The organism is Pseudaquabacterium pictum, assembly GCF_005403045.1.
GTDB lineage: Bacteria > Pseudomonadota > Gammaproteobacteria > Burkholderiales > Burkholderiaceae_C > Pseudaquabacterium > Pseudaquabacterium pictum.
The window spans coordinates 455,629-511,868 of the sequence record NZ_BJCL01000003.1 but is presented as its reverse complement, the minus strand read 5'-3'; the positions used below and the strand labels follow the sequence as shown (position 1 = coordinate 511,868).

Annotated in this window: 50 protein-coding genes (2 of these 50 only partly in view); 25 read left to right on the top strand and 25 right to left on the bottom strand. The window is 71.1% G+C overall.

The genetic code is table 11. The features are described from left to right. The 3 genes from FFT10_RS09245 to FFT10_RS09235 form a co-directional block, all read right to left on the bottom strand. Positions 1-1,028: the 5' portion of an SDR family oxidoreductase gene (locus FFT10_RS09245; RefSeq protein ID WP_228027019.1), read on the bottom strand. 67 nt of this gene lie to the left of the window's left edge; the window shows 1,028 of its 1,095 coding nt (coding positions 1-1,028); its start codon is at positions 1,026-1,028; its stop codon lies beyond the left edge, outside the window. A 125-nt stretch (positions 1,029-1,153) separates the two neighbouring features. Further along, the gene (locus FFT10_RS09240; RefSeq protein ID WP_137732500.1) at positions 1,154-3,679 is read right to left on the bottom strand and encodes a YbcC family protein; all 2,526 of its coding nucleotides are present in this window, start codon (positions 3,677-3,679) and stop codon (positions 1,154-1,156) included. A 24-nt stretch (positions 3,680-3,703) separates the two neighbouring features. Next, positions 3,704-5,302, bottom strand: a complete 1,599-nt coding sequence (locus FFT10_RS09235) for an NADH-quinone oxidoreductase subunit L (RefSeq protein ID WP_137732499.1) — start codon at positions 5,300-5,302, stop codon at positions 3,704-3,706. Between the two features lie 100 nt (positions 5,303-5,402). On the opposite strand from FFT10_RS09235, the gene FFT10_RS09230 reads away from it, so the two are divergent. Continuing rightward, positions 5,403-6,281 (top strand): LysR family transcriptional regulator, encoded by an 879-nt coding sequence (locus FFT10_RS09230; RefSeq protein ID WP_137732498.1) that lies wholly within the window; start codon positions 5,403-5,405, stop codon positions 6,279-6,281. Between the two features lie 9 nt (positions 6,282-6,290). Here FFT10_RS09230 and FFT10_RS09225 read toward each other — a convergent pair whose 3' ends face one another. From FFT10_RS09225 to FFT10_RS09190, 8 genes are all read right to left on the bottom strand, one after another. After that, complete coding sequence (locus FFT10_RS09225; protein WP_137732497.1) at positions 6,291-6,695, bottom strand: DUF4149 domain-containing protein; 405 nt, start codon at positions 6,693-6,695, stop codon at positions 6,291-6,293. Positions 6,696-6,720: 25 nt separating this feature from the next. Next, a complete protein-coding gene (locus FFT10_RS09220) occupies positions 6,721-7,668 on the bottom strand; it encodes a demethoxyubiquinone hydroxylase family protein (protein ID WP_137732496.1) in 948 nt (315 codons plus the stop codon). A 129-nt stretch (positions 7,669-7,797) separates the two neighbouring features. Then, a complete protein-coding gene (locus FFT10_RS09215; RefSeq protein WP_137732495.1) occupies positions 7,798-8,826 on the bottom strand; it encodes a Bug family tripartite tricarboxylate transporter substrate binding protein in 1,029 nt (342 codons plus the stop codon). Between the two features lie 99 nt (positions 8,827-8,925). After that, a complete protein-coding gene (locus FFT10_RS09210; protein ID WP_137732494.1) occupies positions 8,926-9,651 on the bottom strand; it encodes an ABC transporter ATP-binding protein in 726 nt (241 codons plus the stop codon). A 17-nt stretch (positions 9,652-9,668) separates the two neighbouring features. Then, positions 9,669-10,445: an ABC transporter ATP-binding protein gene (locus FFT10_RS09205; RefSeq protein ID WP_137732493.1), complete on the bottom strand. Its 777-nt coding sequence runs from the start codon at positions 10,443-10,445 to the stop codon at positions 9,669-9,671. Further along, a complete protein-coding gene (locus tag FFT10_RS09200) occupies positions 10,442-11,551 on the bottom strand; it encodes a branched-chain amino acid ABC transporter permease (RefSeq protein ID WP_137732492.1) in 1,110 nt (369 codons plus the stop codon). Before FFT10_RS09200 ends, FFT10_RS09205 begins: the two co-directional genes overlap by 4 nt. A 16-nt stretch (positions 11,552-11,567) precedes the next feature. After that, complete coding sequence (locus tag FFT10_RS09195) at positions 11,568-12,491, bottom strand: branched-chain amino acid ABC transporter permease (protein ID WP_137732491.1); 924 nt, start codon at positions 12,489-12,491, stop codon at positions 11,568-11,570. A gap of 247 nt (positions 12,492-12,738) precedes the next feature. Beyond that, positions 12,739-14,124 (bottom strand): replication-associated recombination protein A, encoded by a 1,386-nt coding sequence (locus tag FFT10_RS09190; RefSeq protein WP_137732490.1) that lies wholly within the window; start codon positions 14,122-14,124, stop codon positions 12,739-12,741. Positions 14,125-14,223: 99 nt separating this feature from the next. Between FFT10_RS09190 and FFT10_RS09185 the strand changes: the two genes are divergently transcribed. From FFT10_RS09185 to FFT10_RS09160, 6 genes are all read left to right on the top strand, one after another. After that, entirely contained in the window at positions 14,224-14,496 is a 273-nt protein-coding gene (locus FFT10_RS09185) for a PepSY domain-containing protein (RefSeq protein WP_137732489.1), read from the top strand. A gap of 1 nt (position 14,497) precedes the next feature. Then, positions 14,498-15,079, top strand: coding sequence for a cytochrome b/b6 domain-containing protein (locus tag FFT10_RS09180; RefSeq protein WP_137732488.1), 582 nt, complete (start codon positions 14,498-14,500; stop codon positions 15,077-15,079). Positions 15,080-15,259: 180 nt separating this feature from the next. Beyond that, positions 15,260-15,784, top strand: coding sequence for a chemotaxis protein CheW (locus FFT10_RS09175; protein ID WP_137732487.1), 525 nt, complete (start codon positions 15,260-15,262; stop codon positions 15,782-15,784). 34 nt (positions 15,785-15,818) lie between these two features. Next, the gene (locus FFT10_RS09170) at positions 15,819-16,511 is read left to right on the top strand and encodes a PA4824 family protein (RefSeq protein WP_137732486.1); all 693 of its coding nucleotides are present in this window, start codon (positions 15,819-15,821) and stop codon (positions 16,509-16,511) included. A gap of 118 nt (positions 16,512-16,629) precedes the next feature. Beyond that, the gene (locus tag FFT10_RS09165) at positions 16,630-23,190 is read left to right on the top strand and encodes an MBG domain-containing protein (RefSeq protein WP_137732485.1); all 6,561 of its coding nucleotides are present in this window, start codon (positions 16,630-16,632) and stop codon (positions 23,188-23,190) included. Between the two features lie 35 nt (positions 23,191-23,225). Continuing rightward, positions 23,226-24,896 (top strand): ShlB/FhaC/HecB family hemolysin secretion/activation protein, encoded by a 1,671-nt coding sequence (locus tag FFT10_RS09160; RefSeq protein WP_137732484.1) that lies wholly within the window; start codon positions 23,226-23,228, stop codon positions 24,894-24,896. Between the two features lie 34 nt (positions 24,897-24,930). On the opposite strand, the gene lolA is transcribed toward FFT10_RS09160, so the two are convergent. Genes lolA through FFT10_RS09145 form a run of 3 tightly spaced genes read right to left on the bottom strand, consistent with a single transcriptional unit; the run spans position 24,931 to position 28,615 of the window. Next, the gene (gene lolA / locus FFT10_RS09155) at positions 24,931-25,566 is read right to left on the bottom strand and encodes an outer membrane lipoprotein periplasmic chaperone LolA (protein ID WP_137732483.1); all 636 of its coding nucleotides are present in this window, start codon (positions 25,564-25,566) and stop codon (positions 24,931-24,933) included. Beyond that, complete coding sequence (locus FFT10_RS09150) at positions 25,563-27,902, bottom strand: DNA translocase FtsK (protein WP_137732482.1); 2,340 nt, start codon at positions 27,900-27,902, stop codon at positions 25,563-25,565. The genes lolA and FFT10_RS09150 overlap by 4 nt, the downstream gene beginning before the upstream one ends. Before the next feature lie 41 nt (positions 27,903-27,943). Then, positions 27,944-28,615, bottom strand: a complete 672-nt coding sequence (locus tag FFT10_RS09145) for a Crp/Fnr family transcriptional regulator (protein WP_137732481.1) — start codon at positions 28,613-28,615, stop codon at positions 27,944-27,946. 211 nt (positions 28,616-28,826) lie between these two features. Here FFT10_RS09145 and trxB point away from each other — a divergent pair, with 211 nt between their 5' ends. The 3 genes from trxB (at position 28,827) to rpmG (ending at position 30,413) form a co-directional block, all read left to right on the top strand. After that, the gene (trxB, locus tag FFT10_RS09140; protein ID WP_137732480.1) at positions 28,827-29,783 is read left to right on the top strand and encodes a thioredoxin-disulfide reductase; all 957 of its coding nucleotides are present in this window, start codon (positions 28,827-28,829) and stop codon (positions 29,781-29,783) included. A gap of 201 nt (positions 29,784-29,984) precedes the next feature. After that, the gene (gene rpmB, locus FFT10_RS09135) at positions 29,985-30,218 is read left to right on the top strand and encodes a 50S ribosomal protein L28 (protein ID WP_137732479.1); all 234 of its coding nucleotides are present in this window, start codon (positions 29,985-29,987) and stop codon (positions 30,216-30,218) included. A 24-nt stretch (positions 30,219-30,242) separates the two neighbouring features. Next, positions 30,243-30,413, top strand: a complete 171-nt coding sequence (gene rpmG, locus FFT10_RS09130; protein ID WP_137732478.1) for a 50S ribosomal protein L33 — start codon at positions 30,243-30,245, stop codon at positions 30,411-30,413. Between the two features lie 102 nt (positions 30,414-30,515). Here the strand turns inward: rpmG and FFT10_RS09125 are convergent, their stop codons facing one another. The 3 genes from FFT10_RS09125 to FFT10_RS09115 all read right to left on the bottom strand — a co-directional run bounded on the left by FFT10_RS09125 (position 30,516) and on the right by FFT10_RS09115 (position 35,200). Further along, the gene (locus FFT10_RS09125) at positions 30,516-32,360 is read right to left on the bottom strand and encodes a S8 family serine peptidase (RefSeq protein WP_162520727.1); all 1,845 of its coding nucleotides are present in this window, start codon (positions 32,358-32,360) and stop codon (positions 30,516-30,518) included. 180 nt (positions 32,361-32,540) lie between these two features. Beyond that, the gene (locus FFT10_RS09120; RefSeq protein ID WP_137732476.1) at positions 32,541-33,761 is read right to left on the bottom strand and encodes a DesA family fatty acid desaturase; all 1,221 of its coding nucleotides are present in this window, start codon (positions 33,759-33,761) and stop codon (positions 32,541-32,543) included. 179 nt (positions 33,762-33,940) lie between these two features. Continuing rightward, positions 33,941-35,200, bottom strand: a complete 1,260-nt coding sequence (locus tag FFT10_RS09115) for an RsmB/NOP family class I SAM-dependent RNA methyltransferase (RefSeq protein ID WP_137732475.1) — start codon at positions 35,198-35,200, stop codon at positions 33,941-33,943. 18 nt (positions 35,201-35,218) lie between these two features. Here FFT10_RS09115 and FFT10_RS09110 point away from each other — a divergent pair, with 18 nt between their 5' ends. Further along, on the top strand, positions 35,219-35,491 hold the full coding sequence (locus FFT10_RS09110) for a DUF1653 domain-containing protein (protein ID WP_137732474.1): 273 nt from the start codon (positions 35,219-35,221) through the stop codon (positions 35,489-35,491). Here the strand turns inward: FFT10_RS09110 and purN are convergent. Next, positions 35,470-36,102 carry a phosphoribosylglycinamide formyltransferase gene (gene purN / locus FFT10_RS09105; RefSeq protein WP_137732473.1) on the bottom strand — a complete coding sequence of 211 codons (633 nt, stop codon included), beginning with the start codon at positions 36,100-36,102 and terminating at the stop codon, positions 35,470-35,472. The two genes, FFT10_RS09110 and purN, sit on opposite strands and share 22 nt — an antisense overlap. A gap of 77 nt (positions 36,103-36,179) precedes the next feature. Here purN and FFT10_RS09100 point away from each other — a divergent pair, with 77 nt between their 5' ends. Further along, a complete protein-coding gene (locus FFT10_RS09100) occupies positions 36,180-37,385 on the top strand; it encodes a tryptophan--tRNA ligase (RefSeq protein ID WP_137732472.1) in 1,206 nt (401 codons plus the stop codon). A gap of 3 nt (positions 37,386-37,388) precedes the next feature. Here the strand turns inward: FFT10_RS09100 and FFT10_RS09095 are convergent, their stop codons facing one another. Then, on the bottom strand, positions 37,389-38,579 hold the full coding sequence (locus FFT10_RS09095) for a GGDEF domain-containing protein (RefSeq protein WP_137732471.1): 1,191 nt from the start codon (positions 38,577-38,579) through the stop codon (positions 37,389-37,391). 70 nt (positions 38,580-38,649) lie between these two features. After that, the gene (rsgA, locus tag FFT10_RS09090; RefSeq protein WP_228027018.1) at positions 38,650-39,774 is read right to left on the bottom strand and encodes a ribosome small subunit-dependent GTPase A; all 1,125 of its coding nucleotides are present in this window, start codon (positions 39,772-39,774) and stop codon (positions 38,650-38,652) included. A 496-nt stretch (positions 39,775-40,270) separates the two neighbouring features. Between rsgA and FFT10_RS09085 the strand changes: the two genes are divergently transcribed. Further along, a complete protein-coding gene (locus FFT10_RS09085; RefSeq protein WP_137732470.1) occupies positions 40,271-40,531 on the top strand; it encodes a hypothetical protein in 261 nt (86 codons plus the stop codon). Between the two features lie 143 nt (positions 40,532-40,674). Continuing rightward, positions 40,675-41,532, top strand: coding sequence for a DUF3047 domain-containing protein (locus tag FFT10_RS09080; protein ID WP_137732469.1), 858 nt, complete (start codon positions 40,675-40,677; stop codon positions 41,530-41,532). Here the strand turns inward: FFT10_RS09080 and FFT10_RS09075 are convergent. From FFT10_RS09075 to FFT10_RS09065, 3 genes are read right to left on the bottom strand one after another with little or no spacing between them, the layout of a single operon-like run. Further along, positions 41,501-42,772 (bottom strand): sensor histidine kinase, encoded by a 1,272-nt coding sequence (locus tag FFT10_RS09075; RefSeq protein WP_137732468.1) that lies wholly within the window; start codon positions 42,770-42,772, stop codon positions 41,501-41,503. The two genes, FFT10_RS09080 and FFT10_RS09075, sit on opposite strands and share 32 nt — an antisense overlap. Beyond that, positions 42,769-43,476 (bottom strand): response regulator transcription factor, encoded by a 708-nt coding sequence (locus FFT10_RS09070; protein WP_373282487.1) that lies wholly within the window; start codon positions 43,474-43,476, stop codon positions 42,769-42,771. The genes FFT10_RS09075 and FFT10_RS09070 overlap by 4 nt, the downstream gene beginning before the upstream one ends. A gap of 31 nt (positions 43,477-43,507) precedes the next feature. Continuing rightward, positions 43,508-43,960 (bottom strand): Spy/CpxP family protein refolding chaperone, encoded by a 453-nt coding sequence (locus FFT10_RS09065; RefSeq protein ID WP_137732467.1) that lies wholly within the window; start codon positions 43,958-43,960, stop codon positions 43,508-43,510. 125 nt (positions 43,961-44,085) lie between these two features. Here FFT10_RS09065 and FFT10_RS09060 point away from each other — a divergent pair, with 125 nt between their 5' ends. Continuing rightward, the gene (locus FFT10_RS09060; protein ID WP_137732466.1) at positions 44,086-44,730 is read left to right on the top strand and encodes an RluA family pseudouridine synthase; all 645 of its coding nucleotides are present in this window, start codon (positions 44,086-44,088) and stop codon (positions 44,728-44,730) included. 8 nt (positions 44,731-44,738) lie between these two features. Continuing rightward, entirely contained in the window at positions 44,739-45,350 is a 612-nt protein-coding gene (locus FFT10_RS09055; protein WP_137732465.1) for a flavin reductase family protein, read from the top strand. 14 nt (positions 45,351-45,364) lie between these two features. On the opposite strand, the gene FFT10_RS09050 is transcribed toward FFT10_RS09055, so the two are convergent. After that, positions 45,365-46,084, bottom strand: a complete 720-nt coding sequence (locus FFT10_RS09050; protein WP_137732464.1) for a hypothetical protein — start codon at positions 46,082-46,084, stop codon at positions 45,365-45,367. A gap of 60 nt (positions 46,085-46,144) precedes the next feature. On the opposite strand from FFT10_RS09050, the gene FFT10_RS09045 reads away from it, so the two are divergent. The 7 genes from FFT10_RS09045 to FFT10_RS09015 all read left to right on the top strand — a co-directional run bounded on the left by FFT10_RS09045 (position 46,145) and on the right by FFT10_RS09015 (position 55,198). Continuing rightward, positions 46,145-46,912: an SDR family NAD(P)-dependent oxidoreductase gene (locus FFT10_RS09045; protein ID WP_137732463.1), complete on the top strand. Its 768-nt coding sequence runs from the start codon at positions 46,145-46,147 to the stop codon at positions 46,910-46,912. Positions 46,913-46,986: 74 nt separating this feature from the next. Next, entirely contained in the window at positions 46,987-48,948 is a 1,962-nt protein-coding gene (locus FFT10_RS09040) for a TRAFs-binding domain-containing protein (RefSeq protein WP_137732462.1), read from the top strand. A gap of 82 nt (positions 48,949-49,030) precedes the next feature. After that, the gene (locus FFT10_RS09035; protein ID WP_137732461.1) at positions 49,031-50,800 is read left to right on the top strand and encodes an ABC transporter ATP-binding protein; all 1,770 of its coding nucleotides are present in this window, start codon (positions 49,031-49,033) and stop codon (positions 50,798-50,800) included. Next, positions 50,797-52,596 carry an ABC transporter ATP-binding protein gene (locus tag FFT10_RS09030; RefSeq protein WP_137732460.1) on the top strand — a complete coding sequence of 600 codons (1,800 nt, stop codon included), beginning with the start codon at positions 50,797-50,799 and terminating at the stop codon, positions 52,594-52,596. The genes FFT10_RS09035 and FFT10_RS09030 overlap by 4 nt, the downstream gene beginning before the upstream one ends. 124 nt (positions 52,597-52,720) lie before the next feature. Continuing rightward, positions 52,721-53,878, top strand: coding sequence for a GGDEF domain-containing protein (locus FFT10_RS09025; RefSeq protein WP_162520726.1), 1,158 nt, complete (start codon positions 52,721-52,723; stop codon positions 53,876-53,878). A gap of 25 nt (positions 53,879-53,903) precedes the next feature. Beyond that, on the top strand, positions 53,904-54,695 hold the full coding sequence (locus FFT10_RS09020; RefSeq protein WP_137732458.1) for an enoyl-CoA hydratase: 792 nt from the start codon (positions 53,904-53,906) through the stop codon (positions 54,693-54,695). Further along, a complete protein-coding gene (locus FFT10_RS09015) occupies positions 54,692-55,198 on the top strand; it encodes a cupin domain-containing protein (protein ID WP_137732457.1) in 507 nt (168 codons plus the stop codon). The genes FFT10_RS09020 and FFT10_RS09015 overlap by 4 nt, the downstream gene beginning before the upstream one ends. Positions 55,199-55,201: 3 nt before the next feature. On the opposite strand, the gene FFT10_RS09010 is transcribed toward FFT10_RS09015, so the two are convergent. Next, positions 55,202-55,360 (bottom strand): DUF3149 domain-containing protein, encoded by a 159-nt coding sequence (locus FFT10_RS09010; RefSeq protein ID WP_137732456.1) that lies wholly within the window; start codon positions 55,358-55,360, stop codon positions 55,202-55,204. 300 nt (positions 55,361-55,660) lie between these two features. Between FFT10_RS09010 and FFT10_RS09005 the strand changes: the two genes are divergently transcribed. Beyond that, positions 55,661-55,999: a hypothetical protein gene (locus FFT10_RS09005; protein WP_137732455.1), complete on the top strand. Its 339-nt coding sequence runs from the start codon at positions 55,661-55,663 to the stop codon at positions 55,997-55,999. Positions 56,000-56,008: 9 nt separating this feature from the next. After that, a protein-coding gene (locus FFT10_RS09000; protein WP_137732454.1) for a TolB family protein crosses the window boundary here: on the top strand, positions 56,009-56,240 show its 5' end (the start). 821 nt of this gene lie beyond the right edge of the window; the window shows 232 of its 1,053 coding nt (coding positions 1-232); its start codon is at positions 56,009-56,011; the stop codon falls past the right edge of the window.

Below are 56,240 nucleotides of genomic sequence, written 5' to 3'. Positions count from 1 at the left end.
ATGCAGCTGGCAAAGCCGGCCTGACGCAGCTTGATGGTCGACACGATGGGCGGCACGGCCAGCGGCCGCTGCGCCGCGAAGGTAGCATCGGCGTATTGCCACGACAGGCCCACCAGCGCATCGAGGTCGGCCACGCGCAGGCGTTCGCGCTCGGCGATCTGCCGCCACAGCGGCGCCAGCGGCGTCATGACCTCGGCCATGCGCAGCGGCGCGGCCTCGGCCAGCGGCAGGCCGAAATGGGCGGCCAGCCGCGGGAACAGCGTGGCCCAAAGGATCACGTCGCCGTTGCCGATGTTGAACACCTCGCCATGGGCCTGCGGCGCGCTCCAGGCCCATTCGATGGCCTCGGCAATCAGCCGGGCGTCGGTGCATTCGGTCAGCAGGTGCGGGTGGCCGGGGTACCGCAGCGGCAGGCCTTGTTCCCGGCACAGCGCGGCGTAGGCCCCCAGCGCCACCACCGGGTTCATCGCGCTTCCCACGGCCACGCCCAGCACGATCTGCGGGCGGAAGGCCGTCCAGGCGAAGCCGGCGCGGGCGGCGTGCGCCTCCACCAGATCCTGCTGGTCGAAGTAGAAGTTGACATGGTCACGCACCGCATCCTGTTCGCGGGCGGGCACGCGCATCGGCCGGCCGGTGTGCACGCCGTAGGCCTTGGTGCCCTGCAACAGGGTGACATGCTGCAGCGGCGCACCGTCCAGCGCCTCCAGCGTGTGCGCCAGCATGCGGGTGTTCAGCGCCATGTTGTCGACGCTGCGCCAACCCTTGACCAACGTGGGCTGCTCGTTGAGCGCAGCGTAGACGAGGTGCGTCACGTCCTGGTGCGGCGCCAGCGCGGCGCGGGTGGCCTCGGCGTCGCGCAGGTCGACCCGCAGCCACAGCGCATCGGGCGCGAAGTCGGCAGCGCGGCGCGCCAGGCCCACGGCCCGCAGGTTGGCGCGGCCGGCAAAGCGCTCCATTGCGGCGCGGCCCACCATGCCCAGCGCGCCCACCACCAGCACCTTGCGGCGCGGCTGAGCACCGCCTGTCACGGCCGCCGCCGGGTTGCCATCTGCCGCCATGCCTGTCCGCCCCATCTGTGAACCGCGATGCGCTGCATGCTACGGACCGATGGTCGTCGCCGCCACCGCGGCTTGCCCTCGCCTGGCCACTTGTTTCAGACCGGCTGCCAGCCGCCGTCCACCCGGCGCAACAGTGCATTGCCGTCCCAGCGCCACAGGTGCAGCCAGCCGTTGTCGACCAGCTGGCGCACCGGCGCATGCCGGGCGATCACCCGCTCGATGGCCGCGGCAGGTGCGTCGATCACCACCGTCAAGCGCAGCGGCTCGTGCACCCACTGCGTGCCGTCGTGCAGCGACTGCTGCGACAGGCCGATGCGCAGATCGCCGCCATTGCCCTCGAACACGCCGATGTGGCCACCCACCACGTTGTGCAGCAGCTTGTTGCCGCTGCCCAGGCGCACCGGGTCGCAGGTGGAGGCGTGGTACTGCCAGTTGATCCAGTGGGTGACCAGCATCGGCGCGGTCATCAGCAGCTCCAGCAGGCTGCCGTCGGCATCCTGGCGGTGGTCGTAGTCATGCAGGAAGCTGCGGCCCTGCAGCACCACACCAAGGCTGCGGTGGCGCGGTGCGATCAGGAAGCTGGCATTGCCGGCCAAGCCCCATTCCGGTCGCGTCTGGGCACCATCGTTGGCCCGGCGGCGCAGGGTGTCCAGCAGGCGGGCATGCGGCAGGCGCGGGTCCAGCCCCAGACCCGGCGCGCGTTCGCGCCGGGTCTGGTCGCCGGCGTGCTCCAGACTGGTCTGCAGACGCCGCCAGGCGGCCTGGCTGGCGGATGGCAGCAGGTCCAGGTCGAAGGGCTCGATCTCGTCGGTGGTGGTGTTGTGCAGCGCGGCCACGAACACCGTAGCGGCCGGGATGGCCAGGCCGCGCTGCTGCAGCGTGGCGCGCACCGCGGCATCGTTGAGCAGGCGGGCCAGGCTGCGGGCATTGACCTCGCCGGTCTGGCCGCAGCAGGCGCCACAGTCCAGCGCCGCCGCCTGGGCGTTGTTGGCCGACTGGCTGCCATGGCCCACCAACAGCACGGTGGGCGCCAGGCCGCTGGTCAGCCCCATGCCGCCCAGCACCCGGGCGGCCAGCGCAGCCTGGGCATCGATGTCCAGCCCACCCAGCACCGGCCGGCACACTGGCGTGTAGCGCGCCGGCAGGCCATCCAGGTCGTCACGGCGGCGCTCGGCGGTGCCAGGGCGCAGCCAGCTGCCCAGTGCGGCGATGTAGCCGACGCCCAGCGCCTCGACAAACGAGAAGGCCGCGCCAGGCCAGCGGGTGGCCGCGCCCCACTGGCGGGCCTGGCCGAAGCGCTGCTGTCGCGCAGACGCGGCATCGGCGGCGTGCTGCGCCGTTGCCGAAGCAGCGCCGCCAGGCAGGATGTGGTCGACCACCTCCACCGTCGGCGCCAGCAGGCCGGGCAGCTGCGGCCGCCGCGCCGGCGTGCCCAGCGGCGTGTAGGCCGCCGGCAGTCCGAAGAAGCCTGCGAAGCCCAGCGTCTGCACGCCCGGGTCCACCGCCTCCAGCGCGCGGCGCAGCGGCTCGCTGCGCACGTCGATGCAGAACACGACCTGGGCCGCGGGCGGCTCGGCCTGCAGCGCCGCGGGCGCGCAGACCAGTCGCTGCGCCAGCTGGCGCTGGTAACCCGCTTCGAGGGCCAGCTGCCACACCTCGTCGACCAGCAAGTCCTGCTCGGCCAGCTGCAGCCGCTGCGGCGCGTCGCGCCAGGCGGCCTGCAGCGCGGCGAACGCAGCCTGTGCGGCAGCGCTGCCCTTGCATTCCAGCAGGATCGCGCCCCAGGCCAGCCGGATGGCCAGCAGCTCGCGCAGGTGCGGATCGGTGCGGCCTTCCAGCCCGGCCTGCCAGCCCAGGTAGGCGCACCAGGACGCCCAGCCCTGCACCGTCAGCAGCACCGACTCCAGGTAGTCGGCCCACACCGCCGGCGGCAGGCCCAGCCGCTGCAGCACCCAGCGCTCGGCCTCGGCGCGGCTGGGCGGCAGGGCCTGCAGGCCCTGCGACAGGCGCGGCAGGCCCATCAGGCCGCCGATGCCGTGGTCATGCACCAGCGTCTCGCGCCAGAAGGCATAGAGGCCGCCCGTGCGCTGCGGCTGCCAGTCGGCCTGGTGGCGGTCGAAGTAGGCGGCGCAGGTCTGGCTGACCTGGTGGGTGATGGCCTGGCGCCAGGACAACCGGGTGTGGCGCTGGGGGTCGTCGTCCAGCATGTCGATCAGCAGCGGCAGCGGGGCAGTTGCCGCTTCGCGCTGCAGGGCATCCACGCAGCGCACCGGCGTCAGCCCGGCAGCGCGGGCGGCGGGCAGCTGGTCCAGCGCCAGCGCCAGATCGTCGCCAGTGATGCGGCCGGCCGTCCACGCCGCCTGCTGCCGTGGGCGCGGCGGCAACACCTGGATGCCGCCCAGCAGCGCCATCCGCGCGGCCACGGTGCGCAGCGGCAGGCCGATGCGCTGCCAGTGCGGGTTGACCGCGATGGCCCGGTCCAGCGGCCAGGCGGGGGCGATGGCGGCACAGGCCTGGGTGCAGGCCGCGTCGATCTGCGGCTGCAGGGTGGCGGCTTCCAGGGCAGGCGCGCTGGTGCGGGGCGCGACCGCGGCCGCGGCGTCGATCAGGGCGAGGGACATGCGGATCTCCGTGGTGATCGGTGGTCAGACCGGGGTGTGGACGGTGCGGGGGAGGCCCTTGGGGCCACTCACGCTGGCTGGGGGCGGCGGCACCCAGCGCGCCGGCCAGCAGCGCAGGGTGAGGCGGGTGAAGCGCTCGTCCAGGTAGAAGCCGGCATAGGCCCAGCGGCGCAGCCGCGGCAGGGCGGCGGGCCGCAGCAGCAGCATGGCCTGCAGTGCGTACAGCAGGGCCAGGCTGGCCAGCGCCAGCAGGCCAGGCGCATCGGCAGGCGCGTCGGACAGGCCCCAGGGCAGGCCGTGGGTCAGCATGGCGGCGGCGGTCAGCGCCGTGGCCAGTACCAGGCCACGCAGCAGGTGCTGCGCTGTGCCGGCAGCGCCGGCCGGTGCCCTGTCGGCACGCCACAGCAGCGGCGCCCAGGCCAGGCCCAGCACCACGCTCCACCACCAGGGCCAGGCGGCGGCACGGGCAGTTGCCACACCGGCCGTGGCCAGCAGCAGCACCAGCGGCACGGTCAGCAGTGGCGCGCCCAGCACGCTGGCGGCCGTGGGCCGTGCCGGGCCGCGCAAGTCCTGCAGCCGGGCCTGGCGCACCGCGTCGGCGGCCACCAGGAAGCCGTGCGACTTGTAGAGCGCATGCCCGATCAGGTGCAGCAACGCCAGCGTGGTCAGGCCCAGGCCGCACTCCAGCACCATGAAGCCCATCTGCGCCACGGTGGACCAGGCCAGCCGCACCTTGATGCTGACGCGGGTCAGCATCACCAGGCCGGCCAGGACCGCGGTGGCCGCGCCCAGGGCCACCAGCAGCCAGCGCGCCGCGGCGGCCTGCTCCAGCAGCGGCCACAGGCGGATCAGCACATAGCCGCCCAGGTTGACCACGCCGGCATGCAGCAGGGCCGACACCGGCGTGGGCGCCTCCATCACCTGGATCAGCCAGCCATGCACCGGCAGCAGCGCAGTGCGCAGCACCACCGCCACCGCCAGCAGCACGGCGGCCCACTGCAGCGCCGGTGACGCGCCATGGGCCTGCAGGTGGGCGCTGAGGTCGCTGAACGAGCCGCTGCCCACGGTCGTCCAGCACAGGGCGGCGGCGGCCAGCAGCAGGGCATCGGCCAGGCGGTCGGCCAGCCGCTTCTTGTGAGCCGCCAGCAGGGCGAACGGCCGATCGGCGTAGAAGCACAGCAGCCGCTCCAGCGCCAGACCCACTGCGGCCCAGGCGGCGATCAGCACCAGCCAGTGGTCGGCCAGCAGCAGTGCATGCACCGCCGCCAGGACGCCTGCCAGGCTGGCGACGTAGCGGGCCTGCCCGGCCTCGCCCTGCAGGTAGCGCGCCGAGAAGTGGCCCAGCACCACCACCAGCCCCTGCACCAGCACCGCCAGCACGCTGCCCACCAGGGTGACCTGCAACCACGGCGACCAGGCCGAGGCATGCGCTGCATCCGGCCGCAGCGCATGCAGGCCTGCGCTGGCCACGCTGGCCAGCAGGCCCAGCGCCGCCAGCACGTGGAACCGCCGCCACTGCGCCGCTGCCGGCGCGGTGGTGGCCAAGGGCAGCACCACGGCCAGCAACATGGCCGCCAGCGGCAGCAGGGCGGCGGTGTCAGAAAGGTGGGCGGGCAGGTCCATGGTCGGTGGCAGTCAGGTGGCGACGAGGCGGAATGCTGCCGCGGCCGATTGCTTCTGTAAAATTCAATGAAAGTCAGTTTTCAATCTGAAATAAAGAACGATGGACCTGGGCCAGCTCAACTTCCACCACCTGTACTACTTCTGGCAGGTGGCCAAGATCGGCCACCTGACGCAGGCGGCGCAGCAGGTGCACACCTCGCAGTCGGCGCTGTCGGCGCAGATCCGCCAGCTGGAAGACCGCCTGGGCGAGCCGCTGTTCACCCGCGCCGGCCGCCGGCTGGCGCTGACCGACGCCGGCCGGCTGGTGCTGACCTATGCCGAGGAAATCTTCGGCCTGGGGCAGGAGCTGCTGGGCCGGCTGCAAGGCCATGCGCTGGGCATGGCGCGGCTGCGGGTGGGCAGCGTGGCCACGCTGTCGCGCAACTACCAGGAGAACCTGCTGCGCCCGCTGCTGGCCGACCCGGCGCTGGTGCTGACCCTGGAGTCCGGCCCGCTCGACAGCCTGCTGACCCGCCTGCTGCAGCACCAGCTGGACGTGGTGCTGGCCAATGAATCGGTGCCGGCCGACCCGGAACGGCCGCTGCGCTGCCGGCTGCTGGGCAGCCAGTCGGTGTGCATCGTGGGGCCGGCCGGCCGCTGGCCGCAGCCCCTGTCCGTGCCACAGGGCCTGGACGGCCTGGAGATCGCCCTGCCCGGCCCGCGCAGTGCATTGCGCGGCCAATTCGACGCGCTGTGCGCGGCAGCCGGCGTGCGCCCACGGTTGCGCGCCGAGGTGGACGACATGGCCATGCTGCGCCTGATCGCCCGCGACAGCGGCTGGCTGACCCTGCTGCCCGAGGTGGTGGTGCAGGACGAGCTGCGCACCGGTGCACTGGTGGTGGCCGGCCGCCCGGCCGACCTGCGCGAGAGCTTCTACGCCATCACCGTGCCGCGGCGGCATCCGCATGCCGCGGTGGACCAGCTGCTGGCCGGCCGCTGAGCCGGTGGATCAGCCCGCCAGCCGCACCAGCGCCCAGCCCGCGACGCCGATGTGTGCAAGCGTGACCCCCACCGACAAGCCGTGCAGCCAGGCAAAGCGGGCGCGCTGGCCGGCATCGGTGGCGCGGTTGATGGCCGGCATCAGCACCTGCCGGGTGGGCAGCGTGGTCAGGGCCACCGCCACCAGCAGCAGCGCGGCCAGGCTGTCCACCCAGGCGGCGCCGGCCGCCGACAGCGCCGCCGCGCCGATGACGAACAGGTAGAACGGCGGGAAGGCGCGGCGGATCAGCTGCCGGGCCTGGTCCACCGGCAAGGCGGTGAACAGGAAGGCCGCAAAGCCGCCGGCAAACAGCAGCATGCCGCCGAACAGGCCGGCGGTCAGCAGCAGGCTGACCAGGCGGAAGGTGGTGTCCATGGTGCGGGGGCCGCGGTCGGCGTCGTCAGACCCAGCGGCAGATGCGCACCGCCAGCGCGGAGCCGGTGCCGACGGCTGCGGCCCAGACCGCGCCTGGCCAAGACCCTGCGGCAGCGCCGCGCCGGCTGCGGGCGTCGTCACGGTGGGCCAGTTCGTCGGCCTGGCAGTCGGCCAGCAGACTGCGCAGCTGCTGCAACGGCGCCTGCTGTGCGGGCGGCTGCTGCGGCAGCAGCTGGTCGACCTGCTGCAGCTGGGCGGCGTAGTGGCGGTCGACGAAGGTCTCCACCGCCTCGATGGTGGCGTACACCGCCCGCGGCCCGACGAGGGCCGGCAGCGCGCCGGTCAACCAGCCGGCCAGGCGCCACAGCGGCAGCAGCCGGCTGCGGCCGCTGCCGGGCACCACGGCCTCGATCTGCGCCAGATGCCGCGATTCGGTGGCCAGGTGCTCATTGGCGAAAGCCCGCAGCACCGGATCCCGCGCCACCGCCAGCACACCGCGGTAGATCATCACCGCACCGGCCTCGCCGGCATGGTCGGTGCGCAATTCGCGGCGCAGCGGTGCGGGCCAGGCGGCCCAGTGACCACTGGCCGCCGCCGGCGCAGCCCGCCACAGTGGCCGCACCCGCAGGAAGAAGCGGTACAGCCCCTCCATCAACCACAGCATGCCCGGCACCTTGGCCAGCAGCGCCAGGCCGCGGAAGGCGGGCAGCCGCTGCCAGATGGCGACGAAGGCTTCTGCACCGCTGACCAGCCGGCCATCCGGCAGACGCACGTGCAGGCGCTGCAGCGCCGCCTCGCGCTGCAGCGCCGGTCCCAGCGCCTGCGGCGAACAGGCCTGGGCGTCGACCCATTGCAGCTGGCCACCGCCGCGGGCACGCTGGTAGGTGGCGATCTCGCGGCTGCACAGCGGGCAACCGCCGTCGTAATAGACGCAAGGGGCGGCGGTCGGGGAGCCTGGGGCGGGATCGGTCACGGGTGCGTTCAGCAGGTTGCTGGCCGCGAGTGTGGGCGCAGGACCTGCCTTGCCGCCGACATCGCGGCACAAGCCCGCCAGCGGCGCGGGGCCGATCGACGGCAAGGCGGCGGCAAGGCCGCCGGCCGCTCAATCCAGCGTGATGCCCAGGTCGGTGGCCAGGGTGGTCCACTCCGCCGCATCCTCGGCCCAGGTCTTGCGCACCTCGGCCGGGTCGGACACCGGCACGTTGGGAATGCCGAACTGCTCACGCAGGGCCTTCAGCTCCGGGGTGTTCGACGCATCGCGCACCGCGGCCGACAGTTTGTCGAGGATGTCGCGCGGCGTGCCGGCCGGCGCAGCGAAGGGCAGGAAACCTTCCATGCCGAACACCGGCGCGGTGAAGCCCTGCTCCACCAGCGTGGTCAGCTCAGGAAGGCGTGGCGTGCGCACCTTGCCGGTGGCGCCGATGGCGCGCAGCTTGCCAGACTGGATGTGCGGCAGGATGCCCTGCACGCTGCCCACGCCGGCCTGGATCTGGCCGCCGATCAGGTCGGTGAGCATCGGCGCCTCGCCGCGGTAATGCGCCACCACCATGTTCAGCTTCTCGCGCTTGTTCACCACGTCGCCCAGCATGTGGGCCCAGGAGCCGGCGCCGTAGGTGCCCCAGGCGGCCGGGTTGGTCTTGGCGTAGGCAATCAGCTCGCGCAGGTTCTTCGCCGGCACATTGGCATTGACGGCCACCAGCAGCGCCCCGCTGGGGAACAGCGCGATCGGGTCGAAGTCCTTGACCGGCGTGTAGGGCAGCTTCTTGTAGAGCACCTTGGCCTGCCAGGTGGGCGTGCTGGTGCTGATCAGCAGGGTGTAGCCATCGGGCGCGGCCTTGGCCACCTCGCCGGCACCCAGGGTGCCGCCGGCGCCGGTCTTGTTCTCGATGTTGAAGGGCTGGCCGAACTTGCGCGACAGCTGCTCGGCATACATGCGGGCATAGGCGTCGGTCAGGCCGCCCGGCGGGAAGGGCACGATCACCCGCACCGGCCGGTTGGGCCAGGCGCCCTGGGCCTGGCCGACGGCCGGCAAAGTGGCGCCGGCGGCCGCTGCAGCGGCGCCCAGCAACAACCGGCGGCGGGTGTTGCTGGCGGGGACATCGGCGTCCAGGGGCTGGGTCGGCAAGGGCATGGGCAGGTCTCCAGTGTGCAAAGGTGGCGCATGCTGCTGCGCGCTTGCACACCGGGCTGTCGCCTGCCCGACAGCCTGCCTTCCGATTCCTGGAAGGGTCTATTCGCCCAGGTAGGCGGCGCGCACCTTGGGATCGTTCAGCAGGGCCTTGGCCTCGCCGTCCATGGTGATCAGGCCGCTCTCCATCACATAGCCGCGGTCGGCCAGGCCCAGGGCCCGGCTGGCGTTCTGCTCGACCAGCAGGATGGTGGTGCCGCGGCTGTGGATGTCGGCCACCACCTCGAAGATCTTGTCGACCATGATGGGACTCAGACCCATGCTGGGCTCGTCCAGCAGCAGCACCTTGGGCCGGGCCATCAGCGCGCGGCCCATGGCCAGCATCTGCTGCTCGCCGCCGCTCATGGTGCCGGCCAGCTGCAGCGCCCGCTCCTTCAGCCGCGGGAAGATGCTGAAGACCTTGTCGATGTCGGCCTGCACCTCGGCATCCTCGCGGATGTAGGCGCCCATCAGCAGATTCTCGGTGATGGTCATGCGGGTGAAGGTGCCGCGGCCCTCGGGCACCATCACCAGGCCCTGCTTGACCAGATCCCAGGCGCCCTGGCCCTTGATGTCCTGGCCCATGAAGCGGATGCTGCCGTCGGCCGCCGGCTGGGTGCCGGTGATGGCCTTGAGCGTGGTGGTCTTGCCCGCGCCGTTGGCGCCGATCAGCGACACCAGCTCGCCCTGGCGCACCTGGAAGCTGGCGCCCTTGACGGCCTGGATGCCGCCGTAGGCGACCTTGAGGTTGCTGACTTCCAGCAGGACCTGGTTGTTGTTGGTTGCCATCTTGGTGTCCTGCGGCGTCAATGCGCCTTGTGGCCGGCGCCGAGGTAGGCCTCGATCACCTTGTCGTTGCGCTGCACGTCGTAGGGCGTGCCCTCCGCGATCTGCTTGCCGTAGTCGAGCACGGTCACCCGGTCGCACAGGCCCATGACCAGCTTCACGTCATGCTCGATCAGCAGGATGGTGCGGCCGTCCTTGCGGATCTGGTCGATCAGCTCGCGCAGCACCACCTTCTCGGTGGCGTTCATGCCGGCAGCGGGCTCGTCCAGGGCGATCAGCTTGGGATCGGTGGCCAGGGCGCGGGCGATTTCCAGCCGGCGCTGGTCGCCATAGCTCAGCGTGCGGGCCTTCATCTCGGCGAAACGGCCGATGCCGACGTAGTCCAGCAGCTCCTGCGCTCGGCGGGCGATGGCCGCCTCCTCCGACTTGAAGCCCGGCGTGCGGAAGATCGCGCCCAGCAGGCCCGACTGGCTGCGCACATGGCGGCCGACCATCACGTTCTCGAGTGCCGTCATCTCGGCGAACAGCCGGATGTTCTGGAAGGTGCGGGCGATGCCGGCCTTGGCCACCTCATGCACCGCGGTGGGCTTGTACGGCGCACCACCCAGGTCGAAGCTGCCACTGTCGGGCGTGTAGAGCCCGGTGATCACGTTGAAGAACGTGGTCTTGCCTGCGCCGTTGGGGCCGATCAGGCCGTAGACCTGGCCCTTGTGGATGGTGATGCCCACGTCCGACAGGGCCTGCAGCCCGCCGAAGCGCTTGGACACGCCCTTCACCTGCAGCACCACCTCGCTCATGCGGCACCCCCGGTCTTGGCGCCCGGCACCGGCTGCGGTGCGGCCTTGCCGTGTTCGGGCGAGGGCCACAGCCCGCGTGGCCGCACCAGCATGATGATGATCATGGCCAGCGCCACCATCAGCTGGCGCAGGATGGCGGCGTCGATGCGGCCATCGGTCAGGCGCTGCAGGTCCAGCTCGCCGGCCACCCAGCGCAGGGCCTCGGGCAGCGCGGCCAGCAGCACCGCGCCCAGCACCACGCCGGGGATGTGGCCGATGCCGCCCAGCACCACCATGGCGACGATCATCACGCTCTCCTGCAGCGAGAAGCTCTCGGGGGAGACGAAGCCCTGAAAGCTGGCGAACATCACGCCCGACACGCCGCCGAAGGTGGCGCCCATGCCGAAGGCCAGCAGCTTCAGGTTGCGGGTGTTGATGCCCATGGCCTTGGCGGCGATCTCATCCTCGCGGATGGCCATCCAGGCACGGCCGATGCGGCTCTGCTCCAGCCGGTAGCAGATCACCACGCTGATCACCACCAGCAGCAGGAACAGGTAGTAATACTTGGTGACCGACGAGATCTCCATGCCGAACAGGTGGCCGGTCTTGCCGAAGTCGATGCCGAAGACGGTGAGGTTGTCGATCTGCGTCAGGCCCTTGGGGCCGTTGGTGATGTTGACGGGGCGGTCGAGGTTGTTCATGAACACCCGCACGATCTCGCCGAAGCCCAGGGTCACGATGGCCAGGTAGTCGCCACGCAGCTTCAGCGTGGGTGCGCCCAGCAGCATGCCCGCCAGGCCGGCCAGCCCCGCCCCGAGTGGAATGACCAGCCAGATCGGGCTGTGCAGGCCGTCGGGAAAGGCGGCCTTGAAGGTGGCGAAGTTCTCGGCCAGGTGCGGCGAGGCCATCAGGCCGAACATGTAGGCGCCCACCGCGTAGAAGGCCACATAGCCCAGGTCCAGCAGGCCGGCATAGCCCACCACGATGTTCAGGCCCAGCGCCAGCAGCACGTAGAGCAGCGCGAAGTCGAGCATGCGCACCCAGAAATTGCCAGCCGACTGGGCGACCAGCGGCAGCACCATCAGCGCCACCGCGGCGATCAGGAAGACGATCAGCTTGTTCTTCATCTTGGTTTCTCCGGGGTCAGGCACGGTCGGCCACGCGTTCGCCCATCAGGCCCTGCGGCCGGACGGTGAGCACCAGGATCAGCACCAGGAAGGCGAAGATGTCGCTGTACTGGCTGCCCAGCACGCCACCGGTGAGCATGCCGATGTAGCCCGAGCCCAGCGCCTCGATGATGCCCAGCAGCACGCCGCCCACCACCGCGCCGGCCAGGTTGCCGATGCCGCCAAACACCGCCGCGGTGAAGGCCTTCAGCCCCGGCAGGAAGCCCATGGTGTGCTGCACCGTGCCGTAGTTGGCCGCATACATCACGCCGGCCAGCGCCGCCAGCGCCGCGCCGATGATGAAGGTGGCCGAGATCACATGGTCGGGCCGCACGCCCATCAGCGCGGCCACGCGCGGGTTCTCGGCGGTGGCGCGCATCGCGCGGCCCAGCTTGGTGCGGTTGACCAGGTACATCAGCGCCAGCAGCACGATCACCGTGGTCACCAGGATCAGGATCTGGGTGAGGTTGATCACCGCACCGCCGATGAAGAACGGGTCGTTCGGCAGCAGGATCGGATAGGGCTTGGTGCTGGGCTGCCAGATGATCATCGCCAGAGTCTGCAGCAGCAGACTCATGCCCATGGCGGTGATCAGCGGCGCCAGCCGCGGCGCGTTGCGCAGCGGCTTGTAGGCGATCTTCTCGATCACGTAGTTCAGCGCCGAGCACACCACCACGGCAGCCACCAGGCTGATCAGCAGCATCACCCAGCCGGGCAGGCCGCTGCCGGCCAGCATGCGCAACACCGTCCAGCTGGTCAGCGCACCCACCATCAGCACCTCGCCGTGGGCGAAGTTGATCAGGTTGATGATGCCGTACACCATGGTGTAGCCCAGGGCCACCAGCGCGTACATGCTGCCCAGCACCAGACCGTTGATGATCTGTTGCAACAAGATATCCATGGCGGGGGGGTCTCCGGTCCTCGGCCCGGCGGCACGCGCTGCCCGGAACGGCAGCGCCGGGGCACAACCGGGCATGTCTTGGTGGTCTCTAGCAAGAAGCCGGCCGATGCCGTGACTCCTGGCTGGGCGGCATTGTAGGCAGGGGGCTCCCGGTGAAACGGCAGGAGATTCCCGGCCGCTGGCCGAACAATCGTCCGAAGATCAGCCCGCTGGCCGAGCCTTGTTCGGCCTTCCGGGTTCTCCCTGATCAGCCGGGCGCGGTGTCCGCGGAACCGCCTTCGCCGGTGCGGGCCAGCTGGTTCAGCCGGCGCAGCTCGGCCAGGCGTTCGCCGATGCGCAGCTCGAGCCCGCGCGCCACCGGCTGGTAGAAAGTCTGGCCGTCCAGGCCGTCGGGCAGGTACTGCGCGCCCGCGGCAAAGCCGCCGGCTTCGTCATGGGCATAGCGGTAGCCGCTGCCATGGCCCAGGCCCTTCATCAGCGCGGTGGGCGCGTTGCGCAGCTGCATCGGCACGGGGCGGGTGCTGTCCTGCTTGACCAGGGCGCGCACCTGGTTCCAGGCGGTGTAGACGGCATTGCTCTTGGGCGCCACCGCCAGGTAGACCACCGCCTGGGCCAGCGCCAGCTCGCCCTCGGGCGAGCCCAGGCGCTCGTAGACCTCGGCCGCCTGCAGCGCCAGCTGCTGGCCGCGCGGGTCGGCCAGGCCGATGTCCTCGCTGGCCATGCGGATCACCCGGCGGCAGGCGTAGCGCGGGTCGGCACCGCCATCGAGCATGCGCGCCAGCCAGTACAGCGCGGCATCGGGGTCGGAGCCGCGCACGCTCTTGTGCAGCGCGCTGATCATGTCGTAGAACTGGTCGCCACCCTTGTCGTAGCGGCGCAGCAGTTCGCCCAGCGTCAGTTCCAGCCGGGCCTCGTCGATCTGCGCGGGGCGGTCAACGCCATCCCCCAGCCCATCGACCAACGCCTGGTAGGCGTTCAGCAGCCGCCGCGCGTCGCCATCGGCATGGGCGACCAGCCGCTGGCGGGCCGCGTCGGTCAGCGGTGGCGCATCGAGCAAGGCCTGGGCGCGGGCGATCAGCGCGGCCAGGTCGTTGTCATCCAGCGCCTTCAGCACATGCACCGTGGCGCGGCTGAGCAGTGCGCTGTTGACTTCGAAGCTGGGGTTCTCGGTGGTGGCGCCGATGAAGGTGAACAGGCCCGATTCCACATGCGGCAGGAAGGCATCCTGCTGCGCCTTGTTGAAGCGGTGCACCTCGTCGACGAAGACGATGGTGCCCTGCCCGCTGGCGGCCTGGGCGGCGCGGGCCTGCTCCACCGCGTCGCGGATGTCCTTCACCCCGGCGAGCACGGCACTCAGCACGATGAAGCGGGCGCTGACCGCGGTGGCCACCAGCCGCGCCAGCGTGGTCTTGCCGACACCGGGTGGGCCCCACAGGATCATCGAGCGGATGCGGCCCGACTCGAACGCCACGCGCAGCGGCTTGCCCGCGCCGAGCAGGTGGGACTGACCGATCACGTCGGCCAGGGTCTGCGGCCGCAGCCGCTCGGCCAGCGGTGCCTGGCCGGACAAGACGGGCGCCACGGTGGCAGGCGGCTCGGGCGGTGAGAACAAGGAATCCTGCGTCGGGCTCATGCGCCGGCATTGTCTTTAAGAATGCCTTCAGCGGCGGCCGCTCCAATCGGTTTTGTGCAGGCACAACCCCCAACCCACTCACACCGAAAGACGCTCACCATGAAACTCCGCCACATCGCCGCCATCGCCCTCGCCCTGGGCACCACCGCCGCCACCACCGCCGCGGTGGCCGGCCCCAGCTGCAACCAGCCGCAGGCCCAGTGGATGAAGGAGGCCGACTTCAAGGCCAAGATGGAACAGCAGGGCTACCAGATCAAGACCTTCAAGGTCAGCAAGGGTCAGTGCTACGAGATCTATGGCACCGACAAGGCCGGCAAGAAGGTCGAGATCTACTTCGACCCGGTGACCGCCGCCATGCTGGAACAGAAGTGACATGCAGCCCGCACCAGCGAATCAGCCGCTGAGCGCGCCGGCCACGCCGGCTGCGGCACCCACACGGGTCGCCCAGCGCGTGTGGGACCCGTTCATCCGGCTGTTCCACTGGAGCCTGGTGGCCTGCGTGCTGCTGAACCAGTGGGTGCTGGAGGGCGGCGAGACGCCCCACCGCTGGACCGGCTACGCCGCCACCGCACTGGTGCTGGCGCGGGTGGTGTGGGGCTTCATCGGCAGCCGCCATGCGCGCTTTGCCGACTTCTTCCCCACCCCGGCGCGGCTGCGTGGCCACCTGCAGGCGCTGCACCGCGGCGAGCATCCGGTGCATGCCGGGCACAACCCGCTGGGCGCGCTGATGATGCTGGCGCTGATGGCGGCCGTGCTGGCGCTGGGCGTCACCGGCTGGCTGCAGGGCACCGACGCCTTCTGGGGCGACGAGGGCCTGCAGGACCTGCACGAGACCCTGGCCTCCGGCCTGCTGTGGGCCGCCGGCCTGCATGCGGCGGCCGCCCTGGTGATGGGCCGGCTGGAGCGGGTGCGCCTGGTGCGCGCCATGGTCACTGGCGTGAAGCAGCCGTTCTGACACGCCGCCCGCGCAGACCGGGAAACTGACCGGCCGCACCCGGCCTGATCTCCCGATCGGCAGCACCGGCAGCGGCCACACTCCCTGGACATTCCCGCGTGGTGCCGGCGCGCAGCCGGTGCCGCCGTTCCATCCAACAGCGGGCTGCCTGCAGCAGCCCGGCATGCCCAGGAGATGCCGATGAGCGCCGTCACCCTTCAAGAAGCCACCGCGGTGTCGCAGACCTCCGCCCTGCACGGCGCCCCGCGCGAGGTACTGTCCTTCAAGCTCGGCGCCGAGGAGTACGGCATCGACATCCTGAAGGTGCAGGAGATCCGCGGCTACGAGAGCCCCACCCGCATCGCCAATGCCCCCGGCTTCATGAAGGGCGTGGTCAACCTGCGTGGCGTCATCGTGCCCATCGTCGACATGCGCATGCGCTTCATGCTCGACGACGTCAAGTACGACGCCTTCACCGTGGTCATCATCCTCAACGTGGCCGGCCGCACCGTGGGCATCGTGGTCGACTCGGTCAGCGACGTCCTGGAACTGCGCCCCGACCAGATCAAGCCCGCGCCCGAGTTCAACGGCAGCGTGGCCGCCACCCACATCACCGGCCTGGGCACGGTGAAGACCGGCGACGACGAGCGCATGCTGATCCTGCTGGAGATCGAGGCGATGATGAGCAGCGCCGACATGGGCTTGATGGACCATTTCGCCGGCTGACCGCCCCGCCAACCCCACACAACGAGGAGACACCATGCGCCCTGCCCTGTTGATCGCCCTGGGCAGTGCCCTGGTGGCCCTGGCTGTCCCGCACGCAGCCTGGGCGGCACGCCCGCTGGTCAGCGAAACGGCCGACTCGCTGGCACCGGGTGACTGCGAGCTGGAGACGGCCGTGGCCAGCACCCGCGTCCGCGGCGAGCCGAACACGGGCAGCGTGGACGCCCTGGTGGCCTGCGGCATCGGCAAGGGGACGCAGCTCAGCGGCGCCTACAACCGCGCACGCAGCGGCGGCCTGACCGGGCAGGCGGTCACCCTGGGCGGCAAGACCAACCTGGTCGAAGCGCAGGATGGCCGCATCGGCTGGGCCATCGCCTACGGCGCATCGCTCGACAAGGCCCCTGGCGACGGTTGGAAGCATGGCAGCACGCGGCTGTTCGGCGTGGCCACCAAGGCGCTGCGCGATGGCCTGCTGGGCCACCTGAACCTGGGCTGGCTGCGCACCGAATCCGACCGGCTGAACAGCACCACCTGGTCCATCGGTTTCGAAGGCGATGGCCCGGTGCGCTGGGCCGCCGATGTGTTCGGCGACGACCGCTCCCGCGCCTGGGTCTCGGCCGGCCTGATCTGGCCGCTGGCGGAGAAGCTGACCGCCAACCTGGCGTACGCGCAGCAGTTCGAGCGCCCGCGGGTGCGCCAGTGGACGCTGGGCTTCAAGCTCGACTTCTGAACCGGCACCGCCGGCACGGGCGGCATCAGGTGTTAAGTTTTTCCGCGCAGAGCCGATAGACCGAGTTGCAGCATGGCGACTTGCCGCTGCAACGCCCGTCCATCACTCCCTGCGCTCCATGATCCCTGCCCAACGTGCCGTCTGGAATGTCGCCTGCCTCACCTGGCAAACCCTGATCACCCGGACGCCGCAGCGGGCCGGCAGGCCGCGCGCCCGCCGCCTGCTGGCCACGGCCGCCGCGCTGGCGGTGGGCGGCAGCGCCGCCTGGGCCCAGGGCACCGCGACCCTGTCAGCCCCGCTGCCCAGCGGTGGCCAGGTCAGCGCCGGCAGCGGCAGCATCCACCAGCAGGGCCAGCAGCTGACAGTGCGGCAGACCAGCCAGCGCATGGTGGCCGACTGGCGCAGCTTCGACATCGGCGCCGGCCACACGGTGCAGTTCCAGCAGCCATCGGCCAGCGCCGTGGTGCTGAACCGGGTGCTGGGCAATGACCCGTCGGTGATCCAGGGCGCGCTGCGCGCGAACGGGCAGGTGTTCCTGCTCAATCCCAATGGCGTGCTGTTCACGCCCACCGCCCAGGTGCAGGTGGGTGGCCTGCTGGCGTCGACGCTGGCCCTGTCCAACGATGACTTCCTGGCCGGCCGCACCATGCTCAACGGCAACAGCCACGCGTCGGTGGCCAATGCGGGACACATCCGGGCGGCTGATGGCGGCAGCGTGGCCCTGGTGGCGGCGCGGGTGCTCAACAGCGGGCAGATCCAGGCCAACGGCGGCCAGGTGCTGCTGGGTGCCGGCAGCCGCGTGACGCTGGACCTGGGCGGACCGGTGCCGCTGCGGGTGGAGCAGGCGGCGCTGGATGCGCTGATCAGCCAGGGCGGTGCGGTGCGCGCCGATGGCGGCGTGGTCGTCCTCAGCGCCAAGGCGGCGGCGGACCTGGGCAGCACGGTGATCGCCCACAACGGCATCACCGAGGCGCGGTCGCTGGCGACCGGCCCGGGTGGTCGCATCATGCTGGAGGCCGACAGCGGCATCGTCCAGCTGACCGGGCGCCTGGACGTGCAGGCCACGGCCGGCCGCGGCGGTCACCTCAGCGCCACGGCGCCGCGGGTGCTGGTGGACGACGGTGCAACGCTGGACGCCTCGGGCGCGCTGGGTGGCGGGCTGCTGCAGGTGGGCGGTGGCTGGCAGGGGCGCGACAGCAGCCTGGCCAACGCCCAGGAGGTGCTGGTGCGCGCTGGCGCCACCCTGCAGGCGGATGCCCTGCGCCAGGGCGATGGCGGCACCGTGGTGGTGTGGGCCGATGGCGGCACGCAGTTCGCCGGCCGCATCTCGGCCACCGGTGGCCCGCGGGGCGGCAACGGCGGCCAGGTGGAAGTCTCCGGCAAGCAGCACCTGGGCTTCACCGGCCATGCCGACACATCGGCCCCGAGCGGCCTGCCGGGGCTGCTGCTGCTGGATCCAAGCACCCTGACCATCACCGACGGCAGCAGCGGCCAGACCGGCACCTACGCCAACTGGAGCAACCAGGCGCAGGGTGGCTCCTACACCATCCCCGAGACCGTGCTCGAGGGCATGACCGGCAACGTGGTGCTGACGGCGGTGACCGACATCATCATCAACAACCTGTCCGACAACCTGCTGAATCTGAGCGCCACCAACATCTCGTTCTTCGCCAACGACGAGAGCAGCGGCTCGTCGACGGGCGGGTTCACGATGCGCGACATCAACGACACCATCCGGCTGAACCAGGGCGCAGGCAGCAGCATCGTCTTCCAGGGCGGCAACGTGAGCAGCCGCAACACCACGGCCAATTCGAACGCCGCGTTCACGTCGGCATCGATCTTCATCGGCAACGTGGAGACGCTGGGCGCCAGCGTGGTGCTCAACACCAAGCGCAGCAGCGCGGCCACGCCGATGGTGGTCAACGGCACCATCACCACCAATGGCGGCAGCGTCAGCGTGGCGCCAGGCACCCGCTTCGGGCTGACCAACTCCAATGCAGTGGACCTGGACCTGCGCGGCGCCGTGGACACCGGTGGCGGTGACTTCACCAGCAACATGACCGGCACGGTGCAGGTCAACGGCGGCATGAACCTGGGCGCCGGCAGCGCCACCTTCGGCGGCACCGGCACGCAGATCAACTCGCTGCTGCAATCGACCAGCAACATCAGCGTCAATGCGCCGCTCTCCTTCGGCGCCAATGCCGGCATCAGCACCTCGGGCACCGTCACCTTCAACAGCACGGCCAGCATGCTGGCCGGCGGCAGCCTGACGTTGACGGCCAGCGACTTCGTCTTCAACAACAGCTTCAACGGCAATGCCGCCAACATCACGCTGCGGCCCTACAGCGCAGCCACCGATGTGGACATCGGCAGCGCCGGCAGTGGCGGCATGCTGATCAGTGCGGCCGCGCTGGCCCAGCTCAGCGGCTTCGGCAACATCACCATCGGCCGCAGCGACGGCACTGGCACCACCACCGTGGTCAGCGACACCAGCGTGGCCGCCAGCGGCGTGTTCGAACTCGTCAACCGCCGCATCGATGTGACCGGCGGCCGGCTCGGCAACACCACCGGCACGGTGCGCCTGACCGGCGACCAGATCAACATCGGCCGCGATGTGACGGCCACGTCCGGCATCAGCCTTCAGGCCCTGGACCCCACCGCCACACTGCAGATGGCCTTCAGCAACGGCGCCACGCTGGACACCAGCCTGCTCACCCTGGGCAGTGCCAGCGGCGGGCCGCTGGTGCTGCAGAGCGACGTGCCCACCACTGCCGGCACCGCGGTGCTGCGCAGCGCCGGCAGCATCACCGCCATCGCCGGCGGTGTGGCCGTGGCCGATCTGGCCGTGGACGCCGGTGGCGCAGTCGACCTCAGCGACAGCAGCTTCAACTTCACGACCCTGGCCCTGAATGCCGGCGGCGACAGCCTGGCGCGCAGCAGCCAGGCCTTCGCGGTGGGCACCGTCGCAGGCCTCAGCGGCGCCACTGTCACCGGCCACCGGCTGAGCCTGCAGACCACCGGCAGCGGCAGCGTGACCGCCAGCCAGGCCATCAGCGCGGACAGTCTGGAGCTGCTGGGCAGCCTGGCCAGCTTCAACCTGCTGGGTGCCACCCACAGCGTGGGCAGCCTGGCGGCCGACGTCGGCGGTGCATTGGCACTGCACAACGCCGACGGCCTGGCTGTGGACCTGGTCGGCAGCACCACAGGCGTGCAGGCTGGCGGTGCGGTGGACCTGGCCACGCTGAGCGGCAACCTCCAGATCGCGCAGGCAGTCGTGACCACGGCCCAGGGGGATGACGCCATCCGCTTGACTGCCGGCCGCAGCAGCAGCGCCGGCACGGCCAGTGGCGGCGATGTGCTGCTGGGCGCCCAGGGCAGCCTGCAGACCGGCAGCGGCGGACGGACCACGGTCTACACCGGCAGCCTGGCCGGCGCCAGCAGCCTGGTGGCACTGGCCGGCAGCGGCAGCGGCCGCTTCCGCTACCACAGTGACGAATCCAGCACCGGCTACAGCACCAGCCTGGCGCCACTGGGCAGCGGCGTGCAGGTCGTGTTCCGCGAGCAGCCCGTGCTGACGGTCACGCCAGACAGCGCCACCACCACCTACGGCGATGCCCCACCGGCGGCGTCGGTCCAGCTGACGGGCCAGCGGTTCGGCGATGGGAACGGCCACGTCAGCGGCAGTGCCACGGTGCTGAATGGCGGTGCCTTGTCGGGCGCCGGCCACACGGTGGCTGGAACACATGACCGCAGCTACAGCGGCGGCCTGGCCAGCAGCCTGGGATATGGTTTCCAGGACGATGCCAGCAGCCTGAATGAATGGACCGTGCAGGCGCGCAGCCTGGCGCTCGGCGGCCTGGTGGTGGCGTCGCGCCCCTACGACGGTGGCCTGCAAGCGACGCTGACCGGCACGGCTGCAGTCTCGGCGTTGGGCGGCGACAGCGTGTCGGTCAGCGGCACGGCGGTGGCCAGCTTCAACAGCCCGGGGGCGGGCACGGCGCGCCCGGTCAGCATCAGCGGTCTGGGCCTGGGCGGGGCCGATGCCGGCAACTACCAGCTCGACAGTGCGCTGACCGGCACGATCACGCCACGACCCATCACCGTCACGGCCAATGCCCAATCCAAGGTCTATGGCAGCAGCGATCCAACGCTGACCTACCAGCTCACCAGCGGCAGCCTGGTCGGCAACGACAGCCTGAGCGGCAGCCTCAGCCGCAACAGCGGCGAGAACGTCGGCAGCTACGCCATCAGCGCCGCGGCGCTGGCCAACGGCAACTACACCATCACCGCTGTCGATGGTGCGCTGAGCATCACGCCCCGGCCGATCACCGTCGCCGCCGATGCCCAATCCAAGGTCTACGGCAACAGCGATCCGGCGCTGACCTACCGGCTCACCACCGGCAGCCTCGTCGGCAACGACAGCCTGAGCGGCAGCCTCAGCCGCACCACTGGCGAGAACGTCGGCAGCTACACCATCAGCGCCGCGGCGCTGGCCAACGGCAACTACACCATCACCGCCGTCGACGGTGCGCTGAGCATCACGCCGCGGGCCATCACCGTCACCGCAGATGCCAAGTCGAAGGTCTACGGCAACGGCGATCCGACGCTCACCTACCAGCTCACCGCCGGCAGCCTGGTCGGCAACGACAGCCTGAGTGGCAGCCTCAGCCGCACCACTGGCGAGAACGTCGGCAGCTACACCATCAGCGCCGCGGCGCTGGCCAACGGCAACTACACCATCACTGCCATCGACGGGGCGCTCAGCATCACGCCGCGGCCGATCACGGTGACTGCCGACGCCAAGTCCAAGGTCTACGGCAACAGCGATCCGGCGCTGACCTACCAGCTCACCACCGGCAGCCTGGTCGGCAACGACAGCCTGAGTGGCAGCCTCAGCCGCACCACTGGCGAGAACGTCGGCAGCTACACCATCAGCGCCTCGGCGCTGGCCAACGGCAACTACACCGTCACCGCCATCGACGGGGCGCTCAGCATCACGCCGCGGCCGATCACGGTGACTGCCGACGCCAAGTCCAAGGTCTACGGCAACGACGATCCGACGCTCACCTACCAGCTCACCGCCGGCAGCCTGGTCGGCAACGACAGCCTGAGCGGCAGCCTCAGCCGCAGCAGCGGCGAAAACGTCGGTGGCTACACCATCAGCGCTGCGGCCCTGGTCAACGGCAACTACACCATCACCGCCATCGACGGAGCGCTGAGCATCACGCCACGGGCCATCACCGTCACCGCAGATGCCAAGTCGAAGGTCTACGGCAACAGCGATCCGGCGCTGACCTATCGGCTCACCACCGGCAGCCTCGTCGGCAACGACAGCCTGAGCGGCAGCCTCAGCCGCAGCAGCGGCGAGAACGTCGGCAGCTACACCATCAGCGCCGCGGCGCTGGCCAACGGCAACTACACCATCACCGCCGTCGACGGTGCGCTGAGCATCACGCCCCGGCCGATCACCGTTGCCGCCGAAGCCCAATCCAAGGTCTATGGCAACAGCGATCCGGCGCTGACCTACCGGCTCACTACCGGCAGCCTCGTCGGCAACGACAGCCTGAGCGGCAGCCTCAGCCGCAGCAGCGGCGAGAACGTCGGCAGCTACACCATCAGCGCCGCGTCGCTGGCCAACGGCAACTACACCATCACCGCTGTCGATGGTGCGCTGAGCATCACGCCGCGGGCCATCACCGTCGCCGCCGATGCCCAATCCAAGGTCTACGGCAACAGCGATCCGGCGCTGACCTACCGGCTCACCACCGGCAGCCTCGTCGGCAACGACAGCCTGAGCGGCAGCCTCAGCCGCAGCAGCGGTGAAAACGTCGGCGGCTACACCATCAGCGCCGCGGCGCTGGCCAACGGCAACTACACCATCACCGCCATCGACGGAGCGCTCAGCATCACCCCGCGACCGATCACCGTTTCGGCCGATGCCAAAACCAAGGTCTATGGCAACAGCGATCCGGCATTGACCTATCAACTCACCGCCGGCAGCTTGGTCGGCACCGACAGCCTGAGCGGCAGCCTCAGCCGCACGACTGGCGAGAACGTCGGCAGCCACACCATCAGCGCCGCGGCATTGACCAACGGCAACTACACCATCACCGCCGTCGACGGCTCGCTCAGCATCACGCCACGTCCGATCACGGTGACCGCCGACGCCAAGTCCAAGGTCTACGGCAACAGCGATCCGGCGCTGACCTACCAGCTCACCAACGGCAGTCTCGTCGGCAGCGACAGCCTGGGCGGCAGCCTCAGCCGCAGCAACGGCGAGAACGTCGGCAGCTACACCATCAGCGCCGCCGCCCTGGCCAACGGCAACTACACCGTCACCACCGTCGACGGCGTGCTCCGCATCATGCCGGCCGTGCTGGTGAACACCGTGTCCGGCAATGCGCCGACAGCGACGATGCAGACACCTGCCGTCGTGGCACCGCCCCTGCCAACCAGCGGTGGCACCGCCTCCGCGGGAACCGGGCTGGTGCTCACACCGCTGGCTCCGGGCAGTGCTGCCATGGCGGGCAACGGTGGCGCTGGCAACAGCGCCGCGCCCGGCCGGCTGTTCGTGGTGGATGGCGGCCTGCGCGGACTGGCGGGCAGCGTCCCCGGTACCGACGGCACCGCCACCGACCGCCCGCTGCAGACGCCAGCCCGCCCGGTCCAGATGCCGTGAATGCCACCTGCACCCTCCTCCATCCGTCGACATCCATGACCACTGGCTCCTCCCGCCGTCTCCATGCGCTGGCCCTGGCGGCTGCGGCCTGCCTGCTGCACGCCGCGCAGTCCGGCAACGCCCATGCGCAAGCCGTGCCCGACGCCGGCCAGATCCTGCAGCTGCAGCGGGCCCAGCCCCAACCGCCGCGCGCTGACCAGCCACTGCGGCTGCCGCAACCGCTGACCGACACGGTGGCGCCGGGCGGGCCCCAGGTGCAGTTGCAGGCGGTGCAGTTCAGCGGCCACACGGTGGTCAGCACCGAGGTGCTGCAAGGCCTGGTGGCCGACGCCATCGGCCGGCCGCTGGACATGGCCGGACTGCGCGCGTTGGCCGACCGCATCAGCAGCCACTACCGTGGCGCGGGCTACCTGTTCGCCCGCGCCATCCTGCCTGCCCAGCCGCTCGACGACGGCAGGCTGCAGATCACGGTGGTGGAAGGCCGCTATGGCAGCGCCGAAGCCCGGGCCGACAACAATGCCTGGGCGCAGGCAGGCCAGGCCTACCTGGCCAGGCTCACGACCGGCAGCGTGATCCACGGCCCGGCGCTGGAACGTGCCGTCCTGCTGCTGGCCGACCTGCCGGGGGTGCTGTCGACGCCGGTGGTGCAACCCGGCACCGCGCCCGGCACCGGCGACCTGCTGGTCACGCTGGCGCAAGGCCCATCTTGGACCGGCGCCGTGGCGCTGGACAACCATGGCAACCGCTACAGCGGGCAGCACCGTCTGCATGCCAGCGTCGACTGGAACAGCCCCGGTCTGCTGGGCGACCGCTGGAGCCTGCGCCTCATGCGCAGCGACGAGCGGCTCTGGCTGGGCAGCCTGGCCTATGCCGCGCCGCTGGGCGGCCAGGGTTGGCGCGCCATGACGTTCTATGCCCACACCCGCTATGCACTGGGGCGCGAGTTCGCACGCCTGGGCGCCACCGGCACCGCACAGGTGGCCAGCCTGGGGCTGGGCTACCCGCTGTTGCGCAGCCACCAGGCCAACCTGCAGGTGACGGCACAGCTGCAGCGCAAGCGGCTGCGCGACGACCAGGCCGGCACACAGGCCCGCAAGGCCAGCACCACACTGCCCATCAGCTGGGACCTGGACTGGCGCGACGAGATCGGTGGCGGCGGTCTGGTCTTCGGCAGCCTGGGCTGGACCGGCGGGCGTCTGCGCCTGCCGGCCGACCAGGTGGTCAACGACACCAACCAGACCCGCGGACGCTTCCAAAAGGTCAACCTGGACCTGGCCCGCCTGCAGTCGCTGCCCGGTCGGTTCAGCCTGCTGGGGCGGATGAGCGCGCAATGGGCCAGCCGCAACCTCGACTCCTCCGAGCGCACCAGCCTGGGCGGCACCGCGGGCGTGCGCGCCTACCCCAGCGGGGAGGCCACGGGCGACCAGGCCTGGCTGCTGCAGGCCGAGCTGCGGTACGACGCCGGCACCTGGGCGCCGTACCTGTTTGCCGATGCCGGCGAGGTGCAGATCAACACCCGGCCCGTCCGGGCCAGCGACATCAACCGTCGCCAGCTGGCCGGCGGCGGCGTGGGCCTGCGTTGGCAGCATGGCCGCTGGCAAGCCGATGCAGCCGCCGCCTGGTCCAGCCGCGGCGGCCCGGCGCAGGCCGATGGCGGCCACGGCAGCAGCCCCCGGCTGTGGGTGAACATCGGCCACCGCTTCTGAACGCCCCGGGGCCGGGCCGTGCAGCGGCCAGCCGTCAGGGCCCGATCACGTCCACGCCCGGCGGCGGCACGAAGCGGAAGCGCTCGGCCGGCAGCGCCAGCCCCTGCTGCACGCCGCTGAACTGCAGCTGCGAACGCTGGCCGAACGCGTCGACGATCTCGAGCGCCGCCAGCTCCTTGCCGCGGAAGCCCACCCGCAGCTGGGTGACGCTGCCATCCTTGGAGCGCGGCGTGGCCAGCACCCAGTCCAGCCCATCCTTGGCCGGCTGGGCCGCCAGCTCGAAGTCCTTCTCCAGCGTGCCGCCGGCCAGCAGCGCCGCCGGCGTGCCGCCCAGCGCCTGGTCGAGCAGGCGCACGCTGACTTGGTTCAGGTCGATGTCGTGCAGCCAGACCTTGGCCCCGTCACTGACGATCAGCTGCTCGAAGGGTTTGCTGTAGGCGAAGCGGAAACGGTTGGGCCGGCTGAACTCGAAACTGCCGGTCGACGTCTTCTTGCGGGCACCGTCGGGCGAGGTCACCGTCTGGGTGAAGCTGGCGCGGCCGGTCTGCACCTCACGGGTGAAGGCGCGCAGCGTGTCCACCGCATCGGCCCGGGCCGATGGCAGCGCCAGGGCCAGGCCCAGCGGCAGCAGCAGGCCCACCAGGCGGCGGCGTGTGTGGAGGGTGGTCATTCGTCGCGCCTTGGCACCAGCAGATCGCGGTTGCCGCTGGGCGACAGGGCCGAGACCAGGCCACTCTTCTCCATCTGCTCCAGCAGCCGCGCGGCGCGGTTGTAGCCGATGCGCAGATGGCGCTGCACCAGCGAGATGCTGGCCTTCTTGTTCTGCAGCACGATGGCCACCGCCTGGTCGTACATCGGGTCGCTTTCGGCATCGCCGCCACCGCCGCCGCCACCGCCACCCGGGGCATCGCCATCGCCGTCGAGCGTACCGCCCTCGAGGATGCCCTCGATGTAGTTGGGCTCGCCCTGGCTCTTGATGTACTCGACCACCCGGTGCACTTCCTCGTCGGACACGAAGGCGCCGTGCACCCGCACCGGCAGGCCGCCGCCGGGCGTCAGGTACAGCATGTCGCCCTGGCCCAGCAGCGCCTCGGCGCCCATCTGGTCGAGGATGGTGCGGCTGTCGATCTTGCTGCTGACCTGGAAGCTCAGCCGCGTGGGGATGTTGGCCTTGATCAGGCCGGTGATCACGTCCACGCTGGGCCGCTGGGTGGCCAGGATCAGGTGGATGCCGGCCGCGCGGGCCTTCTGCGCCAGGCGGGCGATCAGCTCCTCGATCTTCTTGCCCACCACCATCATCAGGTCGGCCAGCTCGTCGATCACCACCACCACGAAGGGCAGGCGCTCCAGCGGCTCGGGCTCTTCCGGCGTCAGGCTGAACGGGTTGGGGATCAGCTCGCCACGGGCCTTGGCTTCATCGAGCTTCTTGTTGTAGCCGGCCAGGTTGCGCACGCCCATCTTGGACATCAGCTTGTAGCGGCGCTCCATCTCGCCCACGCACCAGTTCAGCGCGTTGGCAGCCTGCTTCATGTCCGTCACCACCGGGCACAGCAGGTGCGGAATGCCCTCGTAGACGCTCATCTCCAGCATCTTCGGGTCGATCAGGATCAGCCGCACATCCCGCGCCTCGGCCTTGTAGAGCAGGCTCAGGATCATCGCGTTGATGCCCACCGACTTGCCCGAGCCGGTGGTGCCGGCCACCAGGCAGTGCGGCATCTTGGCCAGATCGGCCACCATCGGCGCGCCGACGATGTCCTTGCCCAGGCCCATGGTCAGCTGCGAGGCGGCATCGTGGTAGATCTGCGAGCCCAGGATCTCGGCCAGGCGGATCATCTGCCGCTTGGCATTGGGCAGCTCCAGCGCCATGGTGGTGCGGCCGGGGATGGTCTCCACCACCCGGATGCTGACCAGGCTGAGCGAACGTGCCAGGTCCTTGGCGAGGTTGACCACCTGGCTGCCCTTGACGCCGGTGGCCGGCTCGATCTCGTAGCGGGTGATCACCGGGCCGGGGCTGGCCGCCACCACGCGCACTTCCACGCCGAAGTCGCGCAGCTTCTTCTCGATCATGCGCGAGGTCATCTCCAGCGATTCGGGCGTCACCGAATCCACCCGCACCGCCGGTGCGGCGTCCAGCAAGTCCACTTGCGGCAGCTTGGTGTCGGCCAGCTCGGTGAACAGCGGCTTCTGCCGCTCCTTGGCCACCCGGGTGCTCTTGGGCACCTCGACCATCGTCTCCTCGATGACGATGGGGGCGTGGTCCTCGACCACGGCGCGCTCTTCCTCGACGACCAGTTCGCGTTCGCGTGTCAGCACCTCGGCGATGCGCAGGTCTTCCTTGACTTCGCGCTTGTCGGCCTGGGCTCGCCACAGGCCCTCGATGCGCTGGCCCAGGCCATCGGCCACCCGGGCCCAGGAAAAACGCATGGCCAGCGACACACCCAGCACCAGGCCGGCAATCCACAACACGCCCGAGCCGGCAAAGCCCAGCCAGCGCATCGACAGACCGCCCACCACCGCGCCCAGCACGCCGCCGGCCTGACCGCCAGGCACGGCGGCATCCAGCCGGTAGAGGCGGGTCCATTCCAGACCGCAGCTGGCAGCCATCAGCAGCACCAGGCCGGCCCAGAACCACCAGGCGGGCGTGGCGGGCCCATCGGCCGCGAGCGGGCCGCGCAGGCTGCGCGCCAGCAGGGCCAGCCAGGCGCGCGCGCCCACCAGCATCAGCCACCAGGCCGAATAGCCGAACAGGAACAGCGTCAGGTCAGAGGCCCAGGCGCCCAGCAGGCCGGCCCAGTTGGCCACCGGCGCACCGGTGCCGGACGTGGAGAAGCCGGGGTCGGCCGCCTGGTGGCTGGCGAGTGCCAGCAGCATCAGCAGCCACAGCACGCCGCCGGCGAGCAGCAGCAGTTGCGGGCGCCAGCGGGGCGCTTCCTGCGCATCGGCGGACCGTTGCGAGGCCAACGTCACAGCGCCATCGCGCTGCAGCGATCCCAGGGGAAAGGTCATGCGCCTGATTGTGGCGCAAGCCAGCCAGAAGGCCGGCGAACCTACTCAGGCTGCGCAGCCCGTTCCTTGATGACCACCGAGCCGTTCTCCTGCGTCTCGATGACGCCGCGCTCTTCCAGGTCCTTCATCACCCGGCTGACCATCTCGCGGCTGGCGCCGACGACCTTGGCCATGTCCTGGCGCGAGACCTTGTTGCGGATGGTCTTGACGCCATTGATGTCTTCCGACATCTCCAGCAGCGTGCGGGCCACGCGGCCGTACACATCCAGCAGCGCCAGCGACTCGATCTGCCGGTCGGCATGGCGCAGGCGCCGCACCAGGCCACGCAGGATGGCGTAGCTGAGGCTGGAATGCTCCGGCAGGCAGCGGGCGAAGTCGGCCCGGCCCAGGATCAGCATGTCCGTCTGGATCTCGCAGCGCACCGTGGCCGAATGGGCCTCGTTGTCGATCAGGCTCATCTCGCCGACATAGTCGCCGCTTTCCAGCACCGCCAGGATGACCTCGCGGCCGCGGCTGTCGGAGGTGAGCACCCGCGCCCGGCCATTGAGCAGGATGAACAGCGTGTTGCTCTTGCGGCCCTGCTCCACCACCAGTTCGCCGCGGCGGAAGCGCCGCTTGACGACGCTGTCGGCAATCGCCTGCGCCTGGTCGTTCGTCAACATCGAGAACAGCGGCACGCGCCGGATCAAATCGAGATTCGTCAGCATGGACATGGTGATTTCCCTTCCTGGCAGCAGTGTGTTCTGTGACTGATTGCGCCAAACGCGCAAACAGCATGGGCTTCGAGGGCCAGATTCGAGCAGATTTTCTCTATTGTGCCGATCGAAACGCCTGCGGCATGCCGGTATGCACCCCATGTGACAATTCCTGGACGGCCTCCGGGCAACCCGCCCGGCACCGGCCACCCACCTCCATGGAACTGTCATGAGCACCCCCATCCTGCACGCCCAGGTGCTGATCCTGGGCTCCGGCCCGGCCGGCTACTCCGCGGCCATCTATGCCGCCCGCGCCAACCTCAAGCCGGTGCTGATCACCGGCATGGCCCAAGGCGGCCAGCTGATGACCACCACCGAAGTCGACAACTGGCCCGCCGACGTGATGGGCGTGCAAGGCCCCGAGCTGATGGAGCGCTTCCAGAAGCATGCCGAGCGCTTCAACACCCAGATGGTGTTCGACCACATCAATGCGGTCGATCTCTCCAAGCGCCCGTTCACCCTCACCGGCGACAGCGGCACCTACACCTGCGACAGCCTGGTGATCGCCACCGGCGCATCGGCCAAGTACCTGGGCCTGCCATCGGAAAGCGCCTTCATGGGCCGCGGCGTCAGCGGCTGCGCCACCTGCGACGGTTTCTTCTACCGCGGCGATGAGGTGGCCGTGGTCGGCGGCGGCAACACCGCAGTCGAAGAGGCGCTGTACCTGTCCAACATCGCCAGCAAGGTGCACCTGGTGCACCGGCGCGACAAGTTCCGCGCCGAGGCCATCATGATCGACAAGGTGCAGGAGAAGGTGGCCGCCGGCCGCATCCAGCTGCACCTGCATTCCACGCTGGACGAGGTGCTGGGCGACCAGACCGGCGTCACTGGCGTGCGGCTGAAGAACGTGAACACCGGCGCCACCGAAGACCTGACGCTCAAGGGCTGCTTCATCGCCATCGGCCACCAGCCCAACACCGACATCTTCAAGGGCCAGCTGGAGATGAAGGACGGCTACATCGTCACCCGCTCGGGTCTGAACGGCTTCGCAACGATGACCAGCGTGCCCGGCGTGTTTGCCGCGGGCGATGTGCAGGACCATGTCTACCGCCAGGCCATCACCTCGGCCGGCACCGGCTGCATGGCCGCGCTGGATGCGCAGCGTTTCCTGGAACAACAGGCCTGAGACCTGCCGACGCCGCCAGATTTCTGGCTATAATCATGGTCTTTGCCGAAAAGCAAGGCACTGGCGGCTGACACAGTCGCCAGGCCGATTCAAAGGCAGCCATCAAGGGGTGCAGCAGATGCTGCACCAGCCGTCGGGTCCACCGTCTGCAACCTTGCGCTGGTTGCCGTGCCTGCAACAGTCAAGTTCTGGAGAAGCGTCATGGCACGCGTCTGTCAAGTCACGGGCAAGCGCCCGATGGTGGGAAACAATGTCTCCCACGCCAACAACAAGACCAAGCGTCGCTGGTTGCCCAACCTGCAATACCGCCGCTTCTGGGTCGAGAGCGAGAACCGTTGGGTGCGTCTGCGCATCACCAACGCCGCCCTGCGCCTGATCGACAAGGTCGGCATCGACCAGGTCGTGGCCGACCTGCGCGCCAAGAACGCGCTGTAATCAACCGCACACCCGGAGCACACCATGGCAGCCAAAGGCGGACGCGAAAAGATCAAGCTGGAATCCACCGCAGGAACCGGCTTCTTCTACACGACCAACAAGAACAAGAAGACCACGCCCGAAAAGCTCGAATTCATGAAGTTCGACCCGAAGGCGCGCAAGCACGTCCTGTTCAAGGAAATCAAGCTGAAGTGATGTGACGCCTGCCCGGCCTGCCGGGCGGGTTGCCAGCTTCACCGACAAGGGCCGCGTCCGGCAGGACGCGGCCCTTGTTGCATGGTGGGCCCGATCAGGGCATCACTCGATCTTCAAGCCCGCCAGTTGTGCGCTGCGTCGTGGATGCAGCAGGTTCACGCGCCCCGGCTGGCCGTCGGCGCCCGGCAGCCGCTCGGCACCATCGAGGATCAGCGCCTTCAGTTGCACCGGCGTCAGCGCGGGCTGCAGCGCCAGCAGCTTGGCCGCCAGGTTGGCCACCTGCGGGCTGGCCATGCTGGTACCGCTGAGTTTCATCCGCACGCCGCCGGGCACCGGGCTGTCGACCTCGAAGCCGTTGGCATGCACCACCACCGTCTTGCCGAAGGTGGAGAAACTGGTCTCCTGCCCGGCCCGGTCGACGGCGCCCACGGTGATCAGGTTCGGCAGCGACAGGCCGGCCGGGATGTACTCCTGGAAGTCGGCGCTGTTGTCCTCGTTGCCGGCCCCGGCGACGAACAGAATGCCGGGCGCACCGGCCATGGCCTCGCGCAGCGCATCGCGCTCGATGGCGAACAGGCGCAGGGCCTCCTGCTTGCGGGCCTCGGGCGTGCCGCCCAGGTTGTGGAAGGCCAGCATGCCCTCGATGGCGGCCGGTCCGTAGCGCCAGCTCATGTTCACCACCCGCACGCCGGCCGACTTGAAGCCGTCCACCGTGGCCTGGTAGGCCGCCGCCCAGGCGCGTGAGCGCGCCTCGCCCGGCTTCGACGGCGTCGACAGGTGGCTCCACAGCATCGTGGCGGCATAGACCTGGGCGAACGGGTTGCCGTCGACGGCAATGCCGGCGACATGCGTGCCATGCACATACATGCCGGCCAAGGCCATGTCCTCGCTGAAGCCGCGCACGTCGTCGGCCTTCAGCGCCGCCAGCGTGGCACGGAACCGCTGGGCATCGGGCGTGTCCAGCGCGGCGCGTTGGTCCATGGCGCCCTTGACCAGCCCGCGCAGCTGCGGCCAGCGTGGCTCGGCCGTACCCAGCGGGCGCAGCAGATCGGCCGCCGGCTGCCCGCCATCGCCGAAGGCGATGCCGCGTCCCGCTGCGGCCTTGAACAGCGCCAGGTCAACGCCGGAATCCCACACGCCCACCACCACCGGGCTGGCCTTGGCATCCGGGGCGATGGCAAAGGTGCGCAGTGTCCAGACGTCGGCCATGGCCGCAGTGCGGGTGTTGGCCTCGACCACACGCTGCAGGCCCTGCACCACCGCCTGCCTGCTGGGCGCCAGCAGCTCGATCTGCATGCGGGCGCTGATGATCGACAGCAGCAGGCTCTCGGGCACCGACATCCCGCCGTTGCGCGCCACCGCATCCAGCTGGGCCTGCACCGCACCGCGCACCAGTTCGGGGTTGTAGGTCTCGATGCTGCCCTTGTTGCTCTTGACGATGTCCTGCACATCGGCCCAGGGCATCGCACCGAAACGCCTTGCCACTTCGGCTTGCAGCCAGCTGGCGTCGCGCTGCTCCTGGCGTTGCTGGGTCAGCAGGTCGGTCAGCACGCCGCTGGCCAGGCGCGCGCCGGGCTTGTCCTGCAACGCGCGGGCCCTGGCCGTCCAGCCGGGCACGGCCGACCAGTCACCACGCAGCTGCGCCAGCGACGCCATCGCGCCGTAGAGGTCGCGCAGCGTGGCGTTGTCCTGGATGTCGTAGGCCGCCAGGTCGGCCGCCAGCAGGGCTTCGACCTGCGCGCCCAGCGCCTGCAGGTCGGCCAGCGGTGCCGTCAACAGCGCACTGGGCAGCTGGGGCAGCACATGCGCACGGCGTGGCAGCTGATCGGCGCGGGTGACAGTCTGCCGCGCCGCCGTGGTGGCCGCGGCGGCGGGCTGGATCGCCGCCAGCAGCGGGCCGATGGCGATCAGGGCAGCGGTGAGGGTGAGGGGCAGTGGGCGCAGCATGGTGGTCTCTGGAGCGGGTTCGAGCATGCTAGCCAGCACACGCAGCCAACGGCCGCCATGCGACCAAGCCCGCCTGGCGCTGGACGGACGCCCGCCGCACGCGACGGCTGCCGCCGGGCGCGCGGTCCACCAACGACAACGGGCCCGAAGGCCCGTTGTCCATGCGCGCTTGGAAGCCGATCAGGCGCGTGCGGCCCGCAGCTTCATCGAGAACTCGGCCAGCGCGTCGATGCCGCTGCTCTCGGCCCGCTTGCACCACTGCTGCAGGTCGACGACCAGCTGCTCGGCCGACACATTGGTGCGGGTCCACAGCTGGCGCAGTTCTTCGCGCATGGTCACCAGCTGAGCCAGCTTGGGGCTGCTGTTGACGGCGTTGGCCAGCTGCGGCAACACCGCGCTGGGGATCTTCTCGGCATCACGGTGCAACCAGCGCTTGGCCAGCTGCAGGTCGGCCAGGCGGGCGGCGGCGCCCTGCTGCTTGACCTGCTCCAGCTCGGCGGCGCAGGCGGCGCGCAGCTCCTTCGCGTACTTGGCCATCACCTCGTAGCGGTTGGCGATCACCGCCTCCAGCGTCTTGGCATCGGCCTGGGGCTTGATCTCGCCAAGCTTCAGCTGCGGCACCGTCTTGCGCGCCTTGGCCAGGCCCACCAGCTCCATGCCGCGGATGTAGACCCAGCCGATGTCGAACTCGAAGGGCTTGACCGAGAACTTGGCCGACGTGGGGTACGTGTGGTGGTTGTTGTGCAGCTCTTCGCCGCCGATCAGGATGCCCCAGGGCGACACGTTGGTCGATGCATCGGCCGCCTCGAAGTTGCGGTAGCCCCACCAGTGCCCGATGCCGTTGATGATGCCGGTGGCCATCACCGGGATCCAGAGCATCTGCACTGCCCACACCGTCAGACCGATGGCGCCGAAGATGGCCAGGTCCAGGATCAGCATCAGGCCCACGCCCTGCCAGCTGTAGCGGGTGTAGAGGTTCCGTTCGATCCAGTCGTCGGGCGTGCCCTTGCCGTACTTGGTGATCGTCTCGGCCACCTTGCTCTCGGCCCGGTAGAGCTCCACGCCGGTGAGCAGCAGGGCCTTGATGCCGCGGGTCTGCGGGCTGTGCGGGTCTTCCTCGGTCTCGCACTTGGCGTGGTGCTTGCGGTGCACCGCGACGAATTCCTTCGTCACCATGCCGGTGGTCAGCCACAGCCAGAAGCGGAAGAAGTGCGACGGGATCGCATGGAGGTCCAGCGCACGGTGCGCCTGCGCACGGTGCAGGAAGATGGTGACCGAGCAGATGGTGATGTGCGTCATCACCAGGGTCACCAGCAGCACCTGCCACCAGGTGGCTTCGGCCCACAGGCCGTTGGCCAGCCAGTCGACCAGCGCAAACCACACGGTTGAAATCTCAGTCATGAAATCGCCTTGTCCGCCCAGGAGCAGGCGGGTCCTTGATTGTAAGGGTGCCCCCATGGCAACCCGATGCGGATTGTGCGTACGGGAAAGCGCACAGTTTCCCAGATGGGGGCGTTGTGCGCCGCAACAACGCGCAGCCGTTGCGGCACGTCAAGACGGTCGCGGGCCGTCCGCTGGAATCACTTGCGCTGCCAGACGGCGGCGAAGAATCCATCCGTGGCGTGGCGGCTGGGCCAGAGGCGCAGGTAACCGTTGTCCACCAGCTCGCCAGCCCGGTCGACATGCGCTGCGGCCAGGGCCTCGTCGGCCGGCAGCGGTATGAAATCCGGGTGCGCCGCGCCGAAGGCCTCGGCGATGGCCTCGTTCTCGTCGCGCAGCAGGCTGCAGGTGGCATAGACCAGCCGCCCGCCCGGCTTCACCAGCCGCTGGGCGCTGTCGAGGATGGCGGTCTGCTTGGCGGTCAGCTCGGCCACCGCCTGCGGGCTCTGGCGCCATTTCAGGTCGGGATTGCGGCGCAGCGTGCCCAGGCCGGAGCAAGGCGCATCCACGAGCACCCGGTCGATCTTGCCGGCCAGGCGCTTGATGCGCTCGTCGCGCTCATGGGCAATCTGCGCCGGATGCACATTGCTCAGACCGCTGCGGGCCATGCGCGGCTTCAGCGCATCCAGCCGGTGGCCGTTGACGTCAAAGGCATACAGCCGGCCGGTCGAGCGCATGGCCGCGCCCAGCGCCAGGGTCTTGCCGCCGGCACCGGCGCAGAAGTCGACCACCATCTCGCCGCGCTTGGCGTCCACCAGCAGGGCCAGCAGCTGGCTGCCTTCGTCCTGCACCTCGATATCGCCACGCACGAAGGCGTCGAACTTCTGCAGCGCCGGCTTGCCCGGCACCCGGATGCCCCAGGGCGAGAACGGCGTGGGCGCGGCACGCAGGCCGGCCTGGTTGAGGGTGGACAGGATGTCCTCGCGCTTGGCCTTGAGCACGTTGACGCGCAGGTCCAGCGGCGCGGGTTCGTCCAGCGCAGCCACCAGCGGCCAGAAGGCCTCGTCGCCCAGTTGGCTGCGCAGGGCCGAGGCCAGCCAGTCGGGCAGGTTGTGGCGGAACTTGTCGGAAAAGCCGGCCGGGTCGATGGCCTTGACCTGCTGGCGCCACTGGGCTTCGTTGGAACCCAGCGCGCCCTTCAGCAGGTTGGCGTCGCCCGACCAGGCCAGAATGGCCAGGCGCCGTTCCAGCGCGCCGGTGCCGCTCTGTGCCAGGTGCTGCAACAGCGGGCGGCGGCGCAGCACGGTGTAGGCGGTCTCGGCCAGGGCATGCCGCTCGCGCGGGCCCAGGCTGCGATGGCGCTTGAAGAAGGCGGAGACGATGCTGTCGGCCGGGGCGTCGAGTTTGAGAACCGCGCGCAGCAGTTCAGTGGCCAGGTCCAGCAGGGCGGTAGGATGCATCGGCCGATTATCCCTGCCATGTCCACCGACGCACCCACCGACGACCTGCCACCCCTGCCCGCCGTGCCCGTGGGCCGCTACCGCCACTACAAGGGCAACCTGTACGAGCTGGTCGGCGCGGTGCGCCACAGCGAGACGCTGGAGCCGCTGGCGCTGTACCGGCCGCTGTACGGAGAAGGCGCGCTGTGGGTGCGGCCCTGGGCGATGTTCTTCGAGACGGTGGTGGTCGACGGCGTCACACAGCCGCGCTTCGCCCGCGTGGATGCCGATCAGGCCGGCAGCAGCAGCTGAGATTCCTCGCCGGTGTGGTGCACCACGCCGCCATCCAACCGCAGTTCACCCCGCACCCACCAGCCCACGGCCAGCGGATACAGGCGGTGCTCGGCCTCCAGCACCCGTTCGGCCAGAGCCTGCGGCGTGTCGTCGGGCCGCACCGGCACCACCGCCTGGGCAACGATGGGGCCATGGTCCAGCGTCGGCGTCACCAGGTGCACCGTGGCGCCGGCCAGCTTGCAGCCGGCCTCGATGGCGCGGCGGTGGGTGTGCAAGCCGGCAAAGGCCGGCAGCAACGACGGATGGATGTTCAGCAGCCGGCCGGCGTAGTGCTGCACGAAGCCATCGGTCAGGATGCGCATGAAGCCGGCCAGCAGCACCAGGTCGGGCGCGAAGCCGTCGATCACCTGCATCAGCGCGGCATCGAAGGCCTCGCGGCTGGCATGCAGCGTGTGGTCGACCACCGCCGTGGCGATGCCTTGTTGCGCGGCAAACTCCAGCGCGGCAGCGCCCGGCCGGTTGGAGACCACCGCCACGACCCGGGCCGGCCAGCCCTCGGCTGTGCAGGCGTGCAGGATGGCCTGGGCATTGCTGCCGCGGCCGGAGACCAGGATGACGATGCGCTGCATGACGGGGCGGGAGTGTACGGGGCCGGTTTAGGCCGGGCCGTCTGACAGAATCCGCGGCTCGACCCAAGGACCATTCCATGCGACCCCGCGTACTCTCCGGCATGCGCCCCACCGGCGCCCTGCACCTCGGCCACTACCACGGCGCGCTCAAGAACTGGGTGCGGCTGCAGGACGACCACGACTGCTTCTACTTCGTGGCCGACTGGCATGCGCTGACCACGCACTACGAGGACCGCGCGGTGATCGAGAAATCGGTCTACGAGATGGTCATCGACTGGCTGGCTGCCGGCCTGGACCCGGAGAAGGCCACCATCTTCATCCAGAGCCGCCTGCCCGAGCATGCCGAGCTGTTCACCCTGCTGGCGATGGGCACGCCGCTGGGCTGGCTGGAGCGCATGCCCACCTACAAGGACCAGATCGAGAAGCTCAAGGACAAGGACCTCGCCACCTACGGCTTCCTGGGCTACCCGCTGCTGCAGGCCGCCGACATCCTGATCTACCGAGCCAGCCATGTGCCGGTGGGCGAGGACCAGGCGCCGCACGTGGAGATCACCCGCGAGGTGGCACGCCGCTTCAACCACCTGTACGGCCGCGCTGCCGACCACGCCGCCCAGGTGGCCGCGGCGCTGGCGCTGCTGGGCAAGGACGACCAGCGCTACCTGGAGAAGCAGCGCAAGGCCTACGGCCAGGACGGCGTGGCCGAGGCCCTGGCCAAGGGCGAGGCCCTGGTGCGCAAGCTGCAGGCCGCCGGCACGCTGGACGAGAGCCAAACCGAGCTGCTGCTGGGCCACCTGAAGGGCACCGGCAAGTCCATCCTGACCGAGCCGGACGTGCTGCTGACCGAGACCAGCAAGCTGCCCGGCCTGGACGGCGACAAGATGGCCAAGAGCCGCAACAACTCGATCGCGATGCGCGACGACCCGGCGGTGGTGACGCAGAAGGTGCGCGGCATGAAGACCGACCCCGCCCGCGCCCGCCGCACCGATCCGGGCACGCCGGAGAAATGCCCGGTGTGGGAGTTCCACAAGGTCTACACCGACGCCGACACCCGCGCCTGGGTGCAGCAGGGCTGCACCACCGCCGGCATCGGCTGCCTGGACTGCAAGCAGCCGGTGATCGATGCCATCGTCCGCGAGCAGCAGCCCTGGCGCGAGCGGGCCGAAGCCTACCTGGCCAACCCCAGGCAGATCCACTGGATCGTCGAGATGGGCACCGAGCGGGCCCGCACAGTCGCCCGCCAGACCATGAAGGACGTGCGCGAGGCCATGGGCCTGAACTATTGAGGTTCAGGTCAGCGGCAAGGCGGCAGACGCGCCGGCGGTGATGCCGTACACCTCCACCCGGTTGCGGCCGGCGCGCTTGGCTTCGTAGAGGCTCTGGTCGGCCTGGCCGTAGAGCCGGTCGCCCGACAGCCGGCTGCGGGCATCGGCCACCGCGACGCCGGCCGACACCGTCACCTTCACCGGCTGGCCGCGCTCGTCGGTCAGCGCCAGCGCCTCCACCTCGCGGCGCACCGCCTCCACCAGCCAGCGGGCGCCGGCCACCTCGGTGTCGGGCAGCACCAGGCCAAACTCCTCGCCGCCGGTGCGGCCGAACACGTCGGACGCCCGCAGCCGCCGCCGCACCGCATCGGCAAAGGCGCGCAGCACGGCGTCACCGGTGCGGTGGCCGTGGCGGTCGTTCACCTGCTTGAAATGGTCCAGGTCCAGCAGCACGAAGGCCACCGACGTGCCGGCACGGTGGCCGCGCTGCAGCTCGTGGGCCAGCAGCGCATCGGTGGTGCTGCGGTTCCAGCAGCCGGTGAGGCCGTCGCGGGTGGCCATCTCCTCCATCTGGCTCGCCACCCGCTCGAACACTGCCAGCACGAAGCCGAAACCCGCACCCAGCAGGCAGATGAAGGCCACCAGGAAGGTCAGGCCCTGGCCCAGGCTGGCCTGCATCAGGGTGCCGTAGTCATCGGGATGCAGCAGCGCGTGCACCGCCCGTACCAGATGCGCGGCGACGGACAAGGCCATCGTGGTGGCCACCACCCGCAGCGAGCGTTCGGCCCGCCAGCCATGGCGCCCGATCACCAGCACGCTGGGCAGCAGCAGCGCGCAGTACACCAGCGACAGCACGGCGGTGCGCTGGTTCAGCGGCCAATCCAGCATCAGCAGCAGGGCCAGCCAGATGCCCGGCTGCACCTGCATCAGCGCCCGTGGCCCGGTGTGGCCGCACAGCAGCAGGTAAAGGGCCTGCGCATACAGGGCCAGACCCAGGCACACCAGCGCATTGCCCAGCACCACCGACAACTCCAGCGGCAGCACCACCCGCGCGGCCAGCATGGCAAAGCCACCCAGCAGCGCCCAGCAACCCAGCGTCCAGCGCCGGATCTCGGGCCGCGCGCGCACGCCCTGCTGCGACACGCCCAGTGCCAGCGTCAGCAGCAGAAAGCCCAGCAGCAGGGCCAGCATCAGGGTGGGGATGTGCAGCAGCATGGCGGCAGGCCAGGTTCGGCCGGTGGCGGAAGTATGCCCGCCCCGGCGCGGCCCTCCGGCGGCTGGACGCTCAGGCGTCGGGTTGGCGTTTGGCGCGGGCACGCGCCGCGCCAGCGCGGCCGCGCTGCTTCCACTGCGCCAGCTGGGCCTGGCGCTCCAGCACTGTCAGCTGGTCGCGCTGGGCCTCGCGCAGCAGCTTGTGGTAGTTGTCCAGCCGCGGCCCGTCCAGCGCCTGCCGCACCGCACAGCCCGGCTCCTGCCGGTGCTGGCAGTCGCGGAAGCGGCACTGCGGCGCCAGCCGCGCCACGTCGCCAAAGGCATCGGCCAGCTGACCGGCGTCGTCCACATCCAGCCGCAGCGCACGCAGCCCGGGCGTATCGATGATGCAGGCGCCGCCGGGCAGCGGCAGCAGGCTGCGCACCGTGGTGGTGTGGCGGCCGCGGCTGTCGTCGTCACGCACCGCGCCGGTGTCGCGCCCGGCCGCGCCGCCGTGGGCCAGCAGCAGGGTGTTGGCCAGCGTGCTCTTGCCGGCGCCGCTGCTGCCCAGCAGCACCAGCGTCTGGCCGGGCTGCAGCCACGCCGACAGCGCGCCGGCAGCATCGGCCTGCCGCATGTCCAGCGCCAGCGCCGGCGTGCGCGACGGCAGGATGTCGGCCGCCTCGGCCAGCCGCCGCGCGGCCAGCGCCGGCGCCACGGTGTCGGCCTTGCTCAGCACCAGCACAGGCGCTACGCCAGCCAGTTGCACCAGGGCCAGGTAGCGCTCCAGCCTGCGCAGCTGGAAGTCGTGGTCCAGGCCCATGACCAGCAGCGCGGTGTCGATATTGCTGACCAGGGCCTGGCGCTGCACCCCGGCGCGCGGGTCGGCGCGGCCGCCGCTGCCGGTGCGGCGTGTCAGCTGGTTGACCGGCAGCAGCCGGCAGGTGATGCAGCAGCCGCCGGGGTCGTCGGGCCGGGCCAGCACCCAGTCGCCCACGGCCAGGGCTTCACCCTCGGCCAGCAAGTCCTGCTGCAGCGCGGTGGCACAGCGGGCACGGTGGACCTGGTGGCCATCGTGCAGCAGCCAGTGGCCGCGCTGCACTTCCAGCAGGCGCATCGGGCGCGCCAGCGGGTCGGCGACACCGCAGGCCAGACGGGCCTGCATCGTCGCCCCCAGGCCGATGGCCTGCAGGGCGGGAAAATCGATCGGTTGTTGCATCTGCGCAATCCGGAAGACCGGTGGTCCGGTGCCGCACGGCAACCCGGATCCACCAGCCGGCGCCCGGCCACCCGATGGCGGCACAGGCCAATGTGGTGGCGGCGCGGGGCGCGCACCACCACGGGCATGGATGGAGAGGGGTCGGTCCGCAGCGGCAGCAGGGCTGCGCGCGCTTGGGCGCCGAAGGCGCCCGGGTCAACCACGGCGGCCGGATGGCCGCCGGTGCGCAGGCTCAGGCCGCGCGGTCCGACGAGGGGGCAATGGCGATCTTGTTCATGGCACGCTCCTCGAAGTGGTGGAAGGTGGCGCAGTGTGGGCAAGGCGGCGCCCGGCGTCAAGCGGTGCAGGCACCACCGCAACCAGCGGCGGTGTGAAGCCCGACACAGCTTCTTGACAGCGGACAAGTCCCAAAGGACGCCAGGAGCAAGGGAAAACCCTATACTGCACTGCAACACGAACCCGATCCGGGTGCTGTGCAACTGATGGAGTCAACACCATGACCAGTGCATCGATGACCTACGGGCGCCCTGCCCGCCTCACCATTCCCCGTGGCTCGCTGTGGTTCGCCAATGGCGCCGCGATGCTGATCGAGGGCTTGCGCCGCCTGGACCGCTGGCAGCTCAGCCTGGGCAAGCAGGAGCCGCGCACCGCCGAGGATGTGCTCGACTGGGCCGCCCGTGTCGAGCCGACCGAGCCCGGCTTCGCCTCCGACCTGCGCGCCGCCGCGCTGCGGGCGATGGACGGCGTCGGCCGCTGAGCCTGCCGCTGGCAGCGGGCTGACCCCGCCCGCCCCGACCGCCACCCCAGACAAACCGGGGGTTCCCAAGGCGCGCCGCGCCGCTAGCATCGCGCCCGGAAGTTCCGGCGCGCTGTGCTGCCGGGCATTGCAGGGGTTGCGGGATGTTGCCGAAGTGCGCACCGGCCGCCGCCGGGTTCGACGGGCCGGCGGCTTCCGAGGATTGGCCACGCCGCCGCTGGCTGGCTGGCGCGCTGGGATTGGGTGCCGCCGCAGCGGGCCTTGGTGGCTGCGCCAGTGCGCCGCCGGCCGGCGAGCCGCATTCCGACGCCGTGGCCGAGCCGGTGCCGGCGCCCCAGGTGGTGCCGTTCTCCGAGGCCGTGCCGGGCCAGCCGCCTGCAGGCTGGCGGCCTTATGCCTTGCGGCGGGATCTCACCCGCACCCGCTACACCGTCGTGCGCGACGGCGACCGCCGTGTGCTCAACGCCCGCGCCAGCGCCTCGGCCACCGGCCTGCGCTGCGCGGTGCAGATCGATCCGGCCGAGCAGGGCCAGCTGCAGTTCAGCTGGCGTGTGCGCGAGGTGGCGCCCCAGGCCGATGTGTCCGAAGCGGTGCTCGACGACTGCCCGGCGCGGCTGATCCTGGCCTTCGACGGCGACCAGACCCGCCTGTCGCTGCGGGACCGGTTGTTCTTCGACCAGGTGGAGCTGTTCACCGGCCAGCGCCTGCCCTATGCCACGCTGATGTATGTGTGGGATGGTGGCCGCCATGCGGTGGAATCGGTGCACCGCAACCACCGCACCAGCCGCATCCAGTACCTGACGGTGGAATCAGGCGGCCAGCGCGCCGGCCGCTGGCTGCACTACCAGCGCGACGTGGTGGCCGATTTCCGGCGGGTGTACGGTGAAGCGCCCGGCACCATCATCGGCGTGGGCGTGCTGACCGATGCCGACGCGCTGAAGCTGCAGCTCGAGGCCTGGTACGGCGACATCACGCTGGCCGGGCAGGCAGGCAGAAGCTGACCTCCAGCCCCGGCGCAGCGTTGCGCCACTGCAGCGTGCCGCCGTGCGACTGCGCCACCAGCCGGCACAGGTACAACCCCAGCCCCACCCCACCCGCGCCGCGGCTGCGCGCCGCATCGGGCCGGTAGAACGGCTCGCCCAGCCGCGCCAGCGCCGCCGGGTCGACGCCTGGCCCGTGGTCACGCACCCGCAGGCACCAGCCATCGCCCTGCGCCACGGCCTGCACCTGCACCGGCGTGCCGGCGCCATGGCGCAACGCGTTGTCCAGTAGGTTTCGCAGCAGCAGCTGCAGCCGGCTGCGGTCAGCCTGCACCAGCGGCATGCCGGGCGCCAGCTGCAGCGTGATGCCGCGGCCGGCAAAGCTGCCATCAACCAGGTCCTGCACCAGCGCATGGATGTCGACCGCCTCGCGCTGCAATGCCGCGGCGCCGCCGGCGAGGCGCTCACCTTCGAGCAGATCGCTGATCAGGTCGCGCATCTGGCCCAGGTCGCGCAGCAGGGCGGCGCGCTCGGCGCCGTCATCCAGCAGCTCGGCATGCAGGCGGGCGCGGGTGAGCGGTGAGCGCAGCTCATGGCTGATGGCCAGCAGCAGGCCGCGTTGGCCGGCGAGCATGTGCTGCAGGCTGGTGGCCATGGCATTGACCTGCGCCGCCAGCGCACCCAGCTCGTCCTGCCGCGTCTGCGGAATGGGCTGGGAGAAGTCACCGTCGCCGTAGCGCCGCGCACCGGCCTGGATGTCGCCCAACGGCCGCAACAGGAGGCGCACCCAGGCCCAGGCGCCGGCGGTCAGCGCCAGCAGCGCCGCCAGCATGGCCCAGCCGAACCAGCGCGGCCGGTCCTGCCAGCCGGCGCCACCCCAGTCCAGCCCGAAACGGATGCGGTGGCCGTCGGCGCTGCGGCGTTCCAGCGCGTCGCGCCACTCCGGATCGCGCGGGCCGTGGCGATCGCGCTGCGGGTGCGAGGTCCACTGCACCTGCGGCCCGTCGATGCGCACCGACAGCGGCAGGCGCTGCACCAGGGCCTGGGCCCGCGCCACATCGGGCGGGCTGCCGAGGTCGGCGCTCAGGCGGTCCAGGTAGTCGGCCACCAGCGGGCGGGCCAGTTCACGCCAGCCGGTGGAGAACAGCTCGCGCGTGGCCGACACGAACAGCAGCGTGGTGCCCAGCGCCAGCGCCAGGAACACCAGCACCAGCCGCGCCTGCAGCGAGTGCCGCAGCCGGTGCGCCCAGCCGCCACTCATGCCGCCGCCCGTGGCGCCAGCGCCAGCGCATAGCCGGCATTGCGCAGCGTCTTGATGGCCTCCAGTGGCGCCAGCTTGCGGCGCAGCCGGCTCACCAGCAGATCGACCGCACGGGTGTAGAGCTCCGCATCGCGACCGCGCAGGTGGTTCAGGATCTCGTCGCGGTGGAACACCCGCTGCGGCGCGCGGGCCAGCAGCACCAGCAGTTCGAACTCGGTGCCGGTCAGCTCCACCGGCTGGCCCTGGCACAGCACGGCCCGGCGGGCCAGGTCGATCTGCAGGCCGTCGAACTGCAGCAGCGCGGCGGCCGCGGCCGTGGTGGTGGCAGGCGCCGGGCGGGCGCGGCGCAGGATGGTCTGCAGCCGTGCCGCCAGCTCCCGCGGCTCGAAGGGCTTGGGCAGGTAGTCGTCGGCACCCAGCTCCAGGCCCACCACCTTGTCGCTCAGCTCGCCGCGGGCGGTGAGCATCAGCACCGGCACGCTGCTGGTCTGGCGGATCTGCCGGCACACCGCGAAGCCGTCCATCTCGGGCAGCATCACGTCGAGGACCACGGCGTCGACGCCGCCGGCGGCCAGCCGTGCGAAGCCGGCGCTGGGCGTGAGCGCCGCCTCCAGCGTGAAGTCGAAGCGCCGCAGGTAGGCCGCCAGCGGCGGCGCCAGGTGCTCGTCGTCGTCGATCAGCAGCAGGTGGTGCACGGACGGCATGGTGGCACAGCGGCCGCCGGGTGCCGCAGGTTCAGGACCAGCGCCGGCCCTTGGCCAGCATCTCGCGCAGCATCTGCTGCTGCGCCGGCTTCAGGCTGTCGTAGAAGTCGCCGAAGGCATTGAGCACGGCCGGCGCCTTGTCGCGCACCGCGCCGGTCTTGCCGTCCAGCAGGGCCTGGGCCTTGGCGCGGTCGAAGCTGGTACCGGCGATCAGCGCCTGCAGTTCGGTGCGCGGCTGGCCGCCTGCCATCAGCGCGGCACGCTGGGCCTGCAGTGCATCGGCCAGCGTGGCCAGGCGGGCCTTCTGCGTGGCATCCAGGTCCAGCTTGCTGGCGGCCTTGTCGATCACACGCTCGCGCAGCTGCACGATGTCGGCTTCGCTCATCGGGCCACGGTGGTGACCGTGCGAGCAGGCGGCCAGGCCGCCCAGCAGGGCGGCAGAGGCAGCGATACCGATCAGGCTGCGGCGGATCCAGGTCTTCATGGGGTGCTCCAGGGGTAGGTGTTGAACAGGCCTCCATGGTGGCGACGGACCGCGCTGCGGTCCTGTCGCTGCGGTATCGGCGTGTATCGTTTCTTGTCGGCGGCTGGGGTAGGCTCGCGCGCTGCATGCTGCCGCTCCGCCCTGCCGACACCCTGACCCTCGTCCACCAGGACGACCGCCTGCTGGTGGCCGACAAGCCCGCAGGCCTGCTATGCGTGCCCGGCCGCGGCCCGGCGGGCGCCGACAACCTGGCCGCGCGGGTGCAGGTCCGCTGCCCAGATGCCCTGGTGGTGCACCGGCTGGACATGGCCACCTCCGGCCTGGTGCTGTTCGGCCGCGGTGCGGCCACGCAGCGGGCGCTGTCGATCGCCTTCGCCGAGCGGCAGATGGACAAGCGCTACGAGGCGGTGGTGGCCGGCCTGCTGGCCGACGAGGCCGGCGAGGTCGATCTGCCGCTGGGTCCCGACTGGCCCAACCGCCCGCGCCAGCAGGTCGACCGGGCGGCCGGCAAGCCGTCGGTCACCCGCTGGCAGGTGCTGGCGCGCGATGCCGCTGCCGGATCCACCCGGCTGGCGCTGCAGCCGCTGACCGGGCGCACCCACCAGCTGCGCCTGCACCTGGCGGCCATCGGCCACCCGATCCTGGGCGATGCGCTGTACGCAACGCCGGCCGCGCTGGCCGCCGCCCCGCGCCTGCTGCTGCATGCCTGCCGGCTGGCCTGGCAGGACACGCACGGCGACCATGCCTTCCACAGCCCCGCGCCCTTCTGATGACCACCATGACCGATCCCCATCGCATCGACGTGCCCCTGGCCCAGGCCAGTCGCCTGCTCAACCACGGCCCCACGGTGCTGGTCAGCGCCGCCCATGGCGGACAGCGCAACCTCATGGCCGCCGCCTGGGCCATGCCGCTGGACTTCGAGCCGCCCAAGGTGGCGGTGGTGATCGACAAGGCCACCTTCACCCGCCGGCTGATCGACGCCAGCGGCCGTTTCGCGCTGCAGCTGCCCTGCGCCGCGCAGGCCGACCTGTGCTTCAGCGTGGGCAGCAGCAGCGGCGCGGCGCTGGCAGAGGCAGGCACCGACAAGTTCGAGCGCCTGGCGCTGCGCACCTTTGCCGGACGCCATGGCGAAGCGCCGCTGGTCGCCGGTTGCGTGGCCTGGCTGGAGTGCCGGGTGATCGCCTGGCCGGCGGTGCAGGCTGCGCACGACCTGTTCCTGGCCGAGGTGCTGGGCGCCCAGGCCGACGGCCGGGTGTTCGTCAACGGCCGCTGGCAATTCGATGCCGCGCCACCGGCGCTGCGCACGCTGCACCATCTGGGCGGCGGGCAGTTCGTGCTGCCGGGGGATGGGTTGCGCGGGCAACTGCTGCCCGGTCTGGCGGCGGGCTGACCGCCTGGCGGCCGTCAGCGCGGCGGCTGGCCGGCCTGCTGGGCGGCGGCCAGCAGCGGCGCCCGCAGCCGGTCGGCGAAGTCGGCCGGTGACACGTACTGCAGCACGCCGCGCTGGCCCGGCGCCACGGTCGCGCTGAGCCCCAGCTCGGGGTAGAGCAGCACCTGGGCGCCACCGGGCTGGTCCAGCGCTTCGGCCGGGGCGCCGAAGCGCTGGCGCACATCGTCACCCGTGAGCCGCACCGCGGGCAGGAAGCTCAGGCCCACCAGGCGCGCCTGCGCGGCCTGCTGGCGGTGGTCGGCACGCAGCTTGAAGCGGCGCACGCCGCCTTCCATCGGCTCGGAACTGCCGGCGCCGGCGCGCCAGGCCTGCAGCTGGCTGGCCGGCACGTCAAAGGCCAGCACCAGGCGCCCGGAGACGAAGCCGGCCATGAACGGGTCGGCCAGCGCCTCCAGCGCGCCCTGCTCGCCCAGGCGGGCCACCAGGGCCACCTGCAGCGCATCGCCCAGCCGGGCCTGCACCTGGGCTAGGGTGTCGCGCCCCGGCTCCAGGCCGAAGACCTGGGTGCGGCCCTCGCCCAGGCGGCTGACCTGCCAGGGCAAGCCGGTTCCGGCAGCCGTGTCGTCACCCGCCAGCGCGCCGCTGCTGCCACCCATGCGCAGCACAGGCAACGCGAACGCCACCAGCAGCACGATCACGCCTGCGGCCAAGGCCAGCACCCAAGGTCTTTGCATGCATCGATTGTCTCTGCGCAGCCTGCGGCAGGCTGACAGGGCACCGCGTATCCTCGGCCCATGACCACCACACCGCTCCACCTCACCATCGTCACCGGCTCATCCCGCGGTCTGGGCGCCGCCCTGGTGGCGCAGTTGCTGCAGCCCGGCCAGGTGCTGCTGGGCATCGCACGGCGCAGCAACGCCGCCCTGCAGGCGCAGGCGGACGCCGCCGGCGTGCCGCTGACCCAGTGGACCGCCGACCTGGCCGACCCGCAGCCGGTGGCCGAGCACCTGGCCGCCTGGCTGGCCGGCTTCGACGCCAGCACCGTCACCAGTGCCACGCTGATCAACAACGCCGGCGTGGTGGGCCTGCCCGCCGCGCTGGGCCAGGTGCCGCTGCCGACGCTGACGCTGGCCATGCGCGCCGGGCTGGAGGCGCCGCTGCTGCTGACCGGCGCCTTCCTGGCCGCCACATCCACCTGGCCCGGTGCCCGCAAGGTGCTGAACATCAGTTCCGGCCTGGGCCGGCGGGCGATGGCCGGCAGCGCCGCCTACTGCGCCGCCAAGGCCGGCATGGACCACTTCAGCCGCGCGGTGGCGCTGGAAGAGGCGGCGCGGCCCAACGGCGCGCGCATCGTGGCGATGGCGCCCGGCGTGGTCGACACCGACATGCAGGCCGAGCTGCGTGGCGCCGATGCCGCCGCCTTCCCCGAGCAATCGCGCTTTGCGGCGCTGCATGCCCAGGGCCAGCTGACCAGCGCCGCCGACTGCGCCCGCGCCCTGCTGGCGCGGCTGCAGCGGGCCGATTTCGGCGCCGACCCGATCGCCGACATCCGGGAAGGCTGAGCCACCATCCCCAGCCCGGCGCTTGCCAAGCGCCCGGCCGGCGGCGATGCTGCGCGCTCCCCACAGGAGCGCCCATGAAGCTGCACGCATTCGTCGCCATGCCCTTCGGCAAGAAGAACGGGCCCGATGGCCAACCCATCTTCTTCAACCGCGTGTACGCCGAGTACATCAAGCCGGGGCTGGAAGCAGCCGGGCTGGACGTGTTCCGCGCCGACGAGGAGCAGTCGGCCGGCGACATCCGCAGCGACATGTTCCAGGAGCTGCTGATCGCCGACCTGGTGCTCGCCGACCTGACCATCGACAACCCCAATGTCTGGTACGAGCTGGGCGTGCGGCATGCGCTGCGCTCGCGCGGGGTGGTGCTGGTGCAGGGCCCGCGCGACGGCACGCCCTTCGACATCTACACCGACCGCAAGCTACGCTACCACCTGAAGGACGGCGCGCCCGACCCCGACTTCCTGGCCGCCGACATTGCCAAGCTGGCCGAGATGGCCCAGGCCACGCTGGCCAGCTGGCATGGCCGCAAGATCAGCCCGGTCTACCGCCTGGTCGACAACCTGCAGGAGCCCGACTGGAAGCAGCTGAAGGTGGGCGATGCACGCGAGTTCTGGGAGCGCCATGCCGCCTGGGAGGCACAGGTCAAGCGGGCGCAGCGCAACAAGCGGCCGGGCGATGTGCTGGTGCTGTCGGAAGAGACGCCGGTGGTGGCCCTGCGCGCCGATGCCCGCTTCGCCGCCGGCGAGGCATTGCTGAAGATGGAGCGCTTCAAGCTGGCGCTGGAGGAGTTCGATGCCTGCCTGGCGGCCGAGCCCGGCCACCTGAAGGCCAGCTACAAGCGCGGCATCTGCCTGCAGCGGCTGGAACGCAACGACGACGCCCGCGACCACTACCGCAAGCTGCTGGAGGCACGGCCGCAGGATGCCGAGGCCTGGGCGCTGCTGGGCCGCATCGACAAGGACGCCTGGACCGATGCCTGGAACCGCCCCGGCGCCACGCCGGCACAGATGGCCGACGACGCCGGCTACGAGGATGCGCTGCTGATCGCCGCGATCAACAGCTACCGGACGGGCTTCCGCGCCGATGCCAACCACTACTACTCCGGCATCAACGCGGCCACGCTGATGTGCCTGTTCCAGCACCTCACCCAGCGCCAGGACTACGCGGCCGAGCTGCCGGCGCTGCTGGGTGGCGTGCGCTGGGCGGCCTACAGCGAGCATGCCCGCAGCCCGAACTTCTGGGCCGCCGCCACGCTGGGCGACCTGGACGTGCTGACCGGCACGCCGCAGCAGGTGACCACCGCCTACAAGGAGGCGATCCGCCTGGTCGAGAACGACTGGTTCTCGCTGAGCTCCACCCGCCAGGGGCTGGACCTGCTGCGCCTGCTGGGCTTCCGGCCCGAAGCGGTGGACGCCGCCATCGCCACCTTCGACCGGGCGCTGGCGAGGCTGCCGGCGCCGCACAAGGACTGGCGGCCGCGCCAGGTGGTCCTGTTTTCGGGCCACATCGTCGATGCACCCGACCGGCCGGTACCGCGCTTTCCGGCGGCCAAGGTGCCGGCGGCAGCCCAGCGCATCGCCGCGGAACTGGCCCGGCTGGAGGCCGGCCCCGACGACCTCGCCATCACCCAGGGCGCGGCCGGCGGCGACCTGCTGTTCGCCGAGGCCGCCCAGGCCTGCGGCATGAAACTGCAGCTGCTGCAGCCCTTTGACGAGCCGGCCTTCCTGCAGGCCTCGGTGGCGCCCAGCGGCACCGAATGGCAACAGCGCTACGACGCAGTGGTGGCCCGGCTCGACCCCGCCTGGCCCATCCTCAGCGCACCGCAAGCCTTGGGTCCGGCGCCGGCCGGCGTCGACCCGTATGCCCGCTGCAATCTGTGGCTGCTGAACACCGCGTTGTCCGGCGGCATCGACCGGGTGCGCGTCATTGCGCTGTGGGACGGCCAACCGGGCGACGGCCCCGGCGGCACCGAGCACATGGTCAACGAGGTCAAGCGGCGCACCGGCCGGGCGGTGGTGATCGAGACCGACAGCCTGTAGCCGCCGGGTGGGGCGCCGACCGTAGAATCCGCGCCCCTTCCCTGACGGACCCTGACCGATGCCAGGGCCGCCCGCCCGCCCCATGACCCTGTTCCAGCTGATTGCCGGCTTCGTGCGCCAGCACTGGCGCGCCTATGCCGCGTCGGGCTGCATGCTGGCCGTCATCGCGCTGCTGGGCGTGTGGATGCCACGGCAGATCGGCCACATGGTCGACGCCCTGGTGGCGCGCCAGCTGAGCGGCCCGGCGCTGTGGGTGGAAATCGGCTGGCTGCTGGCCGCCGGCGCGGCCATCTACGGCCTGCGGGTGGCCTGGCGGCTGCAGCTCTATGCCACCGCCTACCGCATGGGTGTGGGCCTGCGGGTGCAGCTGTACCAGCGCCTGGCGCAGCAGGGCCCGCGCTTCTACCAGGGCCAGCGCACCGGCGACCTGATGGCCCTGGCCACCAACGATGTGGATGCCGTGGAGCTGGCCGCCGGCGAGGCGCTGCTGGCCGGCTTCGACGGCACGCTGACCCTGGCCCTGGTGGTGGGCACGATGACGCTGGGCGTGGACTGGCGCCTGGCCGCGGTGGTGCTGCTGCCCTTCCCGCTGATGGCCTTGAGCTTCTGGTGGATCTCGCGCCGCCTGCATGCGGCCTCGCGCCAGGCGCTGGATGCCTTCGGCGCGCTGAACGACCAGGTGCAGGAGAGCATCGCCGGCCTGCGCACGCTGCGCGCGCTGGGCCTGACCGGCCAGAACGCAGCGCAGTTCGGCGCCCTGGCCGGCACCGCCGCCGCCCGCGGCCTGCAGGCCCAGCGCTGGGAGGCGGCCTACGAGCCAGCCGTTGGCGGCACGCTGAACGCGGCGATGGCCCTGTCGCTGGGCTTCGGCGGCTGGCTGGTCTGGCGCGGCGAGATGACGGTGGGCCAGCTCACCAGCTTCGGCCTCTACCTGGGCCAGCTGATCTGGCCGATGTTCGCCACCGGCTGGGTGCTGGCGCTGATCGAGCGCGGCCGCGCCGCCTGGGCACGTCTGGGCCCGGTGCTGGACGCGCCGCTGAGCGTGGACGACCACGGCACGGTGCCCCAGGCCGTGCCCGGCACGCTGGTGGCCGAGGACCTGCAGTTCAGCTACCCCGGCGCGGTGCAGCCCGCGCTGGCCGGCGTGGGCTTCCACCTGCCGGCCGGGCAGACGCTTGGCCTGGTGGGCCCGACCGGCAGCGGCAAGAGCACCCTGGTCAAGCTCCTGCTGCGCCAGTGGCCGGCGGCGCAGGGCCAGATCACCTGGGGTGGCACCGCCCTGCCCGATTTCACCCTGGCCGCGCTGCGCGCCGGCATCGCCTGGGTGCCGCAAGAGGCCTTCCTGTTCTCGGCCACGGTGGCCGAGAACATCGCCCTGGCCCGGCCCGATGCCACGCCGGCGCAGATCGAGGCCGCGGCCCGCGCCGCCGCTGTGCATGACGACATCGCCGCCCTGCCACAAGGCTATGCCACGCCGGTGGGCGAGCGTGGCATCACCCTGTCGGGCGGCCAGCGCCAGCGGGTGGCCATCGCCCGTGCCTTGCTGGCGGATGCGCCGCTGCTGCTGCTGGACGATGCGCTGTCGGCCGTGGACACCGGCACCGCCGCGCGCATCCTGCAGGCGCTGCGCCAGCAGCGGCAGGGCCGCACGGTGCTGATCGTCAGCCACCGGCTGGCCACGGTGATGGATGCCGACCAGATCCTGGTGCTGCGCCACGGCCAGGTGGCCGAGCGCGGCACGCATGCGCAGTTGCTGGCCCACGAGGCAGACGGCCATCCCGGCTGGTACGCGACGCAGTGGCAGGTCCAGCAGCTGGAAGCCTCGCTGGAATCCGACGGGGACGCGGCATGACCGACGTCACCAAGGCCAAGGCCGATGCCAACGACCGCCGCGCCGCCTTCGCCCTGCTGGTGCAAAGCGCCGCGCCCGACGTGGCCACGCTGCGCGCTGCCGCGCTGTGGTTGGTGCTGGCCGCGGGCCTGGAGGCACTGGGCCCGGTGCTGGGAAAGGCCTTCATCGACAGTTACCTGCTGCCGCGCAACCCCGACCTGCCGGCCATCGCCGGCCTGCTGGGCGGTGCGTTGGTGGCCGGCTGGGTGGCCAATGCCCTGCGCTACTGGCAGCTGGTGCGGCTGGCCGGCGTGGCCATGCGCAGCGTGCAGCGGCTGCGCGAGCAGGTCTACGGTCATGTGCTGCGGCTGCCGATGGCCTACTTCGACCGCGCCATCGGCGGTGCCCTGGTCAGCCGCATCACCAACGACACCGAGGCGGTGAAGACGCTGTACGTGCAGCTGCTGTTCGTCATGCTCGACAGCGTGATCATGCTGGCCACCACGCTGGTGGTGATGGCGCTGCTGGACTGGCGGCTGATGCTGGTGGTGGCCCTGCTGATCCCGGCAGTGGCCGGCATCGTCTGGCTGTACCAGCGGCTGTCGGCACCGGCGGTGGCCCGCACCCGGGCACTGCGCAGCGACATCAATGCCCAGGCGGCCGAATCCATCGCCGGCATGGCGGTGGTGCAGGCCAGCGGCGCGGCCGGGCGCTTCAGCCAGCGCTTTGCCGACACCAACGAGGCCCACTTCCGCAGCCGCCGGCGCGAGCTGCGCGCCAATGCCTGGCTGCTGCGCCCGGCGCTGGACCTGCTCAACGTCGGCCTGCTGGCGGCGGTGATCGGCTTCTACGGCCTGCGCCAGGTGCCGGGCGGCGCCGGGCTGTCGGCGCTGGAGGTTGGCGTGCTGTATGCCTTCGTCGGCTACATCGCCCGGGTGGTGGAGCCGCTGATCCAGATCACCATGCAGTTCTCGCAGCTGCAGCAGGCGGTGGTGGCGGCAGCACGGGTCAACACCCTGCTGCAGGAGCCGGCCGAGCCGGTACGCGATGGCGCGGCCGGCGTGCTGGCCGGCGCCATCACCGTGCGCGGCCTGCAATTCGCCTACCAGCCGGGCCACCCGGTGCTGCACGGCATCGACCTGCAGGTGCAGCCGGGGCAGTTCGTCGGCATCGTCGGCCACACCGGCAGCGGCAAGAGCACGCTGCTGTCGCTGCTGCTGCGCTTCTACCCGGCGCCGGCGGGCAGCCTGCTGATGGACGGCCAGCCGCTGGAGAGCCTGGGCGATGCCGCCTTCCGCCAGGCCGTGGGCCTGGTGCCGCAGGAACCCTTCCTGCTGGCCGCCAGCGCCCGCGACAACATCGCCATGGGCCGGCCGTTGACCGATGCCGAGGTGGAGACCGCCGCCCGCGCCGCCCATGCGCACGGCTTCATCGCCGCGCTGCCGCAGGGCTATGCCACGCCGCTGGGCGAAGGCGGGGCACGCATCTCCGTGGGCCAGAAACAGCTGATCGCCATGGCCCGCGCGCTGGCCGGGCAGCCGAAGATCCTGCTGCTGGACGAGGCCACTGCCCACATCGACAGCGAAACCGAAGGCCATGTGCAGGCCGCCCTGGCGGCCCTGCGCGGCCGGGTGACGGTGCTGGCCATCGCCCACCGGCTGTCGACCATCCGCGACGCCGACCAGATCGTGGTGATGCACCACGGCCGCATCGCCGAGCGTGGCGGCCATGCGCAGCTGATGGCCATCGAGGGCGGTCTGTACCAGCGTCTGGTGCAACTGCAGCGGCTGGCGGGCGACGACGGCGACGACGCCTGACCCGCGGCGAAAATCCCGGGTCGTCGAGGCCGGCAGCCAGGCCAGGGCCTGTAGCATCGGATGCCGCCGACAGCCAGGGCGACGGTCGGGTTGCTGAACAATGGGACGAGGGGCTGAATTGGGGTTGAACGAGACCGATCTGCATGCGCTGGCGCGCCTTCTGAGTGGTTTTGGCGTGTGGCTGTCGGCCTCGGAAGACGGCGCGGCGCCGCAGCCCCTGGCCGGTGTGCCGACGGCCGGCACAGCGCTGGCGTCGGCCAGCCTGGTGCTGAGTGACGGCCGCCAGCTGCACATTGCCGGGCCGGCTGGCGCGGCGACGCCGGCACCGGCGACCCCGCCAGCCCCGCCCCTGCAGGAGCGCCGCGCCGGCCCCGACGCCGCCGACATGCGATTCCGGCTGCTGGCCGAGCATTCCATCGACCTGATCGTCGCGGTCGATGCCGACCTGGCGATCCGCTATGCCTCGCCAGCCACGGCGCGGCTGCTGGGCTGCGAGCCGGCGGAACTGCACGGCCACACCCTCGCCGAGCTGCTGGCCCATGAAGACCGCGCCGCCTTCATCGCCCGGCACTTCACCCGCGCCGCCCAGCGCGGCCAGAGCGTGCCCGATCTCTTCCGCGCCCTGCACCGCGACGGCAGCACCCGCTGGGTGGAGGCCCGCGTGGCCCGGCTGCCGCCCGGCAACGGCCTGGGCGACTACCTGGTGACGCTGCGCGATGCCGACCAGCGCCGCCGCTTCGAAGAGACGCTGGACAGGGCCAACACCGAGCTCAAGACCCTGGCCAGCACGGATGCGCTGACCGGCCTGGCGAACCGCCGCCAGTTCGACGCCACGCTGCACAAGGAGTGGTACCGGGCCCTGCGCGACGCCACGCCGCTGGGCCTGCTGATGATCGACCTGGACCGCTTCAAGGCGCTGAACGACCGCTTCGGCCACCAGGTGGGCGATGCCTTCCTGGCCCGCGTGGGCCGCGTCATCCGCGACAACGTGCGCCGTGCCGGCGACCTGGCCGCCCGCTACGGCGGCGAAGAGTTCGCGGTGGTGCTGCCCGGCACCGCGGCAGCCGGCGCGATGGAGATCGGCGAGCACATCCGCCGTGCGGTGGCCGCCACCGACACCAGCGACCTGGTGCCCGGCGGCCATCCACTGAGCGTGAGCATCGGCGTGGCCGCGGCGGTGGCCCTGGCCGGCGGCGGCGCCGCCACCCTGGTGCACAGCGCCGACAGCGCGCTCTACCAGGCCAAGCGCAACGGCCGCAACCGGGTCGAGATCCTGCACTGACCCCACCCCACGACGAGACCACCGCATGAGCGCCCCCACCGACGACGTCCTGAGCACCGAACTCCACCCCGCCGGCTATGCCGTGCTGACGCTGAACCGCCCGCAGGCGATGAACGCGCTGAACAAGGCGCTGATGCGGGCGCTGGCCGACCAGATCGACGCCCTGGCCACCAACCCGGCAGTGCGGGTTCTGATCCTCACCGGCGCTGGCCGCGCCTTCTGCGCCGGGCTGGACCTGAAGGAGATCGGGTCGGGCCAGGGCAGCCTGGGTGGATCGGATGGTCGGCCGAGTGGCGACCCGGTGGCCGCCATCGGCCGCTACCCGGGCCCGGTGATCGGCGCCATCAACGGCGCGGCGGTGACCGGCGGCTTCGAGCTGGCGCTGGCCTGTGACGTGCTGCTGGCCAGCAGCAGCGCCCGCTTCGCCGACACCCATGCCCGCATCGGCGTGGCGCCCGGCTGGGGCCTCAGCCAGAAGCTCAGCCGCGCCATCGGCGCCTACCGCGCGCGCGAGGTGTCGTTCACCGGCAACTGGGTCGGCGCCGAGCAGGCGGCCGCCTGGGGCTTCGTCAACCGGGTGCTGCCGCCCGACGACCTGTTGCCCGCAGCCCGCCAGTTGGCGCAGGACATGCTGGGCACGCTGCCGCACATGCTGACCCGCTACAAGGCCATCATCAACGACGGCTGGGCCCTGGCCGGCGGCAACGCGATGGCGCTGGAGAAGGCCCGCGCCCGCGAATTCAACAGCCAGGTAGGCGCCGACGACGTGGAACAGCGCCGCGAGGCGGTGCGCGCCCGCAACCGCGCCGGCGGATGAGCGCCCTGCCGGCCGGCCGCGCCGGCACCCTGGTACAGCTGCTGCAGCTGGCACCGCATCCCGAAGGCGGCTGGTACCGCGAGATCTTCCGCTCGGTCGATGCCAGCCCGCATCCCGACGGGCGCGGCCAGCGCCAGGCGCTGACGTCGATCGACTTCCTGCTGGCCGCCGGTGAATGCTCGGCCTGGCACCGCGTGGCATCCGACGAAGCCTGGCACCTGCTGGAAGGCGGCCCGCTGCGGCTGTGGCTGGTGCCGCCCGACCTGAGCAGGGTGGAACTGCACCTGCTGGCGCCGGCGGATGCCGGCGGCCAGCGCCCGCGCCATGTGGTGCCGGCACACTGGTGGCAAGCCGCCGAGCCGGCGCCTGGTGCGTCCTATGCCCTGGTGGGCGCGACGGTGGGCCCGGGTTTCGACTTCGCCGACTTCACCTTCGGCCGGGATGATCCGGCCCTGGTGCAGGCGCTGCCGCGGATGCAGCCCGACACCACGCGGCTGCTCTGAGGTTCAGCGCGCGCGGGCCGCTCGGGCGGCGGCTTCGGTGTCCTCGCGGATGTGGCGCTGGAAGAAGCGGGCGTACCACACGCCCATGCCCAGGGTGAGGGCGATGACGGCGGCGCTGAGCAGGCCGTAGTCGGTGGTGAAGAAGTCTCGCAGGGCATGCATGGTGGGCTCCTCGGTGTGCAGCGGTGTGCTGCGACACCCGCATCTGACGCCCGAACTCCCAGCCCAGACTTGCGCTGGCGCAGACCGGAAGCCGAAAGCCGCTGGGTCCGCTTGGGCTGGTTGACCGCCATCAAGCGCGGCCACGCGTATACGCTGGCTGCGGTTGGGCGGTGTCCCTCAACCAGGGTAGGAAACGGTCGATTCCGGCACCACAGGTAGGGGTGGTGGGCCACGGGGCGCATGCCTACATTCAGGCTGTTGCCTGTGGGGAGCGCCACCATGATTGCTGAAGTCTTTTCCTTGTCCTTGACGCACCGCCGCGCGTTGGCACTGGTGCTGTTGGCCGCCGCCGCAGCCACCGCCGGGGCGCAGACGCCCGCTGCGGTGCTGGCCGGGCCGTCGGTGATCAAGCTGGCCGAGACGGCCACCGTCAGTGGCAACGGCCTGCCGGCCAACAGCGCGGTGACAGTGGTGGTGACCGCACCGGGCGGGGCCAAGGCATCGTTCGGCGCGGTCACGGATCCGCAGGGCCGCGTCTCGCACCGGGTCGCGGCGAACGCCAGCGGGCGCTGGGAAGTTGCGGTGCACAGCAGCGCCGGGGCCGAGCTGGCCAGGACCACGATCAACTTCCTGCCCTGAGAGGCCGGCATGTCGACGTCCTGGCATCGCCATCTGCTGGCCACCGTGCTCGCCGCCTGCGGCCTGGGCGCCGGCGCGGCCCAGGCGGCACACGACGACCTCATCCTGCTGTCCAACCGGGACAGCGTCTTCGAGATCTGGGCCATGGGTCTGGATGGCAGCCGACCGCTGCGCCTGGTGCCTAAGGGCGGCTCGGTGTCCGAGGCGCACTGGTCGCCGCTGGGCGACCGCATCGCCTACG

Coding starts and splice junctions, on each gene's coding strand:
- FFT10_RS09240 (WP_137732500.1), bottom strand. CDS start 3,679: ATGTCCCTCGCCCTGATCGACGCCGCGGCCGCGGTCGCGCCCCGCACC.
- FFT10_RS09235 (WP_137732499.1), bottom strand. CDS start 5,302: ATGGACCTGCCCGCCCACCTTTCTGACACCGCCGCCCTGCTGCCGCTG.
- FFT10_RS09230 (WP_137732498.1), top strand. CDS start 5,403: ATGGACCTGGGCCAGCTCAACTTCCACCACCTGTACTACTTCTGGCAG.
- FFT10_RS09225 (WP_137732497.1), bottom strand. CDS start 6,695: ATGGACACCACCTTCCGCCTGGTCAGCCTGCTGCTGACCGCCGGCCTG.
- FFT10_RS09215 (WP_137732495.1), bottom strand. CDS start 8,826: ATGCCCTTGCCGACCCAGCCCCTGGACGCCGATGTCCCCGCCAGCAAC.
- FFT10_RS09210 (WP_137732494.1), bottom strand. CDS start 9,651: ATGGCAACCAACAACAACCAGGTCCTGCTGGAAGTCAGCAACCTCAAG.
- FFT10_RS09205 (WP_137732493.1), bottom strand. CDS start 10,445: ATGAGCGAGGTGGTGCTGCAGGTGAAGGGCGTGTCCAAGCGCTTCGGC.
- FFT10_RS09200 (WP_137732492.1), bottom strand. CDS start 11,551: ATGAAGAACAAGCTGATCGTCTTCCTGATCGCCGCGGTGGCGCTGATG.
- FFT10_RS09195 (WP_137732491.1), bottom strand. CDS start 12,491: ATGGATATCTTGTTGCAACAGATCATCAACGGTCTGGTGCTGGGCAGC.
- FFT10_RS09190 (WP_137732490.1), bottom strand. CDS start 14,124: ATGAGCCCGACGCAGGATTCCTTGTTCTCACCGCCCGAGCCGCCTGCC.
- FFT10_RS09185 (WP_137732489.1), top strand. CDS start 14,224: ATGAAACTCCGCCACATCGCCGCCATCGCCCTCGCCCTGGGCACCACC.
- FFT10_RS09180 (WP_137732488.1), top strand. CDS start 14,498: ATGCAGCCCGCACCAGCGAATCAGCCGCTGAGCGCGCCGGCCACGCCG.
- FFT10_RS09175 (WP_137732487.1), top strand. CDS start 15,260: ATGAGCGCCGTCACCCTTCAAGAAGCCACCGCGGTGTCGCAGACCTCC.
- FFT10_RS09170 (WP_137732486.1), top strand. CDS start 15,819: ATGCGCCCTGCCCTGTTGATCGCCCTGGGCAGTGCCCTGGTGGCCCTG.
- FFT10_RS09165 (WP_137732485.1), top strand. CDS start 16,630: ATGATCCCTGCCCAACGTGCCGTCTGGAATGTCGCCTGCCTCACCTGG.
- FFT10_RS09160 (WP_137732484.1), top strand. CDS start 23,226: ATGACCACTGGCTCCTCCCGCCGTCTCCATGCGCTGGCCCTGGCGGCT.
- lolA (WP_137732483.1), bottom strand. CDS start 25,566: ATGACCACCCTCCACACACGCCGCCGCCTGGTGGGCCTGCTGCTGCCG.
- FFT10_RS09150 (WP_137732482.1), bottom strand. CDS start 27,902: ATGACCTTTCCCCTGGGATCGCTGCAGCGCGATGGCGCTGTGACGTTG.
- FFT10_RS09145 (WP_137732481.1), bottom strand. CDS start 28,615: ATGTCCATGCTGACGAATCTCGATTTGATCCGGCGCGTGCCGCTGTTC.
- trxB (WP_137732480.1), top strand. CDS start 28,827: ATGAGCACCCCCATCCTGCACGCCCAGGTGCTGATCCTGGGCTCCGGC.
- rpmB (WP_137732479.1), top strand. CDS start 29,985: ATGGCACGCGTCTGTCAAGTCACGGGCAAGCGCCCGATGGTGGGAAAC.
- rpmG (WP_137732478.1), top strand. CDS start 30,243: ATGGCAGCCAAAGGCGGACGCGAAAAGATCAAGCTGGAATCCACCGCA.
- FFT10_RS09125 (WP_162520727.1), bottom strand. CDS start 32,360: ATGCTGCGCCCACTGCCCCTCACCCTCACCGCTGCCCTGATCGCCATC.
- FFT10_RS09120 (WP_137732476.1), bottom strand. CDS start 33,761: ATGACTGAGATTTCAACCGTGTGGTTTGCGCTGGTCGACTGGCTGGCC.
- FFT10_RS09115 (WP_137732475.1), bottom strand. CDS start 35,200: ATGCATCCTACCGCCCTGCTGGACCTGGCCACTGAACTGCTGCGCGCG.
- FFT10_RS09110 (WP_137732474.1), top strand. CDS start 35,219: ATGTCCACCGACGCACCCACCGACGACCTGCCACCCCTGCCCGCCGTG.
- purN (WP_137732473.1), bottom strand. CDS start 36,102: ATGCAGCGCATCGTCATCCTGGTCTCCGGCCGCGGCAGCAATGCCCAG.
- FFT10_RS09100 (WP_137732472.1), top strand. CDS start 36,180: ATGCGACCCCGCGTACTCTCCGGCATGCGCCCCACCGGCGCCCTGCAC.
- FFT10_RS09095 (WP_137732471.1), bottom strand. CDS start 38,579: ATGCTGCTGCACATCCCCACCCTGATGCTGGCCCTGCTGCTGGGCTTT.
- rsgA (WP_228027018.1), bottom strand. CDS start 39,774: ATGCAACAACCGATCGATTTTCCCGCCCTGCAGGCCATCGGCCTGGGG.
- FFT10_RS09085 (WP_137732470.1), top strand. CDS start 40,271: ATGACCAGTGCATCGATGACCTACGGGCGCCCTGCCCGCCTCACCATT.
- FFT10_RS09080 (WP_137732469.1), top strand. CDS start 40,675: ATGTTGCCGAAGTGCGCACCGGCCGCCGCCGGGTTCGACGGGCCGGCG.
- FFT10_RS09075 (WP_137732468.1), bottom strand. CDS start 42,772: ATGAGTGGCGGCTGGGCGCACCGGCTGCGGCACTCGCTGCAGGCGCGG.
- FFT10_RS09070 (WP_373282487.1), bottom strand. CDS start 43,476: ATGCCGTCCGTGCACCACCTGCTGCTGATCGACGACGACGAGCACCTG.
- FFT10_RS09065 (WP_137732467.1), bottom strand. CDS start 43,960: ATGAAGACCTGGATCCGCCGCAGCCTGATCGGTATCGCTGCCTCTGCC.
- FFT10_RS09060 (WP_137732466.1), top strand. CDS start 44,086: ATGCTGCCGCTCCGCCCTGCCGACACCCTGACCCTCGTCCACCAGGAC.
- FFT10_RS09055 (WP_137732465.1), top strand. CDS start 44,739: ATGACCGATCCCCATCGCATCGACGTGCCCCTGGCCCAGGCCAGTCGC.
- FFT10_RS09050 (WP_137732464.1), bottom strand. CDS start 46,084: ATGCAAAGACCTTGGGTGCTGGCCTTGGCCGCAGGCGTGATCGTGCTG.
- FFT10_RS09045 (WP_137732463.1), top strand. CDS start 46,145: ATGACCACCACACCGCTCCACCTCACCATCGTCACCGGCTCATCCCGC.
- FFT10_RS09040 (WP_137732462.1), top strand. CDS start 46,987: ATGAAGCTGCACGCATTCGTCGCCATGCCCTTCGGCAAGAAGAACGGG.
- FFT10_RS09035 (WP_137732461.1), top strand. CDS start 49,031: ATGACCCTGTTCCAGCTGATTGCCGGCTTCGTGCGCCAGCACTGGCGC.
- FFT10_RS09030 (WP_137732460.1), top strand. CDS start 50,797: ATGACCGACGTCACCAAGGCCAAGGCCGATGCCAACGACCGCCGCGCC.
- FFT10_RS09020 (WP_137732458.1), top strand. CDS start 53,904: ATGAGCGCCCCCACCGACGACGTCCTGAGCACCGAACTCCACCCCGCC.
- FFT10_RS09015 (WP_137732457.1), top strand. CDS start 54,692: ATGAGCGCCCTGCCGGCCGGCCGCGCCGGCACCCTGGTACAGCTGCTG.
- FFT10_RS09010 (WP_137732456.1), bottom strand. CDS start 55,360: ATGCATGCCCTGCGAGACTTCTTCACCACCGACTACGGCCTGCTCAGC.